The sequence below is a fragment of the Pseudomonas sp. GW821-FHT07E12 genome (genome assembly GCF_058986605.1).
Map to the genome: position 1 here is coordinate 224,685 of NZ_JBYSVX010000001.1, position 56,830 is coordinate 281,514.

Genomic DNA, 56,830 nt, shown 5'->3' on the forward strand with positions numbered 1-56,830 from the left:
CCGTCGCGAGATAGACGCTCGATCGTGATGCCGAGTGCCATGAGCGCTCGGCTGAACTCCTCTCGCCCGAGCCGCTCAAGCAGAAGCTGTTGCTCCATCTTCCTTGAGCGACTGGTCGACAAGAAGCAACGCTTCGGCACCCGGACCGAGCGTGGGCGATGTGGCATCGGGGGCGCCTGCGTAGTCGAAGACGAGCTTGGTCGGCACGAATCCGCGCGACTTGCGGTCGTAGAAACCCGCAAGGATGAGCGCTCTTGTCATGACCACCTCGTTCGCCCCGGTCAGGATCCGCTGCTCCATGATCAGGCGCGTATCCGTCCAGGCGGTCACCCTGGTCTCCAGTTCGAAGCGCTGGAATATCTTCAATTCCCGGCGGAACCTGATGGCACCGGCCCCGACAATCGGCGCCCAGCCGTTCTTCATCACCACCCGGCCCAGGCCGGTGCGGAACATCAGGTCGAGGCGGCCCAGGTCGAAGATGGTCCAGTAGCGGCCGTTGTTCATGTGGCCATTGGTGTCCAGATCGTTGAACCACACCCGGAACTCAAGCCGAGAAACGCCCATCGGCGCCTGCAGGCGTGGACGGAACGGCAAACCCACGAGCAGCAGCAGAAAACGAAACCACAGGTTCCTCCGTCGACGGCCTCGCTGGTCCTGCCCATCACCCACGTGCCCGTCATTGCGACGGCGATGCCCACCACGACGAGAAGCGTCAGGATCGACCAGCTGATCCAATCCGCCCCCAGTACGAAGAACGTCTTGTTCCAGATGCCCCAGACATCGAACGTCGGCTTCCACAGATGGACCTTGGCGAACAGGAAGGCAATCAGCAATGCGGAGGCCGATGTCGCAAACGCCGCTCCGCGCCGGCGACGCACGCTCAGGATCAACGCGACGATGCTGGGGACGTACACGGAGATGTTCACGATCCACAACGTGGTGGTGATCGTGTAGCACCAGTTCGCCGCCTGCCGGATGTGGTCTGCGTCGTGCAGGGTGATGGCCAGCAGCATTGCGATGTTGGCGATGATCAGAGCTTTGCGTGACCGGTTGTCTATTCGAGGCAGTACGCTCATGGAATCTTTTTCTTGAAGTAGGGAACGAGCAGGAGTGCTGCCAGCGCGCACGCGAGTACGGCCTCCAGCAGGATGAACAGATGGATGCGCGCGGCGATGCCGTGGCTCGGTGCGTAGCGGTAATGCCCCAGCGTGAGCAGGTTGCAGGCGACATAACCCAGCAGCACGAGCGTGCCGGCGTGATGCGAGCCGCGCTGTATCAGACGCCAGCCGATCCAGGCCAGCGGCGTCATGACGAACCAGAATGCATCGATCATCGAACGGTTGATCCACGCTGGCTCGGGATACTGTTCGAAGAAGAGCAGGTTGTCCGCGTAGTGGATGACGCTTGCCGCCACCGTTGCGAGCAGCAACCACTTCAGTCCGCGCCGCCAACTCCGCGTTGCGTTCACCGTGTCACCGCCATCGGCGGCAGGCTGGAGAACCATGCCAGCACGCTCTCCCAATATGGCTCGGCGGCCTGCCGGAAATAGCCCATGTGCCCGACCTTGCCGCCGACCTCGTTTGGATTCAGGTTTTTCCGGGTCAGCGGTGCGTTGCGGTAGCCCTGGACGAACGCATCGCGCGATTCCGGCGTGGCCCAGAGATCGTCCAGCGCGTTGGCCGCGACGATCGGTGTCCGCACTTCCGCGTAGATATTCGCGATCCCGTGCATGTCGGGATCATCGAAAAAGTAATGAGGGAACTGGCACCAGTGCCGCCATTGGCGGTACGCATCGATGGGCAGATCTTCCCCCATGCCCAGCATCTTCCACGGGCAATAGCCCTTCCACCACGTCAGCACCGGCAGCACGACACCAGCACGCGCAGTCGTTCAACCGGCGGCATGTAGCCGTGCCAGCCGGCACCGGTGCCGAAAACGTAGAGACCGGCCACCTTGTGATGGTTGGGCAATAGCCCGAAGGCATGCCCGCCGTAGGAATGGCCGACGATGTACAGAGGCACGGAGCCGTCCGCCATCAGATCGACCGCCGCCGCCAGGTCCAGACGCGCCCAGTCCAGCAGATCCATCTGGAATCCCTTGAGGGACGGCGGCCGCGATTGCCCGATACCCCGGTAGTCGATGGTCAGTACCTCGAAACCCCGGTCGCTGGCGAACTGGGCGAACCGCTTGTAGAAACCCTGCGGAACTGCGGTGGCGCCGGCGATGACCAGGCGTCCCTTCAGCGGGGCGGTGGCGGGGAAACGGTTGCCGGCGAGGACATAGCCGTCGGCAGCGGTGATCTTTACGGGAATGGCGTCGGTAGCCATGGAATGCGTTATATAACGATCGTAATAGAACGGATGGGCTAAACTATGACGACTGTCTTAACAAGGGCTGCCCGATGAGTCCCCGCCAATCCGATGCCCGCCAACGCGTGGTCATGGCTGCAGCCGAGATGCTGGCCCGGCATGGCCTGAATGCCACGAGCATCCGCGAGATGGCCAAGCGCGCCGAGGCGCCGCTGGGATCGACCTACCACCACTTCCCCGGTGGCAAGCAACAGGTCATCGTCGAAGCGGTGAAGTTCGCTGGGGCGCGGGTCAGCACAGGTCTTGAACAACATCTGCAAGCCGGCCCCGTCGAGGGCTTGCGCGGATTTCTCGCGATATGGCGAGGCATCCTGGTGCGGTCGGATTTCCGGATCGGATGCCCGGTGATGGCGGTGGCCGTCGAGGAACCCATCGACGATATTGCCGAAGAGGCACTGGAGGCCGCCGCGCAGGTCTTCAGTGACTGGATGGACAAGCTTTCGGCATCCCTGATGACGCAGGGGCGCAGTCATGAATCTGCATCGAAGCTCGCCACCTTCATCGTCGCGAGCGCTGAAGGCGCCATCATTCTGTGCCGCGCTCAACGCAGCATTGCACCGTTCGACACGGTTGCGGAGCAGCTTGAAGCGATTGTCGTGGGCGTGTGATTGCGCTGGATCGCGTGCAGCAAAAGCAATCCAGCGACCAGCCCAACTACAGCTGCTGCGGTGCCTCATTGAGGAACGTCAAACGATTGACCTGCTCGACAAGGGCGCGGATCTCGCCTGCCTGCCCGCGCGTCATCGGGGCCACCATCGGGAACCGGATCGTATCGCCGTGCAGTTCCGGGATCCCGGCGCACAGCCCTGGCGCCAGGTCTCCGGCGCACTTGCGGAACACCATCCGCCACCGCGCGATCGGCGCCTTGTCGAGCAGCACGATCAGCGGCTCGCCAGCGCCGCCCCGGCCGGAAGCCGGGACGTCGAAACCGACGACGTTGACAAAATGGCGCAATGGCATCCGGCGAGGATAACGAATCATTCTCACCGATCAGTCATCAAACCGGCGTTCCGCGAGGCTCCCCTCCGGGTTCTGTGACGGATTCCCGGCGACCGCTATCAAGTCCCCTCCCCCTGCGCCGATACAGCCTGCATGGACAAGCTCAGTTTCATCGGCATCGTGCTGGCGCTGCTCGCACTGGTCGGCGGCAGTATTCTGAAAGGCGCCGGCCTGGCCTCGCTGTGGTCGCCGGCCGCATTTCTGATCGTCATCGTCGGCACCCTGGCGGCGATCCTGCTGCATACCTCGCCGGCGATCTTCCGGCGTGCCTTCCGCATCGTCGGCTGGGTGTTCAATCCGCCGGAGAGCCAGCGCGAAACCCTGCTCGCGCAGATCCTGGAATGGAGCAACATCGCGCGCCGCCAGGGCCTGCTCGGCCTGGAAAGCCAGCTCGAAGGCCAGGACGACGCGTTCCTGCGCAAGGGCCTGCAGATGCTGGTGGACGGCGTGGAGCCGGAAACCATGCGCCACATGCTGGAGATCGAGGTGAACAACCAGGAGCAGCAGGATCTGGCTGCGGCCAAGGTGTTCGAGGGCATGGGCATCTATGCGCCGACGCTGGGCATCATCGGCGCCGTGCTCGGCCTGATCGCGGTGATGAAGAACCTGGCCGACCCGTCCAAGCTCGGCCACGGCATCGCCGCCGCGTTCACCGCCACGATCTACGGCATCGCCTCGGCCAACCTGCTGTTCCTGCCGATCGCCGCCAAGCTCAAGAGCGTGATCCATCATTCCAGCAATGAGCGCGAGATGATCATCGAGGGCCTGATCGCCATCGCCCACGGCGAGAATCCACGCAACATCGAAGCCAAGCTGGCCGGCTTCCTGCACTGACCGCGAGTCCCCCATGGCCCGCCGCAAGCGTCGCGAAGAACACAGCAACCACGAAGCATGGGCGATCCCCTATGCCGATCTGATGACGCTGCTGCTGGCGTTTTTCGTGGTGATGTATGCGATCTCCTCGCTCAACGAAGGCAAGTACCGGGTGATGGCCGACGCGCTGACCGCCGCGTTCGGCGGCGCCCCGCGCACGATCAACCCGGTACAGGTCGGCAACCAGCAACAGCAGGGCTCCAACTGGGACCGGCCCTCGCCGATCAAGTCCGGTGCGAAGGAAGGGCCCACCGCGCCCTCGCCTGCGCCGGATCCCACCCTGCTGCCGTCGATGGCCTCGCAGATGCGTATGCCGGTCAACCTGCGCGACCAGGAGCGGCTCACGCGCGCGCAGCAGCAGATGGACCAGGTCGCCCGCCAGCTCAGCCGCACCCTCGCGCCGCTGATCGACGCCAAGCTGATCACCGTGCGCCGCAACGACCTGTGGATCGAGGTCGAGATCAACAGCGACATCCTGTTCCCGACCGGCTCGGCCACGCTCGACCGCGCCGCCCGCGACACCCTGTCGCGGCTGGCCGGGGTGCTGCACGAGGCGCCCAACGGCGTACGCGTGGAGGGCTACACCGACAACCAGCCCATCGCCACCTCGCAGTTCCCGTCCAACTGGGAGCTGTCGGCGGCGCGCTCGGCCAGCGTGGTGCACCTGTTTGCCGACCAGGGCATCGCCCCGCAGCGACTGGCGATGGTCGGCTATGGAGAATTCCGTCCACGCGCCGATAACGGTACCGAGGCCGGCCGCAACGCGAACCGGCGGGTGGTCCTGATCATCCTCGCCGACTCCGGCGCCAGCCTCGCCTCGGAGCCGCCCTTGCAGGCGGCCTCTCCGGAGCGAGCCAAGCCAACCGAACCACAGACCGCCGGGGTCGCAACCGGCAACCGTGGCGTCAAGACCGTCCCGGCGGTGATTGAAGGAGTGAACTGATGCGTATCTGGGCGATCGCCAACCAGAAGGGAGGCGTGGGCAAGACCACTACGACGCTGGCCCTGGGACGCGGCCTGGCCGCGCTCGGGCATCGCGTGCTGCTGATCGACCTGGATCCGCATTCCTCGCTGACACGCGCGTTCGGCGTACCGCTGGAGCCACCGCCGCGTGGCGTGCTCGATCTGTTCGGTACTCCGCCGGCCGATCTGTCGATGCTGCTGCGCGAAAGCAACATCCCGGGCCTGTCCTACGTGTGCGCGCAGGCGGCACTGGCCACGCTGGAACGCCGCAGCGCCAACCAGCCCGGGCTTGGTCTGGCGTTGCAGAACGCGCTGGCGCGCCACGGCCGCGCGCACGACCACATCCTGCTGGACTGCCCGCCGACGCTGGGCCTGTTGATGATCAACGCGCTCGCCGCCGCCGACCATCTGGTGATCCCGACCCAGGCCGAGCCGCTGGCGCTGCACGGGCTGGCCGGTATGGTCCGCACCGCCGACATGGTGCAACGCTCGCGCCGCCGCGAGCTGCCGGTGTCGATCCTGCCGACCCTGTTCGACCGCCGCACCCGCGCCGGCAACGAGTCGTTGAAGGACATGCAGGACAGCTACGGCGAGCGCGTATGGGAAGACGCGATCCCGGTCGATACCCGCATCAGCAACGTGGACATCCTGACCGTCCCGGCCACCTCCGACGACTACCCCGGCCGTGGCCTGGCGGCGTATCGCCGCGCCCTGGAATGGATACTCGCCAATGACACCGCGCGCATGGAGCAGGCGGCATGAATGGCGCCGAGGTGCTCGACGAATATCTGGACGAACTGTTGCAGGCAGTAGCCGGCGCGCCGGCGGCCGCCTCCTTGCAGGTCGTGCGGGATATCGCCGACGCCACGGCTGTCTCTGCTGCGCTGATTGGCGACGAGACGATTATCGAAATATCGGCGACCGCTGAAGCGTCCGTGCCCGTGGCCCTGACGAACGAGCCCGTCGCCGCCGACGTGATTGCCGAAATGCTGTCCGATCCGGCCTTCGGCGAGATCGCCGTCGATGCCGCCGCAACAGCCGATCGCATCGCCGCCGAGCTGATCGCGGAAATGGAGGCCGATCCGGCGTTCCCGACTCCAACCGCCGAGGTCGAAGCGCTGGACCCGATCGCCCTGCTGCTGGCCGAGATGGATGCCGATCCCGCATTCGCCAGCGCCGCGCCGGTTACGACGAACTCCGTGGCCGCCGATCTGATCGCGGAGATGGAAGGAGATCCGGCATTCGCCGAGGCCGTCGAGGAAAGCGCTGCCGTCGAAGGCGACCCCCACGAGCTGGAAGCCGTGGCCGAGATGCAGATGATGCAGGCCGAGCGGCTGTCGCGCCGCGTCGCCGCGCCCGCCCCCGGCACACCCACCCGGCCCATGCCGATACGGCGCCCGGCCAATGCATTGCCCCGGCATATCCAGGCCCTGTTCCGTCCGGTCGACACTGATCAGGTGCAATCGCACCTGCGCCCCGCCGAGCGCAGCTCACGCTGGCTGCGGCTGCGCTGCGGCGAGCAGGCGTATGCGCTGGAACTGCTGAAGGTGCGGGAAGTGGTGCTGCCGACGCCGCTGCTGCGCCTGCGCGGCGCCTCGCGCTCGATGCTCGGCATCATGAACCTGCGCGGGCTGGTGGTGCCGGTACTCGACCTGGGGGTGTATCTGGGCGTCAATCCGGTGGACATCGACCCGAACACCCGCGTGGTGGTACTGGAAGAGAACGGCGAGACCATGGGGCTGCGGGTATCGGCAGTGGAGGACGTGACCACCCTCACCGACCAGCAGATCGAACCCCCCGACAACACCCGCCTGTGCCGGATCTCCAATCAGTTCTTCCGCGGCGTGGCGCGCCTGGGCCAGCGCCCGATGATTCTGCTGGATGCGTCGCAGTTGTTGCATTGACGGCGGGGATTGGGGATTCGGGATTGGGGATTGGGAAAATCAAGGGCTCGAGGACCATTGCTTTTCCGAATCCCGAATCCCCAATCCCTGCTCTAAATCACACATTCCACCACGCCACTAAAGCTTCGCCCACCCTTGCCGATATCGCTCAGGCAATCGTTTTTCCGGAGTACCGATGAGCACAGTGTCACTGGGCGAAGATCTCGGCATCGAGACCAGCGCCGACCTCAAGCAGAAGCTTGCCCCCTACCTCGCCGAGGTCGGGAAGCTGACGCTTGACGCCGGCCAGGTCCGCCGCATCCACACCGCCAGCGTGCAGGTGCTCTGTGCCTTCGTCGACAGCCGTCGCAAGGCCGGCCTGCGCACCGGCTTCGACGGTTGCAACGACACCTTCAAGGACGCGGCACGTCTTCTCGGCGTTACCGAGGCGCTCGGCCTGACCGCATCCAATGACAACCTGAAATCTGTGGAGAACGCCGCATGAGCGCACGTATCCTGGTGGTGGACGATTCGGCGTCGATGCGCCAGATGGTTTCCTTCGCCCTCACCTCGGCCGGTTTTGCCGTCGAAGAAGCCGAGGACGGCGCAATCGCGCTCGGACGCGCCAAAGGCCAGAAGTTCAATGCGGTGGTCACCGACGTGAACATGCCCAACATGGACGGCATCGCGCTGATCCGCGAGCTGCGCCAGCTGGCCGACTACAAGTTCACCCCGCTGCTGATGCTGACCACCGAGTCGGCCGCCGACAAGAAGGCCGAAGGCAAGGCTGCCGGCGCCACCGGCTGGCTGGTCAAGCCGTTCAATCCGGAACAGCTGGTCGCCACCGTCCAGAAGGTTCTGGGCTGATCCTTTTTGTGAGTCCTTCACAAGAGCAGCGCACATCCATATGCATATGCGCGAACTCTTTTTCTCGTTGACTCTCCACGATCCGGATTCCGCGCCATGAGCATGGACCTGCAACGTTTCCACGCCACCTTCTTCGAAGAAAGCCGCGAAGGGCTGGACGCGATGGAGGCCGGCCTGCTGTCGCTTGAAGGCGGCAACACCGATCCGGAGATCATCAACTCGGTGTTCCGTGCGGCGCACTCGATCAAGGGTGGCGCGGCGACGTTCGGCTTCGAGTCGATCGCCGGGCTGACCCACGTGCTGGAAACGCTGCTCGACGAGCTGCGCGCCGGCAAGCGCACGCTGGAAGCGGCCGCAGTCGATGCCATGCTCGGCTCGGTCGATGTGCTGCGCGCCCTGCTGCGCGAGGCCGAGCACGGCCAGCCTGCGGATCCGGCGGCGGTGCAGGCCGTGCTGGATCGCCTCAACGCGGTGCTGTCCGGCGCCGCGGCACCGGTTGTCGCCAAGGCCGTCGCGAAGGACGAGCAGCCGGAAGCCTGGCACATCGGCTTCACGCCCGCGCCGTCGCTGTTCATGAGCGGCAACGATCCGCTGCGCATCATCCGCGAGCTGGAAAGCCTCGGCCCGCTGCAGATCGCCGCGCGCCTGGAGCGCATGCCCGGCTTCGAGCAGCTCGATCCGCTGGAAGCCTACATCGCCTGGGACCTGGGCCTGATCGGCAAGGTGCCGCGCAGCAAGATCGAGGACACCTTCGCCTGGGTTGTCGACGACTGCGAACTGGATATCCGGCCCATGGCCGCGCCGGCGTCGGCATCGGTGACACCGATCGTCGAAGCGCCCGCCGCAGCCGCTGAGTCCGCACCTGTCACCGCACAACCGAACCCGACCGCGCAGCAGCCCGCCGTGGCAGCCGTGACCAGCAGCGGCAGCGGTGAAGCTGAAACCTCGATCCGGGTCAGCGTCGACAAGGTCGATGCACTGATCAACCTGGTCGGCGAACTGGTCATCACCCACGCCATGCTCAAGCAGGTGTCCGGCGATCTCGATCCAGTGCTGGCCGAGCGCCTGTTCGCCGGCCTGGAACTGCTCGAACGCAACACCCGTGACATCCAGGAAGCGGTGATCAGCGTGCGCATGCTGCCGGTCGATGCGGTGTTCCGCCGCTTCCCGCGCCTGGTCCGTGACCTCTCCACCCGCCTCGGCAAGCAGGTGCGCCTGCGCACCCTCGGCGAGGGCACCGAACTGGACAAGGGCCTGATCGAGAAGATCGCCGATCCACTGGTGCATCTGGTACGCAACTCGATCGACCACGGCCTGGAACTGCCCGATGCGCGCCGCGCCGCCGGCAAGGACGAGACCGGCGTGATCACCCTGGCCGCTTCGCACCAGGGTGGCCACATCGTCATCGAAGTCAGCGACGACGGCCGCGGCCTCAACCGCGAGAAGATTCTGACCAAGGCGCGCGAACGCGGCCTGGCCGTGCCGGACAGCCCGAGCGACGCCCAGGTCTGGGATCTGATCTTCGCCCCGGGTTTCTCCACCGCCGACGCGGTCACCGACCTGTCCGGCCGTGGCGTCGGCATGGACGTGGTCCGCCGCAACATCCAGGCGCTGGGCGGCGAAGTGCAGATCGAGAGCAGCGCCGGAGCCGGAACCCGCACCCTGATCCGGCTGCCGCTGACCCTGGCGATCCTCGACGGCATGACCGTATCGGTGGCCGGCGAAACCCTGATCCTGCCGTTGGCCTACGTGTTGGAGGCGCTGCAACCGCAGGCCGCCGACATCCGCACCATGGCCGGCGAAGGCCGCGTGCTGCGCGTGCGTGGCGAGTACCTGCCGATCCTCTCGCTCAGCGACTACTACGGCTACAGCGGCCGTCAGACCGACGCCGAGCCGCTGGTCGTGGTGGTCGAAGGCGACGGCCAGAAGATCGCGCTGGAAGTGGACGAACTGGTCGGCCAGCAACAGGTCGTGGTCAAGAACATCGAGAACAACTACCGCCGCATCGCCGGCGTGTCCGGTGCGACCATCCTCGGCGATGGCCGGGTGGCACTGATCGTGGACATCGGCGGACTGGTGCGTTCGCTGCGGATGCCGCGGGCGGCCTGAGCCCGCCCTGCCGGCATTCATCCGGCACCCGATTGAATCCGGAACAAGCGGATACGCGACCGCCCGCTCAAGTTCTCCAGCGGGCCGCCGCAATCCCGTACGCAGACGAGCGGTTCCACAGCGCAGGAAGCCGGGTTGGACGTCATGCGTCTCATCGGACGTGACCCTGTCCGATCTCCAGACACCACACCGTAAGTAGCGGCCGTGCGCCCGCGGCCATTCGTGCTTTATCTCGGATCCTTCGTATGAACTGGTTCACCAATCTCACCATCTCCAAGAAGCTGGCGCTGGCCTTCACCATCACCACGTTGATGACAATCGGCCTGGGCGTCTATTCGCTCATGCGCACGGCTGAATCCAAGCAAGAACTCAACAACGTCGAAATCCTGTGGGTGCCCTCGGTGCAGAGCCTGGGCGAAATGCGCGCCCAACTCGGCGAAATGCGCACCTACGAACTGGCGCAACTGCTGTGGATCAACGATCCCGCAGCGGTAGAGGATTATTTCAAGCGCATCGCCGATGTCAGGACCCAGGTCGCGCGCCTGCAGGCCGACTACATAACCAGCATCTCCGGGCCGGACGAGCAGAAGCTCTACGACAAGGTGAAGGTCTCGCTCGACAAATATCTGGATGCCGACACCCGCATGGGTCAGGCGGTCCGCGCCGGCGATGCCACCGAAGCCCGACGTATCTCCGATGACGAATCGCGTCCGCTGCGTCGTGCGCTCTTCGTCGACATCGTCAAGCTCATCGAGTTCAACATCACCGGCATGAATGAAGGCCTGAAGGTCAACAATCGCCAGATGGATCAGACCCGTGTATTGATGATCGCCACGCTGTGCGTGCTGGTGCTGCTGGCATTCGGTCTGGCCTGGATCATCAGCCGCTCGATCACACGCCCGGTCCAGGAAGCTGTCGCCGTGGTCAAGGCCGTTTCCGCGGGCGATCTGTCGGTCCAGACCCGCTACGCCGGCAAGGATGAGATCGGCCATCTTCTGGTCAACATGCGTGAGATGCAGGCACGCCTGCGCCGCGTCATCGATGCACAGAACGAAATGGCACGCCGCCACGACGAAGGCATGATCAGCTACCGGATTCCGGTGGATGGTTTCCCCGGCGAGTTCGGCAGCATGATCGAGGGTACCAACCGCCTAGTCGCTGATCATGTGGCGTTGAAGTTGCGGCTGGTGGAGGTCATGCAGCGCTACGCCGTGGGCGATCTCTCCCTCGACATGGACCGGTTGCCCGGAGAAAAAGCCGTGCTGACCGAGACCATGGATGTGGTCAAACGCAACCTCACTGCCATCAACAGCGAGGTCAAGCGCCTGGCCGCCGCAGCGGCTGCTGGCGACTTCACTGCGCGTGGCGATGAAGCTGCGTTCGAATACGATTTCCGCAAGATGGTCGGTGATCTCAATCACCTGATGGCAACCGCCGACCATAGCCTGGAAGCGGTCTCGCAGCTGCTGCAGTCGATCGCCGACGGTGACCTGACCGCGCGCATGCACGGCGACTTCCACGGTGTGTTCGCGCAGATGCGCGACGATGCGAATGCCACCGCCGAGCAGTTGGCCGATATCGTCGGCCGCATCAAGCAGGCCTCGGTGGCGATCAACACCGCCGCCGGCGAAATCGCCTCGGGCAACAACGATCTGTCGCGTCGCACCGAGCAACAAGCTGCCAACCTCGAAGAAACCGCCGCCTCGATGGAAGAGCTGACCTCCACGGTCAAGCAGAATGCCGAACACGCTCGTCAGGCCAACCAGCTCGCGCAGGGCGCTGCCGGCGTCGCGCGCGATGGCGGTGACGTGGTCAGTCAGGTCGTCAGTACGATGAGCGAGATCGAACGTTCGTCCAAGAAGATCGCCGAGATCATTTCGGTCATCGATGGCATCGCCTTCCAGACCAACATCCTGGCGCTCAACGCTGCCGTGGAAGCTGCGCGCGCCGGTGAACAGGGTCGTGGTTTCGCGGTGGTCGCCAGCGAGGTGCGCACCCTCGCCCAGCGTTCGGCCAACGCCGCCAAGGAGATCAAGGGCCTGATCGACGATTCGGCCGGCCGCGTCGCCGATGGCTCAACGCTGGTGCGCAAGGCCGGCGACACCATGGGCGAAATCGTGGCCAGCGTGCAGCGGGTCACCAACATCATGGCCGAGATTTCCGCTGCCTCGCAGGAACAGAGCAGCGGTATCGAACAGGTCAACCAGACCGTCACCCAGATGGACGAGACTACCCAGCAGAACGCCGCGCTGGTCGAGGAAGCCACCGCCGCCGCACGCGCGATGGAAGAACAGGCTGGGCAACTGGTCGAAGCCGTGGCGATCTTCAGGATCGGCAAGGAGACGGTGAGCGATGCGCAGGTCATCGTTCCCATCCGCGCATCCGCGCCTGCCGCAAAGAAGCCGGCAAAACGTGTGGCCACGCCGCGCCCCGCAGCGATCGGCGCCCGCTCTGTCGCAGTCGCAACGGATGCCGGCTGGGATGAGTTCTGACGTTACCGCGCCTGCCGGTCACAGAGATCGGCAGGCGCGGGCCATGAAGGCCCTCTAAGCGCTGCCATCCAGCTCAATAGAAGCGCCCTTTTCCACACGGTGGGGATTAGCCCCTTAATTTACTTCAACGCGAATATTTCCGAGTCGCTGACTTTCGCCCAGGCATTATTGGATATCTTGTTGGTCGCAAGCGCGCTGACTTTGGCTGTCAGACAGTCTGTCCAGTTTTCCTCTGAATTAACCTCGTAAGCCCGCGTTATCAGATTTCTATCCGAAAATGGCGGAATAACCTTCATCCATGTCTTTCGATTTGAATGAAAAATATGGAAATTGAAAAATACAAAATTGCCGCTATCCGGAGGTTTTACTCTATCATTGTTATCTGAAAGATCGCGGTCACTGAAGCATAGTCGCTTTTCAAGCAAGTCGTGTGACGCGTACTGCTCTTTCCAGTCCTGGTTGCCACTCAGACAAAAGATGAATTTCCCAGCCATCGATGCCAGATCTTCCCAGCCCCTGGAGATCACCTTTTCGCAAAGATCGGCCCCCTCAGCCAGGCTGAAGACACTAGGTCTATAAATCAACTTTTCGTCGAAATATCGCTGAAGATAAGTATCGATTTCAAGGTGGAAATCATCATAGCCCCCCAATGAGCTTTTGATGTCCAGGTAGATCAACACCGGTGGGTGTTCTTGAGTCACCTTGTGCCATTCCAACACTAGGCCGAGATAATAGTCCAGCGTGGTGGCTCCAGGAGAAAGATGATCGACGGTAAAGAAATTCCTATCAATTTCACTTCCTGGCGTGTAAGGCATGGTGTTTCGCCAGATATCGAATTCCACGCTCATACAACCGCAGCGGGACGGATCACCCGGATGGAATGTTAATTGTTCTGTCGTACTCTCCCTGCGATCGTATGAGTTATGCGAGGCCTTGAAGCTAATCTGACTGTATGTTGGCATGCTGTCATCGCCGGCGCTGGGTAAATAGCACTGATGCAGAATCATGATTATCCGTTGTCGATTTGAATCTCGCTCACCGGCATATTTCCACCCCTCCTGAACTCATATTTCCTGCCATCACTACTCGATACTTCGACTCTGTGCCCTTCTTTGTAAATACAGTTTTTACCACCGAACCACCAGTTATTATATCCGTTCTCCGTATTTCCTTGAGCAAGGATAATGTTGCTGAATATGGCGGGCGGATAATTGCTCGGCAAATCAGCCGCGGCGGTAACTATCGTCAATGTTCCCAGCAGCGCAAAATTCAGATCATTCGGATCATGTCCAAATGTAGTCTGATTCGCTTTTACCTGGCCTTTGAACCAATCTGCTGTTTTCACCGATTTCTTCCGCCCGATTCGAAAAGACAATTCCAGAGCGACCCCATTCTTGATCGTATTTGTTGCGGATTCCAACAATCCATTTTTTATATTATGCTCCGGATCCTGATCGGTTGTAATATAAAAATCCTGAACCTGAAATGCAATCTGCCGAAGGGCATACTGCCTATCGAGAATCCTGAAACTTACGGAGTTTTTATGGTATCTGAAAGGCATGTCATTTCCCGTTCGTGTTGTTCATATGAAATTTAAAAACAAAACCATCACTGCCGATTGGATTTTTTTCAGGAAGATACCGCGACTATTCCCATGCCCACGCTAGACCATTTCCATCCCGGCTCATATCCACGAAATCAGGTAGATGCACGGGGAACGGCAAAACAGGCCGTTGGTGGCACTGTAGATGGACGAGACCACCCAGCAGATGGAGGGAACCTCCGCCGCCGCGCATGCGATGGAGGAACAGGCCGGTCAGCTCGCCGAGGTCGTCGCCGTGTTCCGGCTGCATGGTGATGGTGTTGATCCTTCGGTGGTGCGTTTGCTTTCCAAGGTCAGCAGCGGGAAGAAGGAGCTGCTCTGTCGTTGATGTGAAAGAACATTGATGAGCGCGTGAAGGAAAGCCCGCAATCGCGGGCTTTCCTGTCCATGAGTTCACACGCTCTTTTCTTTACTGAATTCCTCAATCTGTGCAATCAGTTACAGAGTCATCACGGGATGCTTAATCTTTCCTCCCGCTCGCCGATCCAGCCCTGGTCCAACTGGAACGGGACGGGAGTGGATGAAGGTTGTCGCACCATTGCACGCCTCCACAGATACGCGGCGCATTGCGCCGTGGATCGGATTCGTCTTGCTGGCACTCTGGTTCGGCTGGCTGATGCCTGTCTTTGCTGCATTACTGACACCAGCGGCCCCTTCCGAGAGCGCCGCCACCATCGTGGCGCGCTTGCAGGCCCATGATCCATCCGCCCGCGATCTCGCAAGAACCACTGCGTTCCTCACCCGCTCGAACGGGTGCCGCTGTTCGCGCGATGTGACGGCGGCGAGCCTGCGCAGTGCTCTGCGACGGACCAACGCGGCCGTCGAACTACGTGCCATGAGCGGCGATGCCGGTTACCCGATCGTCGTACTCGCCCCACCTGCCCGGCTGGTCTACGCCGGGCCCGCCCTCGTCGATACCGGCTGTGGCCGGCCGGTCGCGCTGGCGGCGTTGCTGCCTGTACTGCTTTCCGCCTCGCGGCAGGCACTGATCGTCCCTTCAACCTGCCCATGTTCCAAGGAGCCATGACATGCAGTCCAGCCACCTTGCAGCCCGCGTCGCCGGGAATGAGCAACTCCCGTATCTGCAGCAGTTCGCGCGCGAGGCCGATCGCCTGTTCCTGGGATTGGGTGCGCTCCTGGTCATCGCCAGCCTCGCCGCCACGGCCTGGCTCGGGCAATGGCTGCCGTTCCTTGCGGTGGCACTGCCGTCGCTGGCGGTCGCGATCGGGCAGTACGCGCTCTATCCCGGCACGCTGCTGAGCCGCTGCACCATCGCGCTGATGCTGATGGTCATGTCGGCGCTGCTGATCCACCAGTCCGGCGGCATGCCGGAGATGCACTTCGTGGTCATCATGGTGATCGCGTTGCTGGTCTATTACCGCGACTGGCGACCGATCGTGGTCGCTGCCGCCGCGATCGCGGTGCATCACCTGGCGTTCTTCTGGCTGCAGCGGCAGGGCTGGTCGGTACGGGCCTTCACTCCCGGCACCGGCGTCGGCATCCTGCTGGTGCACGCCGGCGCGGTCATTCTGGAAACCACGATCCTGGTGATGATGGCGATACCGATGCGCCGGCAGATGCGCTCGGTCGGCCATGATCCACGCGCGCTCGCCCGTGCCGCCCGCAACATCGCCCAGGAGCAGCCGCTGCCGGAAGAATTCCACGGGATGAATTTCCCGCCCGGCTCGCTGGCCCACACACTGGTCGCCGCCAGCGACCAGTTGCTGCGCCAGCACGAGCAGCAACACCGCGACCAGAGCGAGAGCCTGCGCATCCGCAGCGCGCTCGACAACGTCACCACCCATGTGATGATCGCCGACGCCGGGCGCGTCATCGTCTACGTCAATCAACCGCTGATGGCGATGTTGACCGAGGCCCAGACCGATCTTCGCCACGACCTGCCCGACTTCGATGCCGGCCGGTTGATCGGCGGCAGCATCGACCAGTTCCATCGCCATCCCGAGCATCAGGCGCGTCTGCTCGACCAGTTGCATGGCACACACCGCGCGCAGATCCGTGTGGGTGGACGCACGCTGCGGCTGATCATCAATCCGGTCGTCAATGCCACCGGCGAGCGCCTCGGCTACGTCGTCGAGTGGGCCGACCTCACCGCTGAGGTGCAGGTGGAAGAAGAAGTCGCGCGCATCATCCACGAGGCCGCGCGAGGCAATCTGCAGGATCGCATCGCGCTGGACGACAAGCAGGGCTTCTTCCGACAGCTGGCCCAGCAGATCAACGCACTGCTGGACAACAATGCGCATGCGCTGGAGGGCATCTCCACGCTGTTTTCGTCGCTGTCGCACGGGGATCTCGGCAGCCGCATGGAAGGACAACTGGAAGGCGTGTTCGCGCAGATCCGCGACGACGCCAATACCACCGCCGCGCAGCTGGCCCGCATCGTGCGCCGGATCAAGGACGCCGCCCTGGCCATCGACACGGCCGCCACAGAAATCTCGGCCGGCAACAACGACCTGTCGCGCCGTACCGAGCAGCAGGCCGCCAGCCTGGAGGAAACCGCCGCCTCGATGGAAGAGCTGACCTCCACCGTCAAGCAGAACGCCGAGCACGCCCGTCAGGCCAACCAGCTCGCCCAGGGCGCGGCCGGTGTCGCCCGCGATGGCGGCGAGGTGGTCGGCCAGGTCGTGACCACGATGGCCGAGATCGAGCGCGCCTCCAGGAAGATTGCCGAAATCATCTCGGTCATCGACGGCATCGCCTTCCAGACCAACATCCTCGCGCTAAACGCCGCCGTGGAAGCCGCACGTGCCGGCGAACAGGGGCGCGGTTTCGCGGTGGTGGCCAGCGAGGTGCGCATCCTCGCCCAGCGCTCGGCCGACGCCGCCAAGGAGATCAAGGGCCTGATCGACGACTCGGTCGACAAGGTCGCCGACGGCTCGGCGTTGGTGCACAAGGCCGGCCAGACCATGGGTGAGATCGTCGCCAGCGTGCAGCGCGTGCCCGACATCATGGGCGAGATATCCAGCGCCTCGCAGGAGCAGAGCGCGGGCATCGACCAGGTCAATCGCACCCTGGCGCACATGGACGAATCCACCCAGCAGAACGCCAGCCTGGTCGAGGAAGCCAGTGCCGCCGCGCAGGCGATGGAGCAGCAGGCCAGCCAGCTGGTCGATGCGGTCGCGCTGTTCCGGCTGGGCGAAGCGGACGGCGTGGATGAGCTGCTGGCGCAGGCCGCGCGACCGGCTCCTTCAAGAATCTCGCCGACGGCCGATATCGAAGGTAACCGCCCCCCGCGATAACCTCTGCAGCGTCCTGGCAGGTACATGTCCGAAGGAAATGCTTCCGAAGCCCCTCCCGTAGCGCCCCACGAGGCCGTGGAAGGCGACGAGAAATACCTGCTGCGCAATCGGCGCCAGATCCGTGGGCTGCTGCAGTCGATGATCCAGCAACGCTCGCTGGTGACGGCGCATGTCGGCGGCCGTGACCAGTCGTTTCCGACGGCGGTGCTCGACCTGGAGGAAAGCCAGGACGAGCCCTGGCTGATCCTCGACGGCAGTCCGCACGAGGCGGCCAATCAGGCGATCGCCAACGCCGGCCACCTGCTCTGCTTCGCCCAGCTCGAACGGGTGCGAGTGCGTTTCCGGATCGAGGGCCACCAGCGGATTGACCACGACCAGCATGTCGCCTTCCGCGCGCCGCTGCCCGACGCGCTGTACTACCTGCAACGTCGGGAGTACTACCGGCTGGAAACGCCGATCACCGATCCCCCCAACTGCCTGATCCGTTTCGAACACGGCGACGGACAGAAGACCGAGCTGGAGCTGCGTGTGACCGACATCAGCGGCGGCGGGCTGGCGGTGGCGCTCAGCCCCGGCATGCCGTTGCTGGAAGTGGACCGCACCTATTGGGAATGTCTGCTGCGCTTGCCGGAACAACCGCCCATCACGGTGCCGCTGACCGTGTGCAGCCAGTTCAAGCAGATCCTGCCCAACGGACTGGAAAGCATCCGCGTGGGCCTGCAGTTCGCCGACCTGCCGCGCGGCGCCAGCGAGGCGATCCAGCGTTACATCTTCCGCGTCGATCGCCAGCGCAACGCGCGCAAGAGTGGCGTCTTCTGACAAGACTTCTCGCGTCGCCCGCTAAAGTCGGGGCGACTCCGGCCGATCTATGCCTGACAGAACCTTCTGTTGCCATCCGCTGCGCACGCCTGGAGCCGCCATGAACGACAAGACCCCCATCGCCGGCAAAGGCGGCGAATTCCTCAGCTTCTCCCTGGGCGAGGAGCACTACGGGGTGGATATTCTCAAGGTCCAGGAAATCCGCGGCTACGACACGGTCACCCGGGTTCCGGATGCGCCGGACTACATCAAGGGCGTGATCAACCTGCGCGGCACCATCGTCCCGGTGATCGACCTGCGCCTGAAGCTACGCCTGAAGGAGGCGCGCTACGACGCGTTCACCGTGATGATCGTGCTCAACGTCGAAAGCCGCGTGGTCGGCATCGTGGTGGACAGCGTCTCCGACGTGATTCCGCTTTCCGACGAACAGATCCGCCCCACGCCCGAATTCGGCGCTGCCGTCGATACCCGCTTCATCTCCGGCATCGGCACGCAGGAAGACCGCATGCTGATCCTGCTCGACATCGAGACCCTGCTCGACAGCGCCGACATGGCCCGCCAGGAGCCGGCGGAGGAAGCAGCCTGAGCCAACTTGTCGGGAAGTTCCCGACACATGACGACCCCAAGGGTAGAAACGTGAAACGGCTCACCTTTTACCCGTTCAAGTTGCCGGTGACAACGCCGATAGCAGCAGCAAGACCTCCCCAATGGAGGCTTGCCTTACTTGTATCGTCTTCCGGAGAACCCCAATGAAATGCCTGCTTCCCCTTGTCCTCGTCGCTTTCGCTGCCACCGCGTTCGCGCAATCGCAGGAAATGATTCCACCGGAAATGGCTTCGCGTTTCGTGGGCAAGGACGGCATGGTCTGCGGCAAGGTCGAGAAGGCCAAGTACGCGCAAGGTTCGGAAGGTGAGCCGACCTTCCTTTACATGGGCGGCATGTTCCCGCGCCACACCTTCTCGGCACGCATCGCCGGTTCCGATCGCGGCAAGTTCAGCTTTCCGCCGGAGTCGCTTGAGGGCAAGGACATCTGCGTGATCGGCAAGATCGAGCGTGACAGCTCGCGCGCGGCCATCGACGTCAGCTCGCCGTCGAGCCTGAAGCTGGCCACGATCAAGTAATACCTGTCCTGCCTGTTTCCCTCGCCGTCGCGATAGAGCGGCGGCGGGGCCGCGGCGACTGGCCTGCCGCTTTCAACCAAGGAATAGCGTTCATGCAGTGGATCATCAACCTCAAACTGAAGCCGAAGCTGCTGCTGGCCTTCGGCGTCGTCCTGACCCTCATGCTGATCCAGGGCATCATCGCCTTCACTGGCTTGTCGTCCCTCAGCCGCGCCAGCAATCAGCTGGCCGGCAACACCATGTCGAGCGTGCGCGAGGCCGGCGAACTGCGCGGCTTGCTCGGCGAATACCGCAACCAGGCCTACCAGGGCCTGATCCGCGCCAGTGACGCGGTCAAGCAGGACGCCCGGCAGAACGCGGTGAAACTGCACGACCAGATCGAGACCGCGATCAAGAGCTACCCACGCCTGATCGAGACGCCAGAGCAGAAGAAGCTGTTCGACACGTTCGTCGCGGATTGGAAGAAGGCCAGCGCTTCCTACGCCAGCGTCAGCGAGATGCTCGAACTGAACCTGCCCGATGACGCCATCGACACCTTCGTCGGCGAAACCCGCACCCTGCACATGAAGGCGCAGAGCTCGCTGGCGGCATTGATCACCGAGGACAACAACCTGGCACAGGCGGCCAAGGAACGTGCCGAGGGCGTCCACAGGGCCTCCGCGATCCTGACCGCCGTGACGATGGTCGTCGGCATTGCCGGCGGTCTGGTGCTGGCATGGTTCTTCGCCAATGCGCTGGTCAAGACCGTGCGTGGCGCAGTCGTCGTCGCCAACGACGTCGCCAGCGGCAAGCTCGACGGTCACATCGACGTTTCGCGCTCGGACGAAGTCGGCGACCTGATGCGCGCGATGCTGCGCATGCAGCGCGACCTGAAGGAGCGCATCGAACGCGACCAGGCCATCGCCAGCGAGAACCTGCGCATCCGCACCGCGCTGGACAGCTCCTCGACCCCGACCTTCATCACCGACAACGACCGCACCGTCATCTACGCCAACGCGTCGTTCCACAAGACCGCCACCCTGCATCAGGACAGCCTGCGCACGGCATCGCCGGATTTCGACAGCAACGATGTGATCGGCCGCCATGTCTCCTACCTGGGCATGTCCGAGTCCGCGATCCGCAGCACCGCCGACAAGCTTGAAAAAGATGGCGTCGCCCAGCTTGAAGACCGCTTCGGCGATGCGGTGATTGCCCAGACCATCACCCTGATCCGCGACGTCGATGGTCACCACAGTGGCAACGTCTGCGAATGGCGCGACCGCACCATCGAAGTCGGCGTCGAAGAGGAAGTGGCACGCATCGTGCGCGCCGCCGCCGCCGGCGATCTGGACGGCCGTGTCTCCCAGGAAGGCAAGGACGGCTTCTTCCTGCAGCTGGCCCAGCAGCTCAACGGCCTGCTGGAAGCCAACTCGTCCAGCATCGAACAGATTTCCGGCCTGCTCTCGGCGTTGTCTCAAGGCGACCTGACCGTGCGCATGCACGGCGATTTCCAGGGCGTGTTCGCGCGGATGCGAGACGACGCCAACGCCACGGCCGAGCAGCTGGCCGACATCGTCGGTCGCATCAAGCAGTCCTCGTCGGCGATCAACACCGCTGCCGGCGAGATCGCCTCGGGCAACAACGACCTGTCGCGTCGCACCGAACAGCAGGCCGCCAACCTCGAAGAAACCGCCGCTTCGATGGAAGAGCTGACCTCGACCGTCCGGCAGAACGCCGAGCATGCGCGCCAGGCCAACCAGCTTGCACAAGGTGCCGCTGGCGTGGCGCGTGATGGTGGTGACGTGGTCGGCCGCGTGGTTACCACCATGGGCGAGATCGAGCGTTCGTCCAAGAAGATCGCCGAGATCATCTCGGTCATCGACGGCATTGCCTTCCAGACCAACATCCTGGCGCTCAACGCCGCCGTCGAGGCCGCGCGTGCCGGTGAGCAGGGCCGTGGTTTCGCGGTGGTCGCCAGCGAAGTGCGCACCCTCGCCCAGCGTTCGGCCAACGCCGCCAAGGAGATCAAGGGCCTGATCGACGACTCGGTCGACAAGGTCGCTGGCGGCTCGGCGCTGGTGCACAAGGCCGGCCAGACCATGGGCGAGATCGTCGCCAGCGTGCAGCGTGTGACCGACATCATGGCCGAGATCTCCGCTGCCTCGCAGGAGCAGAGCAGCGGTATCGAGCAGGTCAACCAGACCGTCACCCAGATGGACGAGACCACCCAGCAGAACGCCGCGCTGGTCGAGGAAGCCACCGCCGCCGCGCGTGCGATGGAGGAGCAGGCTGGCCAGCTCGCCGGTGCCGTGGCGATCTTCAAGCTCGAAGAGCAAGTCGTCGCCCCGGTGCAGAGCTTCGGCACGCCACGTCGCGCTGCTGCTGCCAAACCCGCCAAGGCGGCGCCGGTTGCGGCCGCTCGGCCGGTCCGGGCTTCGCGTCCGCTGAAGAGCGAGAGCGAACCAGCCTTGGCCGACGGCGACTGGCAGGAGTTCTGAGCCAACGCCGCACACTCTTCCGATGCCCCGGCCCGGCCGGGGCTTCTTTTTGATGGTGTGGCCCTGGTGACCTTGTAGGAGGGACTTCAGTCCCGACGCTTTACCGATAAAGCGTCGGGACTGAAGTCCCTCCTACAAGGAGCCATCGCTCGCGAGCAGGACAGCAGCATCTTTCCTCCCTCCGGGCTTCAAGCCGCCCGTCGTCGTCGCCGATATCGCAATCAAGCATTCAATCACCTACCCATGACGTCCCCCGACGCACCCGCAGACTCCAGGGAATTCGAGTTCGCCGAGCGCGACTTCCGTCGCGTCTGCGAGCTGATCTACCAGCGTGCCGGCATCGCTCTGGCACCGGCCAAGCGCGACATGGTCTACGGCCGTCTGTCGCGGCGGCTGCGTGCGCTGGGACTGCGTTCGTTTCGCGACTACCTGGACCAGTTGGAGGCCAGCGGCGATGGCGACGAGGAATGGCAGTCGTTCACCAATGCGCTGACCACCAACCTGACCTCGTTCTTCCGCGAGCCGCACCACTTCGACAAGCTGCACGAGGAGCTCAAGCGCCGTACCGGCCAGGGCACGCTCAAGCTGTGGTCGTGCGCCGCCTCCACCGGCGAGGAACCCTACTCGATCGCGATCACCGCCTGCGAGGTGTTCGGCACGCTGACGCCGCCGGTCAGGATCCTCGCCACCGACGTCGACACCCAGGTGCTGGAAACCGCTTCGCGCGGCATCTATCCGGTCGAACGCATCGAAGCGCTCGATGCCGCGGTCAAGCGCCGCTACTTCCAGCGCGGCACCGGACCCAACGAAGGCAAGTGTCGGGTGGTACCGGCATTGCGCCAGCTGATCGAGTTCCGCCAGCTCAACCTGCTGGCGCCGCGTTATGACGTCGCCGGCCCGTACGTTGCCCTGTTCTGCCGCAACGTGATGATCTATTTCGACAAGCCCACCCAGCGCGGCATCCTTTCGCGACTGGTCGCCCACCTCGACGACGATGGCCTGCTCTATACCGGCCACTCCGAGAACTACCTGCACGCGGCCGATCTGATCCAGCCGTGCGGACGCACCCTGTATCGCCGCGCAGTCCGGGCCGGAGCGCCGGCATGAGCAGTCCGTTGAAGATCGACGAGGTGATGCGCTACCACGACACCCGCTTCCAGACGATCGCCGCCAAGCTGCTGCCGACCCAGTACCTGGTGGTCGACGACGACACCGCGCTGACCACGATCCTTGGCTCGTGCGTGGCCGCCTGCCTGCGCGACCCGGTGCTGAAGATCGGCGGCATGAACCACTTCATGCTGCCGGAAGGCCAGATCGGTGACGGCGCGCCGGCACGTTACGGCAGCTACGCGATGGAACTGCTGATCAATGACCTGCTCAAGCGCGGCGCGCACCGCAAGCGCCTGGAAGCGAAGGTATTCGGCGGCGCCAACGTGCTCAAGGGCTTCACCAGCAATCCGGTCGGCACCCGCAACGCCGAGTTCGTGCGCCAGTACCTGCAGGCCGAGCACATCCCGATCGCCGCCGAAGACCTGATGGGCATCCATCCGCGCAAGATCTGGTTCTTCGCGACCACCGGCCGCGTGGTCGTGCAGCGCCTGCCGCATGCGCACGAAGCCGAGGTCGCCGCCGCCGAATCGGCCGTGCGTGCGCGCCTGTCCAAGGCGCCGGTCACCGGCGGCGTGGAGTTGTTCGAATGATCGAGACGCCTGTACGCGTATTGATCGTCGACGACTCGGCGGTCGTGCGGCAGATCCTGACCGAGATCCTCTCGCGCGACGCCGGCATCGAGGTGGTCGGCTCGGCCACCGATCCTTACGTCGCACGCGAGAAGATCAAACGGTTCAACCCGGACGTGCTCACGCTCGACGTCGAGATGCCGCGCATGGACGGGCTGGCGTTCCTCGAGAACCTGATGCGGCTGCATCCGCTGCCGGTGGTGATGATCTCCTCGCTGACCGAACGCGGTGCCGACACCACGCTGCAGGCGCTGTCATTGGGCGCGGTGGACTTCGTCTCCAAGCCCAAGCTCGATGTCGCCCGCGGACTGGAGGAATACGCTGCCGAGATCGTCGCCAAGGTCAAGAGCGCCGCCAAGGCGCGGGTACGCGCGATCGGTCGCTCGGCACCTGCAAGGATCACCCTGGACACGCCGGCGGCGGCATCCGGTGCGGCCCGCGCGTCGCAATTCCGCACCACCGACCGATTGATCGCCATCGGTGCCTCCGCCGGCGGCACCGAAGCGCTGCGGGTCGTGCTCGAAGGCATGCCGGCCGACGCCCCCGCCGTGCTGATCACCCAGCACCTGCCCGCCAGCTTCAGCACTGCCTTCGCCGAGCGCCTGGACCGCCACTCGGCAATGTCGGTACGCGAAGCCTGCGACGGCGAAGCGATCCTGCCCGGCCACGCCTACCTGCCGCCGGGCGGCAAGCACCTGCGCATCATCCGTGACGGCGCCCGCTGGCGCGCGCGCATCGACGACGGCCCGGCAGTCAACCGCCACAAGCCGGCGGTGGACGTGCTGTTCCAGTCGGTAGCCGCCAACGCCGGCCCGAACGCCGTCGGCGCGATCCTCACCGGCATGGGCGACGACGGTGCCCGCGGCCTGCTGCAGATGCGTGAGGCCGGCGCCCAGACACTCGTCCAGGACGAAGTCAGCAGCGTGGTCTGGGGGATGCCGGGCGCGGCCTTCAAGCTCGGCGCCACCGAGGAAACCGTGCCGCTGGAGAAGATCGCCGAGCGCTTGATGGCACTCGCGCGAGGCTGACCGTAACCCTGCTGCACCGCCAATCCGTGCAGCAAGAGCCGGTCAGCGACCGGCACTACAGGAGCATTGCCGGTAGCGGCCAGTGCCGGCGGCAGTTCTCCGACCCAACGCCACGAGGGCGTGTCCCCTCCAGCATCACCGCTGCGTTACCGCACCCTGCGCCCAGTACAACCGCATCGGGTTGTCCACCAGCAGCTTCCGCTGCAGCTCGGACGTCACCGCGATCCGCGGAATGATGTCGACCAGCGTCCCGTCATCGGGCATGTGCGATTTCAGGTTCGGATGGGGCCAGTCGGTACCCCACAACACGCGCTCAGGAAAACGCTCGACCAGATACCGCGCGAACGGCACCACATCGTCATATCCCGGCGGGCCGGCCTTCGACAGCCGCTCCGGGCAACTGACCTTGGTCCACACGTTCTCGTGCTCGGCCATCAGCCGCACGAAACGCTGGAACTCCGGCCCGTCCAGCGGCGCGGTCACATCCGGTCGGCCCATGTGGTCGACCACCACGGTGACCGGCAGCGAGGTGAAGAAGTGCCAGCGCTCGGCCAGGTCGGCGGCCTCGAAGTAGATCACCACATGCCAGCCGAGCGGCGCGATGCGCTCGATGATGGCCTGGTAATAAGCGTCCGGCTTGGGATCCACCAGCCGCTTGACGAAGTTGAAGCGCACCCCGCGTACACCGGCGTCGTGCAACTCGCACAGCTCGGCGTCGGTTACCGTATCGCGCACGGTGGCCACGCCGCGGGCGCGACCGTTCGCACTGTGCAACGCATCGACCAAGGCACGATTGTCCGCGCCGTGGCAGGTCGCCTGCACGATCACGTTGCGCTCGAATCCAAGCAGGTCACGCAGCGCGAACAATTGCTCCTTGCCGGCATCGCACGGGGTGTATTTGCGTTCCGGCGCGTACGGGAAGCGATCGCCCGGCCCGAACACATGACAATGCGCATCCACCGCGCCCGGCGGTGGCACGAAGGTCGGGCGGCTCGGCGCCGGGCAGAAATCCAGCCAGTCGGCATCTTTCTCGAAATGGGTCATCACAGTCCCCTCGCCTTCAGCTGCGCGTCCAGACGCGGATAGACCCGCCGCGCATTGCCTTCATACACCTTGCGGCGGTCGGCCCCGGACAACCCCAGCGCCTCCACGTAGCGCAGAGTGTCATCGAAGTAGTGGCCGGTCTCCGGATCGATGCCACGCACCGCGCCGACCATCTCCGAGCCGAACAGGATGTTGTCGATGTCGATGACCTTGAACAGAAGATCGATGCCCGGCTGATGATAGACGCAGGTATCGAAGAACACGTTCTTCATCACGTGCTGGTTCAACGGCGGCTTGCCCAGCATGTCGGCAAGCCCGCGGAAGCGGCCCCAGTGGTACGGCACCGCACCGCCGCCATGCGGGATGATGAAGCGCAGCTCCGGGAAGTCACGGAACAGATCGCCCTGCAGGAACTGCATGAACGCGGTGGTGTCGGCATTGAGGTAATGCGCACCGGTGGCATGGAAATTGGCGTTGCAGCTGCCGGACACATGCACCATCGCCGGCACGTCCAGCTCGACCATCTTCTCGAAGAACGGATACCAGGCGCGGTCGGTCAGCGGCAGGCCGGTCCAGTGCCCGCCGGACGGATCCGGATTGAGGTTGCAGCCGACAAACCCCAGTTCGTTGACGCAGCGCTCCAACTCGGCGATCGAGTGCGCGATGGGCACGCCCGGCGACTGCGGCAGCTGGCATACGCCGATGAAGACCTCCGGGTACAGCTGCACCACGCGCGCGATCAGATCGTTGCAGCGTCGCGTCCATTCGGCGCTGACATGCTCATCGCCGATGTGATGGGCCATGGTGCTGGCGCGCGGCGAGAAGATCGTCATGTCCGCGCCGCGCTCACGCAGCAGGCGTAGCTGGTTGCTCTCCACGCTTTCGCGCAGCTCGTCATCGCTGATCTGCGGGTAGACCGGTGCCGGCAGTGTGTGGTCGTTGAAATGTGCGATCTGCTGCTTGCGGAACGCATCGTGGCTGGCGGGGGCGGTCGTGTAGTGACCGTGGCAATCAATGATCATGGGACGGCCTCGTGGGGAGGAATCACCAGCCAAACAGCTGGGCAAACTGGATGTCCACGCGCAGCCCGACGATCAGCGCATCGGGAATGTCGGTGAGCCGGGTCGGCGCGTAGATCGGGTCGGGGTTGATGACGTACTGCAGGTTCGGCATCAGGCGGATGCCTGGACGCACCGCCCAGCCGTAGCTGAGCTCGGCGATCACCTCGTTGTTGTGCGGCGTGCCACTGCCGCCATGGCGCACGCGGCGGTCGCGCAGGAAGGCCATCTGCTCGTCGCTGAAGTGCGTGTTGGAGACGAATAGCGCCAGCGTGTCGCGATCGCGCCCGCTGAAGGTGCCGGTCTTGACGAAGCCAGCCGCCACGAAATAGGCGACAGACGCCTCGTTGCCGGTGTTCACGTAGTAACGCCCGAACACCGCCAGATTGCGCTGGCCCTCCCCGCGCCACACCGTCTGGTCGGCCATTGCGTACCAGCCCACGCGTGCCCCGTCCTGCACGGCGGTCGGCTTGCCGGTCAGGGCCGCCGAGTTGCCGTTGGCATCGTAGAACGAGCTCTTGCCGCCATCACTGTTGCGGTACATGCCCAGCCGATAGGTACGCGGCAGCCGGTCGTTGGCGAAGCTGGTCTGGTAACCCAGCTCATAAGCAGTGAGGGTGCCGGTGCCCTCGCCCATCGAGAAGTCCAGCCCGTTCTTGCCGGCCTTGTTCAGGTCGTTGTTGTAGTCGAAGACACCGGCCTGCGCGTACCAGCGGTCGTTCGCGTCGTAGCGGACGATGCCGGCCCACGACGAATTCGGGAATGCGGTGATGCCCAGATCGGTGATCGCCCCGTAGGGGGTCAGACACATCGCATTGCTCATGAACACGCAGTTGAGCGGTGAGCTGTTGAAGTAGCTGTTCAGTGGCGTGCGACCGACCGTGAGGCTCAGACCGTTGTCGAAACGGTGGCGGATCGTCAGCCGGGTCAGGCGGCCACCGGCGACCGGCCGCCAGTTCTGCTGGCTGCTGATCGAGTTGCCGATCTTCTCGCGCGCCAGATTGCCTCCGGCCAGCCAGGCCCATTGCGCATCCACATCGGTGTTGTGCACGCCGAACAGCGTGTCCAGGTCGAACTTCGACTGGGCCATCAGCGAGTACGAACCCTCGGTGCCCTGCTCGACGCCACCGACCGGGTTGGACGCCACGTTGCCGATGAAATCCAGGATGACGTCGACGCCCTCGGGCAGCGAGCCCTTTCCAGTGGCGCCATCAGCGGCCATCGCCGGGCCGGCCAGACAGGCCGCCACGAGCAGACAAAGGGTGTTGCGGGAAAAACAGGACACGAGCGCCTCCTGTCCGGCGCAAGGCAGCCGGAGCTTGGATGGATGGGGATTCGGACCACCACGGCCGCGCCGTGGCGGCGGGTCAGACCGGCTGAGCGCCCAGCACGCGGCGGCGCAGACGTCTCGTGCCGATCTGTTCGGCCATCACCTTCTCGTCGAGCTTGCCTTCCCACTTGGCGATCACCAGCACGGCAATCGCATTGCCGATCAGGTTCACGAAGGTCAGGCCCTCGGCCAGAATCCGGTGGATGCCCAGGATCAGCGCAATGCTGGCTACCGGAATCGTGCCGGTGGTGCCCAGTGTCGCCGCCAGCACCACGAACGCCGCTCCGGCCACGCCGGCCGCCCCCTTGGAAGTCAGCAGCAGCACCGCGATCAGCCCAAGCTGGTGCCACACGGTCAGTTCGGTGTTGGTGGCCTGTGCCAGGAACAGCGCGACCGTGGTCAGGTACAGGCAGGTGCCGTCGAGGTTGAACGAGTAACCGGCCGGGATCACGAAACCGACCACGCCCTCTTCGCAGCCGAGCTTCTTCATCTTCTCGATCAGGCGCGGCAGCACCGTCTCGGTCGAGGTGGTCGCGGCCACGATCACGATCTCATCGCGCAGGTAGCCCAGCAGCCGCCACAGGCTGGCACCGGTCCACCAGCACACGCTGCCGAGTACCAGCACAGTGAACAGACCACAGACAATGAAGAATTCGATGATCAGCTCGCCCAGCGACAGCAGCGAACCGGCGCCGAACTGGCCCACGGTGAAGGCGATCGCACCGAACGCACCGATCGGCGCGAAATACATGATGTAGCCGATGATCTTGAACAACGCGCTGGACGTGCCTTCGATCACCTTCATCACCGGCGCGCCGCGCTCGCCGACCGAGGCCAACGCCACGCCGAACAGCACCGCGACGAACAACACCTGCAGCACGTGCGCCTCGGTGAACGCGCTGACCAGCGTGGTGGGGATGATCGCCATGATGTAGGACACGATCGACTGGTCGTGCGCGGTATGCACGTAGCCCTGGATACTGGCCATGTCGATGCTGGCCGGGTCGATGTTCATGCCCGCCCCCGGCTTCCACAGATCGACCGCCACCAGACCGACGATCAGCGCGAGGATGGTGATCGCCTCGAAGTAGATCAACGACTTCAGCGCCAACCGGCCGACGCTGCGCATGTCGCGCATGCCGGCGATGCCATGTACCACGGTGACGAAGATGATCGGCCCGATCATCATCCGGATCAGCTTGATGAACGCATCGCCGAACGGCTTCATCGCCGAGCCCCAATCGGGCTGCAGCCATCCCAGCAGCACACCGATCAGCGTGCCGGCCAACACCTGGAACCACAACTGTCCAAAAATGCCGAAGCGGCCCGGCCGCTTCTCTACAACGGTCATATCAACCCTCCCAGGTTGCCAAGGATAGAAAGGCGTCGCCTGTTCAATCGAACAGGACGCCGTCGAACAGCTTCCGGGCGGTGCGCAGCACCGCCGCCCTGGACACGCTCCCATCGGTATCCAGCTCGATCACACAGCCCGTGGCGCCGCTCGGGTGCTCGACCGCGAGGGTCTGCACCGACCCACCGGGCAGTACCGCCAGCGCATGCGCGGGCGAACCGGGCAGCAGGCAGGCGGTGGCCACCGTCACCGCCCCCAGCACCCCGATCGAGGCATGGCAACGGTGCGGGATGAACGAGCGCACGCTGATCGCCCCGCCCGCGCGTGGCGCAGCCACCAGCATCATCTTCGGCACCGATTGCGCGGTTACCTCGCCCAAGCCCATCCGCGGACCGGCCTGAAGGCGGATGTCTTCCAACCGCGCCTTCAATGCGCTGTCGCCATCGAGAGTGGCGCGGTCCTCGTAGCCGCTGATGCCCAGGTCGGCCGCACGCACGACCACACACGGCATCCCGTTATCGATCAGCGTCGCCTCCACGCCCGCGACGACGTCCACCGCGTTGCCGGTCGGCAGCAGTGCGCCGCAGCTCGAGCCCGCGGTACCTTCGAAGGCCAGTGGCACGGGCGCTGCAGTCCCCGGCACACCATCGATGCGGGCGTCACCGTCGTACGCGACCCGTCCACCGGGCGTCTGCACCGTGGCGGTGGCGACGGTGCCGGTGTTGACCATGAAGATGCGTACCTCGGTCCGCTCAGCCGCGACCTCGACCAGCCCGCGTTCGATCGCGAACGGGCCGACGCCGGCCAGCATGTTGCCGCAGTTCTGCGCATCGCTGACCACGGCCTGGTCGACGAACACCTGCAGGAACAGGTAATCCACGTAGGCGTCGGGCCGTGACGAACGCGAAACCACCGCGACCTTGGAAGTCAACGGATCGCCGCCGCCCATGCCGTCGATCTGGCGTGCGTCGGGCGAGCCGTAGGCGCGCAGCAGGAAGGCGTCGCGCGCGTCGGCCGCTGCCGGCAACGTCTCGGCCAGGAAGAACCCGCCCTTGGACGTTCCGCCCCGCATCCACATCGCGCGCACGCCGTCACTCATAGCGCAGGCCCTTGGTCGCCAGCTGCTCGCGCATGGCATAGATGTCCAGGCCCAGCTCGCCGCGCGCCAGCCGTATCCGCTTGTCGGCTTCGCGTGCCTCGCGCGCCTGCGCTTCGGCGGCCACGCGAGCGGCGTCGGCGCGCGGCACGATGCACACACCATCATCGTCGGCGACCACGACGTCGCCCGGCTGTACCAGGGCGCCCGCACAGACCACCGGCACGTTCACCGAACCTAGCGTCTCCTTGACCGTGCCCTGTGCATGGATCGCGCGGCTCCACACCGGGAACGCCATCGCGGTCAGCTCACGCACATCGCGGACGCCGGCATCGATCACCAGACCGCGGCAGCCACGCGCCTGCGCCGAAGTCGCCAGCAGATCGCCAAAGTAGCCATCGGTGCACTCACTGGTGGGCGCCACCACCAGCACGTCGCCCTCGGCGAGCTGCTCGATGGCCACGTGCATCATCCAGTTGTCGCCCGGCGGCACCGACACCGTCACCGCGCTGCCGGCGATGCGGGCGCCGGCATGGACCGGACGCAGCCGCGGGTGCAGCAGGCCATGCCGCCCCTGGGCTTCATGGACGGTGGCGACACCGGCCTCGGCCAGCGCCTGGATCAGCGCCGGCTCGGCGCGCTCGATGCGGGTCACAACGCGGGACATCCATCCATCCTTCTTTCGGGATGGCGCAGTCTGTTCTGGCAATCATGGGGCCTCAAGATCGTTTTCCGTGAGGGACATTCAACTTGGTTATAGTTGTGCCATGTACGCGCTTTCCGGATTGAACCTCAAGCACCTGCACGCACTGGTCGCGGTGCACGCGCATGGCGGCATCAGCGCCGCCGCGCCGCACATCAACCTGTCGCAACCCGCGTTGACCCACGCCATCGCGCGGCTGGAAAAGCAGCTCGACGTCGTCCTGTTCGACCGCCAGCCAGGCGGCATGGCCGCCACCGAAGCGACCCTGCTGCTGGTGCCCCGCATCGAGCGCTCACTCGGTTATCTCGCCCACGGCGTGCGCCTGGCCCGTCGCGCCGCGCGCCTGCCGGCGCTGCCCGCGGTCGAGCGTCGGCTGTCCCTGGGCCAGTTGCAGGCACTGGCCGCCGTCGATGCGGCAGGCAGCTATTCGCTGGCGGCCGCGCGGGCCGGGCTCTCGCAGCCCGCCATCACCCGCGCCGTGCACGAACTGGAGACCACCATCGACGTGCCGCTCGTGCAGCGGCGCGGCAAGACCATGCAGCCGACGCCCGCCGCCAGCCGCCTGCTGCGCCTGGTACGACTGGCCTTGTCCGAACTCACCACCGGCCTGGACGAACTCGCCTCGCTGCGCAACCGGCAAGGTGGTCGCCTGGCGATCGGGGTGATGCCGCTCGCCCGCGCGATCCTGCTGCCGCAGGCGCTGGCTCGTTTCGCCCGTGAGTGGCCCGGTGCCAGCGTGAACGTGGTCGAAGGCCCTTATGCGGAATTGCTGGCGGACCTGCGCGAAGGCAGCCTGGACCTGCTGGTCGGTGCGATGCGCGACCTCAGCTCGGTGCGCGATGTCATGCAGGAAGGACTGTTCGACGATGACCCGGTGGTCGTCGCCCGCGCCGGCCACCCGCTGGCCGGGCGTGCCGACCTGCGCTTCGGGCGCCTGCTCGACTACCCCTGGGTGATCCCGGCCACCGGCGCACCGGTGCGCGCCCGTTGGGAAAGCATGTTCCGCGAGCACGGCCACGAACCACCGCGGCTGCGCATCGAGTGTGGCTCGGTGCTGATTACCCGCGGCCTGCTGCTGGAAGACGATTGGCTGACCCTGATGTCGCGCGATCAGTTCGTGATCGAGCGTCGCGCCGGCCTGCTCGCTGAAATCGGCCTCGCCGGCGGTGGACTGCGTCGCAGGATCGGCCTGACCACCCGTGCCGACTGGCATCCGACGCGGCCACAGCAGGCCTTCGTGCGCACCTTTCGAGAGGTCTGTGCCGAGCGCAGCAGCGACGCCGAGGACGCCTGGCCGTTCCGCTACCCCGCCGCCTAGGGCGTGCCATCCATTCCCGAACAGGTCGGGCTGCTCCTGCGTGTGCTCGGGGCAAGGAAGGCCGCCACCGGCCTCGCCTACGAACAGGCCCCCACGAACACGAATGTGCCTCCTTCAAAAGGCATCGACAGTGGCTTACGTTGTTTGAGTTACGGGACGTAACAAAGCCTCTGCCCCCCATTCCCCTGAAAAAACATGCCTTCATTGCCGCAACAGCTGACCATCTACGGCGGCGGAATCGCAGGCGCCACGTTGGCGCAGCGCCTGTACAAGCACTTCCGCATCACGCTGGTGGATCCGCTGGATTTCTTCGAAGTCCCCATGTCCGCACCGCGCAGCCTGGTCGAACCTAGCTTCTCGGAGGCGGCGATGCTGCCGTTTCCAAGCGTTCTTCCCGAGGTCAGGCACGTCCGCGCGCGACTGCGCGAATGGACCGCCGAGGGTGGCCTGATCGAAGACGAACACGGGCACACCTCGCTGCTGACCAGCCCCATTTCGGTGCTGGCAACCGGCAGCCGTTTCGCCAATCCGCTGATGCGCTCCGACGGCGGCACCCTGCAAGCGCGCCGGGCGTTCTATGACGCTTTCCACGCACGACTGCAATCTTCCGAGCGGATCCTGATCGTCGGCGGCGGCCCGATCGGAATCGAGGTCGCCGGCGAAATCACCGAAATCCATCCGCACAAGCAGATCACGATCATCGAGGCCGGCGCACGCGTTCTCGCCGGAAGCTCACCTCGCCTTTCCGCCCATGCCCACAACGTGCTGGAAACGCGCGGCGTGACCGTGCTGCTCAACGAACGCCTCGTGGACGGGGCCGGCGCAAGCCACGAGGCGCTCGCGCCAGCGGGCACCGCGCTGACCGATCGCCAGCGCGAGATTCCCTACGACTTGTTGATCTGGTGCACCGGTGGCCGCCCCAACACCGGCTACATGCGCGCGCACTACCCGCACCTGCTCAACGAGGCCGGGCGCATCAAGGTCGATGCCGACCTGCGCGTACACGGACAGCAACGCCTGTTCGCACTGGGCGACATCACCGATCTGGACGAGAACAAGATGGCCTGGCACATCCAGGGCCAGGTCAAGGTCGCCGCAGGCAACATCCGCGCCGTGGCTGAGGGACGGGGGAACAGCCTCGTCAACTATCGTGCCCAGACCGGCGTGCAGAACATGGCCGTGACGCTGGGTCGCCGCAACGGTGTCTCCCACCTGCCATTGTTTGGCGTAACCACCTCGCCCCGGCTCAACACGCTCGCCAAGGCCGGCCACATGCTGGTACCCAGATATCGTCGCCTGTTCGGCCTCTCCAAATAAAGCGGCGCTGACGCGCCATTCAGCGATCGCTTCAAACCAGATGCGAAAAGCCCGGCTTGCGCCGGGCTTTTCGGTGTTACTTGCGCCAGGGATCAGGCCGCGACGGTTTCAGCCACGTCCTGGTAATCCTTGATCTGATCGAAGTTCATGTAGCGATAGATCTGGTCGCCACTGGTCTTGATCACGCCCACGTCGGCCATGTACTCCTCCTTGGTCGGGATCTTGCCCAGGCGCGAGGCGATCGCCGCCAGCTCGGCCGAACCCAGGTACACGTTGGTGTTGCGGCCCAGGCGGTTCGGGAAGTTGCGGGTCGAGGTCGAGAACACCGTCGCGCCCTCACGCGCCTGCGCCTGATTGCCCATGCACAGCGAGCAGCCCGGCATTTCCATGCGCGCACCGGCGGCGCCGAAGGTGCCGTAGTGGCCTTCCTTGGTCAGCTCAGAGGCGTCCATCTTGGTCGGCGGTGCGACCCACAGGCGGGTCGGGATGTCGCGCTTGCCTTCCAGCAGCTTGGCGGCGGCACGGAAGTGACCGATGTTGGTCATGCACGAACCGATGAACACCTCGTCGATCTTGGCGCCGGCGACTTCGGACAGGGTCTTCACGTCGTCCGGGTCGTTCGGGCAGGCCACGATCGGCTCGTGGATGTCGGCCAGATCAATCTCGATGACGGCGGCGTACTCGGCGTCGGCATCCGGCTCAAGCAGCTGCGGATCAGCCAGCCACTCTTCCATCTTCTTGATACGGCGACCCAGCGTGCGTGCATCGGCGTAGCCCTCGGCGATCATCCACTTCAGCAGCGTGATGTTGCTGGTGAGGTACTCGATGATCGGCTCCTTGTTGAGGTGCACGGTGCAGCCCGCCGCCGAACGCTCGGCCGATGCATCGGACAGCTCGAACGCCTGCTCCACCTTCAGCTCCGGCAGACCTTCGATCTCCAGAATGCGGCCGGAGAAGATGTTCTTCTTGCCGGCCTTGGCCACGGTCAGCAGGCCCTGCTTGATCGCATACAGCGGGATCGCGTTGACCAGGTCACGCAGGGTCACGCCCGGCTGCATCTGGCCCTTGAAGCGCACCAGCACCGATTCCGGCATGTCCAGCGGCATCACGCCGGTGGCCGCGGCAAAGGCGACCAGACCCGAACCGGCCGGGAACGAGATGCCGATCGGGAAACGGGTATGCGAGTCGCCGCCGGTGCCGACGGTGTCGGGCAGCAGCATGCGGTTGAGCCAGCTGTGGATCACGCCGTCGCCCGGACGCAGCGAGACGCCGCCACGGGTGGAGATGAACTCCGGCAGGGTGTGGTGGGTCTTGACGTCCACCGGCTTCGGATAAGCCGCGGTGTGGCAGAACGACTGCATCACCAGATCAGCCGAGAAACCCAGGCAGGCCAGATCCTTCAACTCGTCGCGGGTCATCGGACCGGTGGTGTCCTGCGAACCCACCGAGGTCATCTTCGGCTCGCAGTAGGTGCCCGGACGCATGCCCTGGCCTTCCGGCAGACCGCAGGCGCGGCCGACCATCTTCTGCGCCAGCGAGAAGCCCTTGCCAGTGTCCGGCGGGTTGACCGGCAGGCGGAACAGGTCGGTCGGAGGCAGCTTCAGCGCCTCACGCGCCTTGCCGGTCAGGCCACGGCCGATGATCAGCGGAATGCGGCCACCAGCGCGGACTTCGTCCAGCAGCACTTCGGACTTCAGTTCGAACTCGGCGATCACCTCGCCGTTCTTGAACGCCTTGCCGTCGTACGGACGCAGCTCGACCACGTCGCCGTGTTCCATCTTCGACACGTCCAGCTCGATCGGCAGCGCGCCGGCATCTTCCATCGTGTTGTAGAAGATCGGAGCGATCTTGGAGCCCAGGCAGACGCCGCCGAAGCGCTTGTTCGGAATGAACGGGATGTCCTCGCCGGTGAACCACAGCACCGAGTTGGTGGCGGACTTGCGGCTGGAGCCGGTGCCGACCACGTCGCCGACATAGGCGACCAGGTGGCCCTTGTCCTTCAGATCGAGGATCTGCTGGATCGGCCCGCGCTTGCCGTCTTCTTCCGGCACGAACGGCGCATCGGGACGCTTGTTCTTGAGCATCGCCAGCGCGTGCAGCGGGATGTCCGGGCGGGTGGTCGCGTCCGGTGCCGGCGACAGGTCGTCGGTGTTGGTCTCGCCCGGCACCTTGAACACGGTGATGGTCAGGCTCTGCGGCACTTCCGGCTTGCTGGTGAACCACTCGGCCTCGGCCCAGCTCTTCAGCACGCCCTGGGCATTGGCATTGCCGGCCTCGGCCTTTTCCTGCACGTCGTGGAAGGCGTCGAAGATCAGCAGCGTGTGCTTCAGGCCCTCGGCCGCGACCGTGCCCAGCTCGGCGTGGTCAAGCAGCTCGATCAGCGGATGGATGTTGTAGCCGCCCAGCATCGTGCCCAGCAGCTCGGTGGCACGCGCCGGCGAGATCAGCGGGGTCTTCTCGGTGCCGAAGGCGACCGCGGCCAGGTACGAGGCCTTAACTTTCGCGGCATCGTCCACGCCGGCCGGCACGCGATGGGTGATCAGATCGACGAGGAATTGCTCCTCGCCCGCCGGCGGGTTCTTCAGCAATTCGATGACCTCGGCGGTCTGCTGCGCGCTCAGCGGCAACGGCGGGATGCCGAGCGCGGCGCGCTCTGCGACGTGGTGGCGATAGGCTTCCAACATGACAACTCCCAGGTAACGCAGTTGATGGGGATGAGATGGGCTCAGGCTTGCGGCACGATCAGCTTCAGGCCCTTGAAGTAGTCGCGGTAAAACGTGTCGTTCCAGGTGATCAGGCCATCGCACTGCAGTAGCGCGTGGGCCCCCACCACGAATTCGTCCAGACTGCGCCGGCCGCCGCCGCGCTGGCGATGGCGTCGGTGCATCTCGCCGGCGCGCAGCGCCGACTTGGCTTCCAGCGGATTGAAGTGGACGCCCATTTCCTCCAGCGCCTCCAGCACCTCCGCACCGCCCTGCAGCGCGGCGCACAGTTCGGCCAGGGTCGTGCCGCAGACCACCACGCGGCCGCCGACCAGGCTCTGCCGCAGGCAGGCTTCCACCGCATCGGCCTGCGGGCCATTGCTGAGCAGTTCGATCAGGACCGGGGAGTCGACGGTGATCGCCACGGCCTACTCCTCGTCGCGAACCGCGCGCACCGCGGCCTCGGAGGAATCGAAACCGTCCAGCGCGAACTTGCCCCGGGCACGGGAAATGGCATCGTCCACGCTCTTGCGCAGGATGATGCGGCTACCGTCGAGCTCGACCTTGAGCTGGGTACCCTTGGTCAGGCCCAGGGCATCGCGCACGGCCTTGGGCAGCGTGATCTGACCGCGTTCGGCAACGGTGGCTTCCATGGGTACGCCCTCTTCGGTATGCACGAATTATACATACTCAGGGCGCCATACCGGTAGCGCCACATCCCGCCCTGGCCGCCCCCTCGTTCAGCCATCGCGGGCGATGACCTTTTCCATGAACCGCTCGCGATCCCAGGGCTTTGGGACACCGTCATCCCCGTTCACACGGGAATGACGGGAAACCCCGGTTATCAGAACACCAACTGGAACCGCGTATTCACAGTGGTGCCCTTGTCTGCGCCCTGCACCGCGCCGCTGCGGTTGTCGGTCTGCCAGCGGATCACGTCGAACATGATCCGGCTCAGATCGTTCAGGTACCAGTTCGCGCCCACCGTCCAGGCATGGCCAGTGCCGCCGGTCGGCAATTCGGCATAGTCCACGTCCTCGTAGCGCGTCTTCAGCTCCCAGGCGCCGCGCCCGCCGGCGGTGACCGGGTCGTTCACCTTGACCTTGCCCCAGGTGCCCGTCTTGCCCGCATAGGCCGGCGTGGCGCCGCCCAGGAACCAGCCGGCCGATACCGCCGAGGCCTGGTGGTCCAGATCGTAGCGGCCAGTGGCATTCACGCCGCGCAGATTGCGCGTGCCCCACTCCCCGGTCACCCAGGCCGGCCCGAAGAAACCGGCCGCCTCCAGGCCATAGGCCGTACTGCGCTCGGCACCCGCCAGTGCACCGGGGAGAATCTTCACCAGATCGTTGAAATGTCCGGAGATGGCCGAGCTGCGCAGCACGCCACTGGCGCCGGCCGCGATTTCCTCGTGGAACGCCCACGCGCCCAGGTGAATGGTGGCGTCCTTGCGCGACAGCGGGTTCCAGTGCGTGCGAGCCGCCCAGGTCAGGCTGTCGTTGTCGTTGCCCGTATTGTTGAGGTCATTGCCGGCCACCGACAGGCTGGCATGCCAATCCTTGCCGTACACGCGCTCGGTCAGGCCGACGCCGAACAGACCACGCTGCGGCAACACCAACAAGCCGACCACGTTGCGATCCTGGAACGGCGTGTTGGAGGTACTGCTGGAGCCATCGATGCCGCGGTCGTTGAGACGATTGCCGATGGTGAGATCGGCCGGTAGCCCGAACACACGGTGGTCCACCGTTGCATAAACGGATTTCCATGCCACCTCGTTGTCGGCGAAATCACCTTCCACCACCCAGCCGAGGATGCCGTAGCGTCCTTCCGCGCCCAGGCGTACCGAACGGATCTCGGTGCCGGAAAGATTGCGATCGCTGGCCGACGAGCCGCGGGTGCTGGAGCCGTCCACGAACAGGCGACCACGTGGACGGAAGGTTACCGAGCCATCGATATTGGAGAACTCCGGCGCGCCTTTGGACCACGACACCTTCGGCGCCTTGGCCTGGCTCGATTCCAGCGTTGCCATGCGCGTTTCCAGGGCTGCTGCACTGGTGGCGGACGTTGCGGAAATACCGGCCACCGCCGTGGAAGAACCGTCTTCCAGTACGCGCAGGCGCGCTTCGAGTTGCTGGATCTGCTTCGCCTGCTGCTGGACCAGGGCGCTCAATTCGGCCTGGCTCAGGGGCTTCGGGGAGGCGTTGCCGGAAGCGCCGGATTGGGCGGCGGCGTGACCGCTGCCCAGCAGCAGGCCGAGCGCGACCGTCAGCGCTGCGCGGGGCAGCACGGGATGGTGATTCATGGGTTCTCTCCGACCAGCCGGCCTCCGGCCTGATGCTGGCCCTGATGGTGTGCGGGAAGGTGCGGATGGACCTGCGCCACCGGATATCGCCCGGTGGCGCGGCTCACGCTTGGGCTTAGCTGGTCGCCTGGGCCTGGCTGTTCGGGCGCCAGGTGATGAGGCGGTTCTCGACGAGGTCGAGCATCCCGTCGATAACCAGCACGAAGGCCGCCAGGATGATGATGCCGGCGAACACACCCACGGCATTGAAGTTGCCTTCGGCCTGCGCGATCAGATAACCCAGGCCCGCCGAAGCGCCCAGGTATTCGCCGATGATCGCGCCGACCACGGCGAAGCCCACCGAGGTGCGCAGCGACGACAGGATCCAGCTCGCCGCCGCAGGGAAGTACACATGGCGCAACAGATCACCGCGGCCGGCGCCGAGGATGCGCGCATTGGCGAGCACCACCGGGTTCACTTCGCGCACGCCTTGCATGGCATTGAAGAAGGTGGTGAAGAACACCAGCGTCACCGCCAGTGCGACCTTGGACCACAGACCCAGGCCGAGCCAGAGCACGAAGATCGGCGCCAGCACCACGCGCGGGATCGCGTTGAAGCTCTTGATGAAGGGATCGAGGATGCGTGCCGCACGCCGGCTCAGACCGAGCCAGACACCGCCGGCGACACCCAGCGCAGTGCCGATGATGTAGCCCAGCGCGGTTTCGGTCAGAGTGATGTAGACGTGCCGATAGAATGAGGTATCCGACAACCACGCGTACATCTGCTGGATGATGTCCAACGGCGCCGGGAAGAAGAACGGATCGATCCAGCCCAGCACGATGCCGGTCTGCCAGCCGCCGAAAATGGCCACCACCAGGGCGGCCTGGATGAACTTGTCAGTCTTGGCGTGCATAACTCTTCTCCACTTCGCCGCGCAGGCAGGCCCAGATGTCGCGGTACAGGTCGGTGAAACGTTCGTCGAGCTTGATCTCGGCGACATTGCGCGGCCGCTCCAGGCCGACATCGAAGCTATGCACGACGCGGCTGGCTGGTCCGGCGGACAGCACCACCACCCGATCGCCCAGCGCGATCGCTTCTTCCAGGTCGTGGGTGATCAGGATCACCGAGCGCCGGTCCTCCTGCCACAGCCGCAGCAACTCGTTCTGCATCAGGTGGCGGGTATGGATGTCCAGAGCCGAGAACGGCTCGTCCATCAGGATCACCTTCGGCTCGACGATCAGCGCCTGCGCCATCTGCACGCGCTTGCGCTGGCCTCCGGAGAGCTGGTGCGGGTAGCGATGCTCGAAGCCGGCCAGGCCGACTTTCGCCAACCACGCCTTCGCGCTCTGTTCGCGCTCGGCCTGGGAAACACCGCGGAAACGCAGCCCCAGTTCGACGTTCTGCAACGCGGTCTTCCACGGCAGCAGTGCATCCTGCTGGAACAGGTAGCCCACCGACTCCTGCACGCCCTGCACCTTGCGTCCATCGATGGCGATGTCGCCGGAGGCCGGCTTGAGCAAGCCGGCCACCGCGTTGAGGATGGTGCTCTTGCCGCATCCGGTCGGGCCGACCACGGCCAGGAATTCGCCGTCGCGGACCTGGATGTCCACGTCGCGCACCGCGGTGAAGTTGCCGAACGACATCGTCATCCGGTTGATGGCGACCATGACTTGCGCCACGGCCGGTGGCGGTGCGACGTCGAGGCGCCGCACGTTGGCATTGAGTGCCATGGGATTCCTCCGCTTACTGTTTGGCAGCCGTCGTCGCGGCGCTGGCACGCTCGACGAAGGTATTGGTGTAGGTCCTGGAAAGATCGATGTCCGCATTGGCCACGTCGGCATTGAACTCGCGCAGCACGGCCAGCGGGATCTTCAGGTCTTCCGGATTGAAGCGTCCGTCGGTGGTGAAGATGGCGCGCGCATTCTCGACCGCATGGGCATAGGTCGCGCGGTCGCCGGACACGTAGGCATCGGGCAAGACATCGACGATTTCCTTCGCGCTGTGCTCGGCGATGAAGCGCAGTGCCATCTGCTCGGCGCGCGCGATCTTCTCGGCCGCGTCCGGGCGCTTTTCCAGGAAGCTGCGATTGGCGTACATAACCGAGGTCGGATACAGGCCGCCGTATACCTCGCGAGCCCCGTCATCGCTACGCGCATCGATCAGGATCTTGCCGACCTTGCGCTCGGTGATCAGCGTGGCAGCAGGGTCGTAGTTCACCAGCAGGTCAATCTTGCCCTGCTCAAGCGCCGCCACCGCCGCCGCACCCGAGCCGACCCCGATCAGCGACACGCTGTCCTCGGCGATGTCGTGCCGGGCCAGGTAGTGCCGCACGAAGAAATCCGACGACGAACCGGGCGCGGTGATGCCCACCTTCAGTCCCTTGATCGTCTCCGGGCGCTTCGGGTCAAAGGCGGTGTTCTCGCGCCCGGCCAGCACCAGCCCGGAATTGCGCGAAAGCAGCACGAACGCGGTCACGTCCTTGTGCTTGGCCTGCATCTGAATGGTGTGGTCGTAGAAGCCCACGGCCACGTCCGTGGAATTGGCCACCAGCGCCTGCAACACCTTCGAGCCCCCCTGCGCGAAGTTCTCGGTGCGTACCTTCAGGCCGACCTGGTCGAAATAGCCGTTGGCATCGGCGATGAAGAACGGAAGGTTATTGAGGTTGTAGGAACCGACGCTGATGCGCACTGGCGCATCGGAGGCGCCGCTGGCTGCGGCGCCCGCAGCTCCCTCCTTGCCGCAGCCGGCAAGCAACAGGCTGGCCGCGGCCAGCATGGCGGTAAAGAACGGCTTGTACATCTATCCCTCCCAGGATGTGGAGCGTTGTGGATGGCCGACCCGCGCAGCCATGCGCGGACCGACCGATTCAGGTCATGCCGCGGAGGTCCATTGGCGGGCTTCGGCGGAAACGGGCGAGGTGGCGAACACGCGTCCCTCGAACAGGCGACGGGCGGTACGTACCACGCTGGCGACGACCGGCGCGTTCTCCGAACCGCGGCTCAGGCCGACTTCCAGGGCACCACTCGGGTGTTCGAGCGTAATGCTACTGGGCAACGGCAGACACCCGACGAAAGTGTGCGCCAGCGTGCCGGGCGTGACCGCGGCGGTGGCCAGGCCGACCGCACCGGTGATCGCCAGGGCCGTATGACAGCGATGTGGCATGAAGTAGCGCACCTGCAGATGCCCGCCCTGCCGGGGCTCGGAAAGCAGTACCGGCTTGGGTACCACCTTGTTGCCGGCATCGGCGATGCCCATGCGGGCTCCGGCTTCCACGCGCATGCGCTCGAGCCGCGCCAGCAACGCGGCATCCGCATTCAATGCTTCCGGTCCGGCATCGCCAGGCACGCCCAGGTCGGCCGCGCGCACCAGCATCATGGGCATTGCACAGTCCACCAGGCTGACCGGCACGCCGTCGATCTCCTCCATGGCATGGCCGCTGGGCAGCAACTGACCGGTGAGCGCGCCGGCGGCATCGAGGAAGGTCAGCTGTACCGGTGCAGCAGTGCCAGGCGCACCGGCGATGCGGGTATCGCCACGGTAGGCGACCTGGCCGTGCGGTGTTTCCACCGTGGCCACGATCAGCTTGCCCGTGTTGACGTTGTGGATGCGCACTTCGGTTCGCGGATGGCGCGCCTGCACCAACCCGCGCTCGATCGCATACGGCCCGACCGCGGCCAGCATGTTGCCGCAGTTGGGCGAGGTGTCCACCACCTGCCGCTCCACCCACACCTGGGCGAACAGGTAATCGACATCGGCATCGGCGCGACTGGCGTGATCGATGATCGCCACCTTGCTGGTCAGCGCGTGACCACCACCGATGCCATCGATCTGCAGCGGATGGCCGGACCCCATCACTTCCAGCAACAGGCGGTCGCGCGCTTCCGGGCCGGCCGGCAGGTCGGATGCCAGGAAGAACGGCCCCTTGGAGGTACCGCCGCGCATGAGGACGCACGGAAGGCTAAGCAGATCATTGGACATGTGTATGCTAGATTGATGCTCTAATCGGATGAATAAGAGCCTGTGATCCGATACTGGCATGAGCAAGATTGATCTGTGAATTGCTAATTTTTTCCTAATTAATACGCCATGAGCATCAATTGCGAAATCCTCGATCTGCGCGCCTTCCTGCTCGTCGCCGAGACGCGCAGCTTCCATCGCGCCGCGGAAGCGCTGCACGTTTCCCAGCCCGCCTTGAGCCGGCGCATACAGAAGCTGGAGCAGGCGGTCGGCTCGCCGTTGCTGGAACGCACCACCCGCAGCGTCACCACCACCGCCGTCGGCGAGAACCTGCTGCCACTGGTTCGACGCATGCTGGAGGAGTTCGACGGCTCGCTGTTCTCCGTGCGCGGGCAGGACGACACGCGCGGCGCGCAGATCACCATCGCCTGCCTGCCGACCGCCGCGTTCTACTTCCTGCCCAGCGTGATGGCGCGCTTTCACGAAGCGTTCCCGAACGTGCGCTTCCGCATCCTCGACATCCCGGCTACCGAGGGCCTGCAGGCGGTTGAGCGTGGCGAGGTCGAGTTCGGCATCAACTTCATGGGGGCCAACGACCCCAACCTGGATTTCGATGTGCTGGCCGAAGACCCCTTCGTGCTGGCCTGCCGCCGCGATCACCCATTGGCGAAGAAGCGCAGGATCGAATGGTCCGATCTGGCACGCCACCAATTGATCACCGTACATCGCACCAGCGGCAACCGCACCCTGCTCGACGGCGCACTGGCGCGCGAGAACCTCAAGCTGAGCTGGCACTACGAGGTAACGCACCTGTCCACCTCGCTCGGCATGGTCGAGGCCGGGATCGGCGTCTCGGTGCTGCCGCGCATGGCCACGCCCGACGGCGACCATCCGACCCTGGTCACCCGGCCGATCGGCAACCCGGTCGTCTCGCGCACAATCGGCATCGTCCGACGGCGCGGTGCCATGCTTTCGCCAAGCGCCGAGCGATTCCTGCAGATGCTGATGAGCCAGTGGCGCAGCAAGCCGTGACATCCACGCTACATACAGCCATGTAACCTTGCGTCCTGCGCCGCGGACTCTGCGCCATGCTTGCCGTCCCGCATACTGGACGGGCTCGGGAGGCAGACATTCCCGGTAAACGCCAGCAGGTCCGTTTCGGCCCACTGCAAGCCATTCGTAAAAGGAGCCACCGCATGAGCGATTCGTTCTCCACCCGCAGCCAGTTGGACGTCGGCGGCAAGACCTACGCCTACTACAGCCTGCCCAAGCTGGGGCAGCAGTTCGACATCGCCCACCTGCCCTATTCCATGAAGATCCTGCTGGAGAACCTGCTCCGCAACGAGGACGGCGGCATCACCGTTGGCAAGGAGCACATCGAGGCGGTGGCGACGTGGGATCCGAAGGCCGAGCCGGATATCGAAATCGCCTTCATGCCCGCGCGCGTGGTGCTGCAGGACTTCACCGGCGTGCCCTGCGTGGTCGACCTGGCCGCGATGCGGGACGCGGTGGTCAAGCTCGGCGGCGAGGCCGGCCAGATCAATCCACTGATCCCCTCCGAACTGGTGATCGACCATTCGGTACAGGTCGACGTGTTCGGCAAGCCCGATGCGCTGGACATCAATGGCCAGATCGAATTCCAGCGCAACAAGGAACGCTACGGCTTCCTGCGCTGGGGCCAGAAGGCGTTCGACAACTTCAAGGTGGTGCCGCCGAACACCGGCATCGTCCATCAGGTGAATCTGGAAAACCTCGCCCGCGTGGTCATGACCGTGGACAAGAACGGTGAGGCTATCGCCTATCCCGACACCGTGTTCGGTACCGATTCGCACACCACCATGATCAATGGCATCGGCGTGCTCGGCTGGGGCGTGGGCGGCATCGAGGCCGAGGCCGCGATGCTCGGCCAGCCTTCGTCGATGCTGATCCCGCAGGTGGTCGGCTTCAAACTGACCGGCAAGCTGCCTGAGGGCGCCACCGCCACCGACCTGGTGCTGACCGTCACCCAGATGCTGCGCAAGTTGGGCGTGGTCGGCAAGTTCGTCGAGTTCTACGGCGACGGCCTGCAGCACCTGCCGCTGGCCGACCGCGCCACCATCGGCAACATGGCACCGGAGTACGGCGCCACCTGCGGCATCTTCCCGGTCGACGCCGAATCGCTGACCTACCTGCGCCTGTCCGGCCGCAGCGAAGAGCACATCGCGCTGGTCGAGGCCTACGCCAAGGCGCAGGGCCTGTGGCACGAACCCGGCAGCACGCATGCCAGCTACAGCGCCACGCTGGAACTGGACATGGGTGAGGTCAAGCCGTCGCTGGCCGGCCCCAAGCGTCCGCAGGACCGCGTGCTGCTGGAGGACATGCAGAAGAACTACCGCGACAACCTGGTCGGCATGACCGCCAACCGCGACAAGCGCAACGGCGATGCAGCCGATTTCGTCAACGAAGGCGGTGGCGCCGCGGTCGGCAACGAGCAGTTCACCAAGGGCCATGCCGATATCGAGATCGGCGGCACCAAGGTGCGCTTGAAGGACGGCGCGGTGGTGATCGCCGCGATCACCTCCTGCACCAACACCTCCAACCCGGCGGTGATGGTCGCTTCCGGCCTGCTGGCCCGCAACGCCGCCGCGCGTGGACTCAATCGCCAGCCGTGGGTGAAGACCTCGCTCGGGCCGGGCTCGCGCGTGGTCACCGATTACCTGGAAAAGGCAGGCTTGCTGAAAGAGCTTGAGAAGGTCGGCTTCTACATCGTCGGCTACGGCTGCACCACCTGTATCGGCAACTCCGGCCCGCTGCCGACCGAGGTCAGCGCCGGTATCGCTGCAGGCGATCTGGTGGTGGCCTCGGTACTGTCGGGCAACCGCAACTTCGAGGGCCGCGTGCATCCCGAGGTCAAGATGAACTACCTGGCCTCGCCGCCGCTGGTGGTCGCCTACGCCCTCGCCGGCACCACCGACATCGACCTGACCCGCGAACCGCTCGGCACCGGCAGCGACGGCCAGCCGGTGTACCTGCGCGACATCTGGCCCAGCAACAAGGAAATCGGCGACGTCATCGCCGCCACCATCGGCCCGGAGATGTTCAAGCAGAACTATGCCGACGTGTTCAAGGGCGACACCCGCTGGAACACCATCGCCTCGCCCGATGGCGAGTTGTACGCCTGGGATGCGGATTCGACCTACATCAAGAACCCGCCCTACTTCGATGGCATGACCATGGCGGTCGGCCACGTCGAAGACGTGCATGGCGCGCGCGTGCTGGGCCTGTTCAGCGACTCGATCACCACCGACCACATCTCGCCGGCCGGCAACATCAAGAAGGACTCGCCGGCGGGCCGCTTCCTGCAGTCGCGCGGCGTGCAGCCGGCCGACTTCAACAGCTACGGCAGCCGCCGCGGCAACGACGACGTGATGGTGCGCGGCACCTTCGCCAACATCCGCATCAAGAACCTGATGTTCGGCGGCGAGGAAGGCGGCAACACCCTGTATTTCGGCAGCACACCGCCGGAGAAGCTGTCGATCTACGACGCCGCGATGAAGTACAAGGCCGACGGCGTGCCGCTGGTGGTGCTGGCCGGCAAGGAATACGGCACCGGCTCCTCCCGCGACTGGGCGGCCAAGGGCACCAACCTGCTCGGCGTGAAGGCAGTGATCACCGAGAGCTTCGAGCGCATCCACCGCTCCAACCTGGTCGGCATGGGCGTGCTGCCGCTGCAGTTCCTCGACGGGCAGAACGCGCAGACGCTGGGTCTGGACGGCTCGGAGACCTTCGACATCACCGGCCTGGAAGACGGCGCCAGCAAGCGCGCCAAGGTCACCGCCAAGAAGGCCGACGGCTCGACCAAGACGTTCGAGGTCAAGGTGCTGCTGCTGACGCCCAAGGAAGTGGAGTACTTCAAGCACGGTGGCCTGCTGCAGTACGTGCTGCGCCAGCTTGCAGCGAAGCAGGCGGCCTGAGGCATCGCGATACCTCGATGAGCGATCGAGGTTTCCAGGAGCGACGGAGCCGGGTCCATGCCCGGCTCCGTTCGTAATGACGGCGGTGCTTATTCCGCCGGCTCGCGCGGCTTGGAGTACCACAGCGCGTTGACAATGATCCAGCGCTCGCCAAAGCGTCCCATGTGGAAGAAATCGACAAACCACGGGGTTTCCGCGCGCACCACCGCGGCATTGCCGGCAACATCGAGCACCCGGCATGAACGATCCCATTGCTCCTTCGGGGTCTTCAGCGCGCCCTGCCGGGTCAGGCTGACCAGTTCCTCCTTGCTCATCCGGCGCAAGCCCAGTCGCTCATCCGGCGTATCGCCCAACACCTGCCGCTTGGCCAGGTCGGGATGCAGCGAGCGTGCGACACGCTGCGCGTTGCCTTCCAGCTGACCATCGACGTAATCGAAACAGGTGGCCTCGATCGCGGCACGGACCTGCGGATCGATCGTTGCCGGGGGTGCGATGGCCGCCGCAGCCAGGGCAATCGTCACGAGAAGCATGGCCTCATTCCTTGAAGGGGGTGATCAGAGCAGTATCGCCAGACTCAGGTACGAACGCATTGATGCAGAGCAGCAGCTCTTTGAAGGCCGCCTGCCCCCATGCGCCGCGGGCCCTTCGCCTTTTCCATGCGGGACGGTATCCTCCCAAGACGTGAACTGGTGGACATTCCCACCATGACCGCCGCCCATTGTTATTTCCTGGAGGGGGAATATGAGTCAGGAACGTCCGTGGTTGAACAGTTATCCCGAAGGCGTACCGGCCGAGATCGACCTGGAGGCCTATCGCTCCGTCGCCGCGGTGTTCCAGTCGTCTGCTGAGAAATTCCGCGACCGCCCGGCCTATTCCAACTTCGGCAAGACCCTCACCTACGGCGACCTGGATCGTCTCAGCGCGCAGTTCGCCGGCTACCTGCTGGGCGAGTTGAAGCTCAAGAAGGGCGACCGCGTCGCCATCATGATGCCCAACTGCCTGCAGTACCCGATCGCGACCTTCGGGATCCTGCGGGCCGGCCTGACGGTGGTCAACGTCAATCCGCTGTACACCCCGCGCGAGCTCAAGCATCAGCTGGTCGACTCCGGCACCGTCGCCATCCTGGTGATCGACAACTTCGGCAAGACCGTGCAGGAAGTGCTCGCCGAGTCGCCGGTCAAGCATGTGATCACCACCGGCCTGGGCGACCTGCTCGGCGCCAAGGGCCTGTTGGTGAACTTCGTGCTGAAGTACATCAAGAAGATGGTGCCGGACTACGAGATCCACGGTGCGGTGCGTTTCCGCCAGGCCCTGTCCATCGGCAAGACCCACACGCTGCCGACGGTGGACATCGAACCCGAAGACATCGCCTTCCTGCAGTACACCGGCGGCACCACCGGCGTGGCCAAGGGCGCGATGCTGACCCATCGCAACCTGGTCGCCAACATGCAGCAGGCCGGCGCCTGGCTGGGCAATGATCTGGAGTACGGCAAAGAGGTGGTCATCACCGCGCTGCCGCTGTACCACATCTTCGCCCTCACCGCGAACTGCCTGGTCTTCATGCGCCTGGGCGGCCTGAACTACCTGATCACCAATCCGCGTGACATGCCCGGCTTCGTCAAGGAACTGCGGAACACCCGCTTCACCGCGATCACCGGCGTCAATACCTTGTTCAACGGCCTGCTCAACACCCCCGGCTTCGATCAGGTGGATTTCTCCAACCTGAAGATGTCCCTGGGCGGCGGCATGGCGGTGCAGCGCGCCGTGGCCGAGCGCTGGAAGAAAGTCACCGGCGTCACCCTGGTGGAGGCCTACGGCCTGACCGAGACCTCCCCCGCAGCCTGCATCAACCCGCCGCACCTGGCCGACTACAACGGCGCGATCGGCCTGCCTGTGCCCTCCACCAATGCCTGCATCAAGGACGACGCCGGCAACCAGCTGCCGGGCGGCGAGATCGGCGAGCTGTGCATTAAGGGCCCGCAGGTGATGAAGGGCTACTGGCAGCGCCCCGAAGAGACCGCCAAGACCATCGATGCCGACGGCTGGCTGCACACCGGCGACATTGCACGGATGGACGAGAGGGGCTTCTTCTTCATCGTCGATCGCAAGAAGGACATGATCCTGGTGTCCGGCTTCAACGTGTACCCGAACGAGATCGAGGACGTCATCGCGATGATGCCCGGCGTGGCCGAGGTGGCTGCCGTCGGCGTCCCCGACGAGAAATCCGGCGAGGTGGTCAAGGTCGTCATCGTCAAGAAGGACCCGAACCTGACCGCCGAAGACGTCAAGGCCCACGCCCGCGCCAACCTGACCGGCTACAAGCACCCGCGCATCGTCGAGTTCCGCAAGGAACTGCCGAAGACCAACGTCGGCAAGATACTGCGTCGCGAGTTGCGGGACACACCCCACTAGTACGTTCTTTGATAGCCGTTCGTGGCCTCCCGCCGCGAACGGCTCTCATGCCTGCAGCCGGCTGAAGCATGTGTCGTTGGTGCTTGTCGCGGTCGTTTAATGCCGTTGCATGTCGGAACCGATTACAGCTCTCCAATAGCTGCCCAGCAGCCGGTAAATCGAGGAGCCCCACGGATCGATTCCATCGTGGCAAGACGCTCTTCCTGCGATGCCGTGGCAGACAATATCCCGCCGTTTCGCCACGAAATACACAGCGGCGGCCCCGCCATGTCGAATATTTTTTATTGTTCCCGGCACCGATTGACGACGGCTCCGCGGGAGTTTCGTTTTTAGGCGCATAGAATCAGAGGGGTCGGCGCGTGCTCCCCCCTCCCACGCTTTCCATTTCTCCGTCCGCAACGCGGCCGACCGGACGGTCACCACGGAGAATCCTCATGTCTGCAGTCCACCCGTTTCCCGTCTCACGCAGTCACGACACCCTTCGTGTCGTCGAAGAAACCGCACGCGACGTCTTCTGGATCCATATGCACGCCAATCTGGTCGCCGAGCCAGGACGGCCGTGCTTTTCCTCACGCCTGGTGGACGACATCGTCGACTATCAGCAACGGCTCGGACGGCAGTTGATCGAGGCCGGCACGCTTTCGCCCCATGTGGTGTTGGCCTCCGATAGCGACGTCTTCAATCTTGGTGGTGACCTGGAACTGTTCTGCCGCCTGATCAAGGAAGGTGATCGTGCGCGCTTGCTCGACTATGCCCAGCGCTGCGTGCGTGGCGTGCACGCCTTCCACGCGGGGCTCGGTGCAGGTGCTCACAGCATCGCGCTGGTCCAGGGCAACGCACTGGGTGGCGGCTTCGAGGCCGCACTGAGCTGCCACACCATCGTCGCCGAGGAAGGCGTCATGATGGGCCTTCCCGAGGTGCTGTTCGATCTGTTCCCGGGTATGGGGGCTTACTCGTTCATGTGCCAACGGATCAGTCCGCACCTGGCCGAACGCATCATGCTGGAAGGCAATCTCTACAGCGCCGAGCAGCTCAAGCAGATGGGGCTGGTGGACGTGGTCGTACCACGTGGTCAAGGCATTGCCGCAGTCGAACAGGTGATCCGCAACAGCCGTCGCACCCCGCACGCCTGGGCTGCGATGCAACAGGTCCGCAGCATCGCCACCCAGGTGCCGCTCGAGGAGATGATGCGAATCACCGAGATCTGGGTGGATACCGCCCTGCAACTGGGCGAGAAATCGCTGCGCACGATGGAGCGGCTGGTGCGTGCACAGACCCGGCGTGGTGGTATCGAGATCGACTGAAACCTGTGGCTCAGGAACCGGGGGTGCACTCGTCGTCACGTATCCGGCGAGATGTCGAACGAGCGTCGAGTGCGACCTTTCCCTGTGTTATCTGCTCTCGAAGCGCGGTGTGGCGTGATTTCCACTCCGCCTTCAGCTGCCAGTCCGTCATCCGCATCATCTCACCGGCACCAGCCGCCACCCGCACCAGACCAAGATTGCTGGCCACACCGCGCAACGCGTGGGCGTGCTCACGCAGCTGCTCCCATTGCCCTTGCACGCCGCTCTCGTCAATGCCGGCCATACAGTCGCTCGCATCACTGAGACATTGGCGGATGAACTGTTGCTCGAAACCATCCCCCATCCCCAGCGAGGCCAACTCTTCGAGTACGCCCGGATCCAGCACGCCATCCACGACCGGCGCAGTTGCCACCACCAGGCTGCTGCTCGGCTGAAGGCGCCCATTGGCCGCAATGTCGGCCAGGGTGTCTAGCAAGCGCGCAGCCACTACCGGTTTGGCCAGGAAGGCGCAAGCGCCGGCCTGCTCGCAGGCACGGATCGAATCCGGAGTCACATCGGCACTAAGCACCATCACCGGCGTATATGGCATCCCCGAGGCCTGCAGCATTCGCAGCTGCCTAAGCATGTCCAAACCGCTCATGCCCGGCATGTGCAGATCGACGATCACTGCGTCGTACTGCGATTCATCCAACCGGTCCAGCACTTCCTCTGCGCCGTTGACGCAAACCCCCTTGTGCCCCGCCTTCTCCAGCAGGCGCTGCAACACCATCCGGTTCGCCTCGTGATCGTCGGCAACCAGGATGCGCATGCTGCGCACGCGTGCGCGGTGGCGAAGGAAAGGGTTGGAAAAGGCAATCACGTTGGAGGCCGGATCAGCCTTCGCCGCGACCTTCGCCGCCACCATGCTGGTCAGCGTACCGGCCTCGAACGGCAACTCGAACCAGAACACACTGCCGCATGGCTCGTTGTCGCGGAAACCGATCTGGCCGCCCATCGACTCGACCAGGCCCTTGGCGATCGTGGTGCCGAGGCCGGTGCCTTCGTGGCGTCGCGCCAGCCCGACATCAGCCTGCTCGAACGCATCGAACAGACGCGGACGCAAATCGGCCGGAATGCCAATCCCGCTGTCAACGATCTCGAAGCGAATCCGGATACCCTCGCGCCCGAACGCAGCCTGCGGCGCTATCCGCAGCTGCACGTGACCTGCGTCGGTGAACTTCACCGCGTTGCCGGCCAGATTCAGCAGCACCTGTCGCAGATGACCCGGGTCGCCACGCAGCCAGTCCGGAACGTCAGCGGCCATGTCGGCTCGATAATCCAGCCCCTTGCCGCGTGCTTGCGGCTGCAAGATCAAACCGATCGCTTCGACCAGCTCACGCAGCGAGAAGTCCTCCTTATCGACGCGAATCTTGCCGGCCTCGATCGCGGAAATATCCAGCACTTCTTCCACCAGCGACAGCAGGCTGCGCGTAGATGCCTGGATTGTGTTCAAGCATTCTCGCTGTTCGCTGTCCAGCGACGTGGTCGCCAGCACCTCGGTCATGCCGGACAGGCCATTCAGCGGCGTGCGGAACTCATGGCTCATATTGGCCAGGAAGCGGCTCTTGGCCTCGTTGGCGTGGCGTGCCTCAGTGACCGCTCGGGTGAGCGCATGCAACAGCGAGTCGAAGTACAGCGGCACCGCAGCCAGCCCGATCAATAATCCCCATGCCAGGTACTGGTTATGTTGCCAGTACGGTGAGATCAGAATCGCCGCGAGAAAACAGGCACAGCCCATCGCCGTAGCCGCACGCAGGTAGTAACTGCCATAACGCATGCCGTTACCGATCGTCACCCACATGCAAACCGCGTACAGCGGAGCGGCCGGTTCGCCCTGGATCGCCATGACCGCGCCCATGCAGCCGTAATCGGTGAGCATGCCGATCGCGCGTCGCACTGGCGAAACCTGTGGCTGCAACAGAATTGCCACCGCCAACGACAACGCGACTGACAGTTCAAGAATCAGGATCAGCCAGGTCGCCAGCAGCGTGTCTTCGTGGTCCTGGTGGAAATACCGCCAGCCGAGGTAGCCGATGAACAGGGTGGTGATGACGATACGAATGAAGTTCTGCGCATGCTCGCTATCCGGCCTCCGTGCCAGCTTGCTCCGCATCATGTCGAGAGCCGCTGCCATCGCCGTCACACTCCCGGCCGTTCAGAAGCCTTCGAGAACTTCTCGCAGATCCGCTCCAGCGCCGGGCGGGAGCGAACCAGGGCATCGACGCAGCGCGGGTCGAACAAGCGGCCGCGCTGCGCGTACAGGTAGGCCAGGGTGGCATCCATGCTCCAGGCCTCCTTGTAGGGGCGTGGCGAGAGCAGCGCGTCGCATACGTCGGCAACCGCCACGATGCGCGCTTCCAGTGGGATCGCCTCGCCGATCAGGCCATCCGGATAGCCACTGCCGTCGTAACGCTCATGGTGGCGCAGCGCGACCAGCGCGCCGACCTGGATGAAACGATTCTGGCTGCCACTGAGCAACTCGTAGCCGATCCGCGGATGCCGGCGCATGATCGCCATCTCGTCCTCGTCCAGCTTGCCCGGCTTGTGCAGCACCGCGTCGGGGATGGCGATCTTGCCGATGTCGTGCAGCGGTGCGGCCATCTCGATGATGCGCACCTCCTCCTCCGACAGCCCCAACTGCTCGGCGATCAACCCGGCGATATGCGACATCCGCTCCAGGTAGGCGCTCGTACCGGCATCGCGATACTCGATCGCACGTGCCAACCGCGACAGGGTTTCGCGCTCGCGTTCCTCGACTTCGTTGATGCTGGCCAGCAGGCGCTGCTCCAGCGACAGCGCACGCTGCTTGATGCTCTCGCTCTGCTGGCGCAGCTGCAGCAGGTTGCTGCAGCGCGCACGCAGTTCGCGCGGACGGATCGGCTTGACCAGGAAGTCGATGACGCCGGCTTCCAGCGCTGCCTGACGTACCGGTTCGTCACCGACCACGGTGATCAGGATGATCGGGATGTCACGGTTGCTCGGCAGACGCCGCAGGCGTCGTGCGAACTCCAGTCCGTCCATGCCCGGCATGCGGTAGTCGAGCAGCAGCAGATCCACCCGTCCGCTCTCGCACCAGGAAAGCGCGGCCTGCGGATCGCCGAAGTCGTACACCCGCAGTTCCGGGGCGATGTCCTCGATGACATGCCGCAGCATGGTGCGTGCGGAGGTCTGGTCGTCGACGATGACGATGTTCAAGCCGGCGTCTGTCCTGTTGTGCCAGGTCGTGGGTGACGCGGCGGTAGAAGATGCGCCGTGAGCGTGAACTGCCACATCATGCATGACCGTTTCCTCCGTTCAGGAGCGCGGGCCGAGGCGCCGGCCACGGCGGGGCGACCACCCTTGCGGCCGCCCGGCCAAGCATAGGCAGGAAACAGGCCGGCAGCATAGTCCACGATCGCTGGCAGGATCAGTTTTCGGGACGCATGTACGGAAACAGCAGCACGTCACGGATCGAGGTGCTGCCGGTCAGCAGCATCACCAGCCGGTCGATGCCGATACCCAGGCCGCCGGTCGGGGCCATGCCGTACTCCAGCGCACGGATGTAATCGGCATCGAAGTGCATCGCTTCGTCGTCACCACCGTCCTTCGCCTCGACCTGCGCCTGGAAGCGCGCAGCCTGGTCTTCCGGGTCGTTGAGCTCGGAGAAACCGTTGGCGATCTCCTTGCCGTTGATGAACAGCTCGAAGCGATCGGTGTAGCCGGCCTCGGTATCGCTGGCACGCGCCAGCGGCGAGACCTCGACCGGGTGGTCGGTGATGAAGGTCGGCTGCACCAGGGTGTGCTCGACCGTGGCCTCGAAGATCTCCAGCAGCAGCTTGCCCCAGCCATAGGACGGCTTGACCTTGATCTTCAGCCGCTCGCAATGGCGCAGCAGCGCCTCGCGGTCGGTGCAGTCGGCCACGGAAATCTCGGGGTTGTGATGGCGCACGGCTTCATCCATGCGCCAGCGGCGGAAGGTCGGCCCCAGGTCGATCTGCGCGCCGTCCCACTCGACCTGAGTAACACCCAGCACCGACTGCGCGGCATCGCGGATCACGCTCTCGGTCAGGTCCATCACCTCGTGGTACGTGGCGTAGGCCTCGTACAGCTCGAGCATGGTGAATTCAGGGTTGTGACGGGTCGAAACGCCTTCGTTGCGGAAGTTGCGATTGATCTCGTACACGCGCTCCAGCCCGCCGACCACCAGCCGCTTCAGATACAGCTCCGGTGCCACGCGCAGGTACAACTGCAGGTCCAGCGCGTTGTGGTGGGTGGTGAACGGCTTGGCGGTGGCACCACCGGGGATGTAATGCATCATCGGCGTCTCCACTTCCAGGAAGCGCCGCGCATCCAGCCACGAGCGGATCGCACGGATGATCCGGGAGCGCTTGATGAAGACTTCACGGGCCTCCGGCGTGACGATCAGGTCGACGTAGCGCTGGCGATAGCGCTGCTCCACGTCCGACAGCCCGTGCCACTTGTCCGGCAACGGGCGCAGCGACTTGGTCAGCAGGCGCAGCGCGGTGGCCTTCACCGACAACTCACCGGTGCGGGTGCGAGTCAGCCCGCCCTCGACCGCGACGATGTCGCCCACGTCCCAACCCTTGAACGCGTCATAGACCTCGCCCAGTGCGTTGCCCTGCAGGAACAGCTGAATGCGCCCGGACTCATCCTGGATCTGCGCGAAGCTGGCCTTGCCCATCACCCGCTTGGCCATCAGGCGGCCGGCGAGCCTGACCTGCCGATCCAGACCTTCCAACGCTTCGGCAGTCCATGTCTCCACGTCGTCGAATTCGGTCTGCAGGTCGCCCGCAAACTGTTCGCGCTTGAAGTCGTTCGGATAGGCGACGCCCTTCTCGCGCAGCGCCTTGAGTTTGGCGCGACGTTCGGCGATGAGGCTGTTTTCGTCGGCAGGCGTGGGCGTGGCGGTCTGGTCGGTCATGACAATGGGATTCGAAATTGGGGATTCGGGATTTAAGAACTCGGAATTCGAGAGAGGCTGCGGATTCGTCATGCTCTTACGAATCCCCAATCCCAACTCCCGAATCCCGGCTTTCAAGCATCAATGCGCTTGGAACCGGCTTCCAGGCCGGCCTTCAGGCTGGCCTCGACGAATTCGTCCAGGTCGCCGTCGAGCACCTTCTGGGTGTCGCTGCGCTCGATGCCGGTGCGCAGATCCTTGATGCGGCTCTGGTCGAGCACGTAGTTGCGGATCTGGCTGCCCCAACCGATGTCGGACTTGGTCGCTTCCAATGCATCCTTCTCCGCATTGCGCTTCTGCACTTCCAGCTCATAGAGCTTCGCGGCCAGCATCTTCATCGCATTGTCGCGGTTCTGGTGCTGGCTGCGGCCGGTCTGGCAGGCCACGACCGTATTGGTCGGGATGTGGGTGATACGCACCGCCGACTCGGTCTTGTTGACGTGCTGGCCGCCGGCACCGGAGGAGCGGTACACGTCGGTGCGCAGGTCGGCCGGGTTGATGTCGATCTCGATGTTGTCATCGATCTCCGGCGATACGAACACCGAGGTGAAACTGGTGTGGCGACGGTTGTCGGAGTCGAACGGCGACTTGCGCACCAGTCGGTGCACGCCGATCTCGGTCTTCAGCCAACCGTAGGCGAAGTCGCCCTCGACCCGCATCGTGGCGGACTTGATGCCGGCCACTTCGCCGCCGGAGACTTCCATCAGCTCGGTCTTCCAGCCACGCGATTCGGCCCAGCGCAGGTACATGCGCAGCAGGATCTCGGCCCAGTCCTGGGCCTCGGTGCCGCCGGCTCCGGCCTGGATGTCGACGAACGCGTTGGCGCTGTCCATCTGACCGGAGAACATGCGCTGGAACTCCAGCTTCTCGACATGGGATTGGTACTTGTCGAGGTCGGCGACGACCGCCAGCGCGGTGTCCTCGTCCTGCTCGCTCTCGGCCAGCTCCAGCAACTCGCCGGCTTCGGCCAGGCCGTCCAGTACCGCGGCGATGCCGCCCACGGTCTTGTCCAACAGCGAACGCTCGCGGCCTAGCTGCTGGGCATATTCAGGGTTGTTCCAGATGTCGGGGCTTTCCAGCTCCCGGGTTACTTCCTCGAGACGCTCTTTCTTGACGTCGTAGTCAAAGATACCCCCTGAGCGAGATCACGCGATCACTGAGATCGACGATTCGCTGGCGGATAGGATTGGTTTCGATCATGTCGATTTTCCGGCAAACAAGAGCGCAATTCTAACAAGTTCGCTCACTGCTGACTGGCCCTCGGCAGGCGTGCCGGGCCGGCCTGGCTCACGCGGCCGCCTCGGTCTCGCCGGCCGCGGCACGCAGCCCCGGCAGATAGCGGCGACTGCATGGCAGCACCGCCGCGTCGGCCAGATGGACCCTCGCCTCACCGCCCTCCAGTGGCTCGA

51 protein-coding genes and 3 pseudogenes (2 of these 54 only partly in view) are annotated in these 56,830 nt (G+C 64.7%); 27 read left to right on the top strand and 27 right to left on the bottom strand.

Features of this window, described 5'->3' with window-relative positions:
- A protein-coding gene (locus tag AC3WJE_RS01025) for an alpha/beta hydrolase (RefSeq protein WP_493728900.1) crosses the window boundary here: on the top strand, window positions 1-14 show its end. It extends 922 nt beyond the left edge of the window; 14 of the gene's 936 nt are visible here — the last part of the coding sequence; its start codon lies beyond the left edge, outside the window; the stop codon is at window positions 12-14.
- 61 nt (window positions 15-75) lie between these two features.
- Here the strand turns inward: AC3WJE_RS01025 and AC3WJE_RS01030 are convergent, their stop codons facing one another.
- The 4 genes and pseudogenes from AC3WJE_RS01030 to AC3WJE_RS01045 all read right to left on the bottom strand — a co-directional run bounded on the left by AC3WJE_RS01030 (window position 76) and on the right by AC3WJE_RS01045 (window position 2,327).
- Entirely contained in the window at window positions 76-537 is a 462-nt protein-coding gene (locus AC3WJE_RS01030; RefSeq protein ID WP_493728901.1) for a thioesterase family protein, read from the bottom strand.
- Complete coding sequence (locus tag AC3WJE_RS01035; RefSeq protein WP_493728902.1) at window positions 501-1,076, bottom strand: hypothetical protein; 576 nt, start codon at window positions 1,074-1,076, stop codon at window positions 501-503. The genes AC3WJE_RS01030 and AC3WJE_RS01035 overlap by 37 nt, the downstream gene beginning before the upstream one ends.
- Window positions 1,073-1,504, bottom strand: coding sequence for a hypothetical protein (locus AC3WJE_RS01040; protein WP_493728903.1), 432 nt, complete (start codon window positions 1,502-1,504; stop codon window positions 1,073-1,075). The genes AC3WJE_RS01035 and AC3WJE_RS01040 overlap by 4 nt, the downstream gene beginning before the upstream one ends.
- Window positions 1,465-2,327, bottom strand: a pseudogene (locus tag AC3WJE_RS01045) (alpha/beta hydrolase family protein). Before AC3WJE_RS01045 ends, AC3WJE_RS01040 begins: the two are co-directional and overlap by 40 nt.
- A gap of 74 nt (window positions 2,328-2,401) precedes the next feature.
- Between AC3WJE_RS01045 and AC3WJE_RS01050 the strand changes: the two are divergent.
- A complete protein-coding gene (locus AC3WJE_RS01050; protein WP_493728904.1) occupies window positions 2,402-2,977 on the top strand; it encodes a TetR/AcrR family transcriptional regulator in 576 nt (191 codons plus the stop codon).
- Between the two features lie 46 nt (window positions 2,978-3,023).
- Here AC3WJE_RS01050 and AC3WJE_RS01055 read toward each other — a convergent pair whose 3' ends face one another.
- On the bottom strand, window positions 3,024-3,350 hold the full coding sequence (locus AC3WJE_RS01055) for a hypothetical protein (RefSeq protein WP_493728905.1): 327 nt from the start codon (window positions 3,348-3,350) through the stop codon (window positions 3,024-3,026).
- 111 nt (window positions 3,351-3,461) lie between these two features.
- Between AC3WJE_RS01055 and AC3WJE_RS01060 the strand changes: the two genes are divergently transcribed.
- The 8 genes from AC3WJE_RS01060 (at window position 3,462) to AC3WJE_RS01095 (ending at window position 12,555) form a co-directional block, all read left to right on the top strand.
- A complete protein-coding gene (locus AC3WJE_RS01060) occupies window positions 3,462-4,202 on the top strand; it encodes a flagellar motor protein (protein ID WP_493728906.1) in 741 nt (246 codons plus the stop codon).
- Window positions 4,203-4,215: 13 nt separating this feature from the next.
- A complete protein-coding gene (gene motD / locus AC3WJE_RS01065) occupies window positions 4,216-5,184 on the top strand; it encodes a flagellar motor protein MotD (protein ID WP_493728907.1) in 969 nt (322 codons plus the stop codon).
- The gene (locus AC3WJE_RS01070; RefSeq protein ID WP_493728908.1) at window positions 5,184-5,966 is read left to right on the top strand and encodes a ParA family protein; all 783 of its coding nucleotides are present in this window, start codon (window positions 5,184-5,186) and stop codon (window positions 5,964-5,966) included. The genes motD and AC3WJE_RS01070 overlap by 1 nt, the downstream gene beginning before the upstream one ends.
- Entirely contained in the window at window positions 5,963-7,108 is a 1,146-nt protein-coding gene (locus AC3WJE_RS01075; RefSeq protein ID WP_493728909.1) for a chemotaxis protein CheW, read from the top strand. Before AC3WJE_RS01070 ends, AC3WJE_RS01075 begins: the two co-directional genes overlap by 4 nt.
- A 175-nt stretch (window positions 7,109-7,283) precedes the next feature.
- Window positions 7,284-7,592: an STAS domain-containing protein gene (locus AC3WJE_RS01080; protein ID WP_493728910.1), complete on the top strand. Its 309-nt coding sequence runs from the start codon at window positions 7,284-7,286 to the stop codon at window positions 7,590-7,592.
- Window positions 7,589-7,954: a response regulator gene (locus tag AC3WJE_RS01085; protein WP_493728911.1), complete on the top strand. Its 366-nt coding sequence runs from the start codon at window positions 7,589-7,591 to the stop codon at window positions 7,952-7,954. Before AC3WJE_RS01080 ends, AC3WJE_RS01085 begins: the two co-directional genes overlap by 4 nt.
- A gap of 96 nt (window positions 7,955-8,050) precedes the next feature.
- Window positions 8,051-10,063 (top strand): chemotaxis protein CheA, encoded by a 2,013-nt coding sequence (locus AC3WJE_RS01090; protein WP_493728912.1) that lies wholly within the window; start codon window positions 8,051-8,053, stop codon window positions 10,061-10,063.
- Window positions 10,064-10,308: 245 nt separating this feature from the next.
- Entirely contained in the window at window positions 10,309-12,555 is a 2,247-nt protein-coding gene (locus AC3WJE_RS01095; RefSeq protein WP_493728913.1) for a methyl-accepting chemotaxis protein, read from the top strand.
- 119 nt (window positions 12,556-12,674) lie between these two features.
- Here the strand turns inward: AC3WJE_RS01095 and AC3WJE_RS01100 are convergent, their stop codons facing one another.
- Together AC3WJE_RS01100 and AC3WJE_RS01105 are read right to left on the bottom strand one after the other, a co-directional pair.
- Window positions 12,675-13,562, bottom strand: coding sequence for a Ca2+-dependent phosphoinositide-specific phospholipase C (locus AC3WJE_RS01100; protein ID WP_493728914.1), 888 nt, complete (start codon window positions 13,560-13,562; stop codon window positions 12,675-12,677).
- Between the two features lie 2 nt (window positions 13,563-13,564).
- Complete coding sequence (locus AC3WJE_RS01105; RefSeq protein ID WP_493728915.1) at window positions 13,565-14,116, bottom strand: hypothetical protein; 552 nt, start codon at window positions 14,114-14,116, stop codon at window positions 13,565-13,567.
- Window positions 14,117-14,303: 187 nt separating this feature from the next.
- Here AC3WJE_RS01105 and AC3WJE_RS01110 point away from each other — a divergent pair, with 187 nt between their 5' ends.
- From AC3WJE_RS01110 to AC3WJE_RS01160, 11 genes and pseudogenes are all read left to right on the top strand, one after another.
- Window positions 14,304-14,486 carry a hypothetical protein gene (locus tag AC3WJE_RS01110; protein WP_493728916.1) on the top strand — a complete coding sequence of 61 codons (183 nt, stop codon included), beginning with the start codon at window positions 14,304-14,306 and terminating at the stop codon, window positions 14,484-14,486.
- A 192-nt stretch (window positions 14,487-14,678) separates the two neighbouring features.
- Window positions 14,679-15,185 (top strand): hypothetical protein, encoded by a 507-nt coding sequence (locus AC3WJE_RS01115; RefSeq protein WP_493728917.1) that lies wholly within the window; start codon window positions 14,679-14,681, stop codon window positions 15,183-15,185.
- Window positions 15,186-16,020: 835 nt separating this feature from the next.
- Entirely contained in the window at window positions 16,021-17,415 is a 1,395-nt protein-coding gene (locus AC3WJE_RS01120; RefSeq protein ID WP_493729024.1) for a methyl-accepting chemotaxis protein, read from the top strand.
- Window positions 17,416-17,439: 24 nt separating this feature from the next.
- Window positions 17,440-18,234, top strand: a complete 795-nt coding sequence (locus tag AC3WJE_RS01125; protein WP_493728918.1) for a flagellar brake protein — start codon at window positions 17,440-17,442, stop codon at window positions 18,232-18,234.
- A 100-nt stretch (window positions 18,235-18,334) separates the two neighbouring features.
- Window positions 18,335-18,820, top strand: a complete 486-nt coding sequence (locus AC3WJE_RS01130; protein ID WP_493728919.1) for a chemotaxis protein CheW — start codon at window positions 18,335-18,337, stop codon at window positions 18,818-18,820.
- Window positions 18,821-18,983: 163 nt separating this feature from the next.
- Complete coding sequence (locus AC3WJE_RS01135; RefSeq protein WP_493728920.1) at window positions 18,984-19,355, top strand: hypothetical protein; 372 nt, start codon at window positions 18,984-18,986, stop codon at window positions 19,353-19,355.
- Window positions 19,356-19,447: 92 nt separating this feature from the next.
- Window positions 19,448-20,881, top strand: a pseudogene (locus tag AC3WJE_RS01140) (MCP four helix bundle domain-containing protein); the annotation flags it as partial.
- Window positions 20,882-20,950: 69 nt separating this feature from the next.
- Window positions 20,951-21,832, top strand: a pseudogene (locus AC3WJE_RS01145) (methyl-accepting chemotaxis protein); the annotation flags it as partial.
- A 243-nt stretch (window positions 21,833-22,075) separates the two neighbouring features.
- Window positions 22,076-22,939, top strand: coding sequence for a CheR family methyltransferase (locus AC3WJE_RS01150; RefSeq protein ID WP_493728921.1), 864 nt, complete (start codon window positions 22,076-22,078; stop codon window positions 22,937-22,939).
- The gene (cheD, locus tag AC3WJE_RS01155; RefSeq protein WP_493728922.1) at window positions 22,936-23,532 is read left to right on the top strand and encodes a chemoreceptor glutamine deamidase CheD; all 597 of its coding nucleotides are present in this window, start codon (window positions 22,936-22,938) and stop codon (window positions 23,530-23,532) included. Before AC3WJE_RS01150 ends, cheD begins: the two co-directional genes overlap by 4 nt.
- The gene (locus tag AC3WJE_RS01160) at window positions 23,529-24,599 is read left to right on the top strand and encodes a protein-glutamate methylesterase/protein-glutamine glutaminase (protein ID WP_493728923.1); all 1,071 of its coding nucleotides are present in this window, start codon (window positions 23,529-23,531) and stop codon (window positions 24,597-24,599) included. Before cheD ends, AC3WJE_RS01160 begins: the two co-directional genes overlap by 4 nt.
- Before the next feature lie 135 nt (window positions 24,600-24,734).
- Here the strand turns inward: AC3WJE_RS01160 and AC3WJE_RS01165 are convergent, their stop codons facing one another.
- The 6 genes from AC3WJE_RS01165 to AC3WJE_RS01190 form a co-directional block, all read right to left on the bottom strand.
- Complete coding sequence (locus tag AC3WJE_RS01165; protein ID WP_493728924.1) at window positions 24,735-25,643, bottom strand: amidohydrolase family protein; 909 nt, start codon at window positions 25,641-25,643, stop codon at window positions 24,735-24,737.
- Window positions 25,643-26,665 carry an amidohydrolase family protein gene (locus tag AC3WJE_RS01170; protein ID WP_493728925.1) on the bottom strand — a complete coding sequence of 341 codons (1,023 nt, stop codon included), beginning with the start codon at window positions 26,663-26,665 and terminating at the stop codon, window positions 25,643-25,645. The genes AC3WJE_RS01165 and AC3WJE_RS01170 overlap by 1 nt, the downstream gene beginning before the upstream one ends.
- A 22-nt stretch (window positions 26,666-26,687) precedes the next feature.
- Complete coding sequence (locus AC3WJE_RS01175; RefSeq protein WP_493728926.1) at window positions 26,688-27,986, bottom strand: carbohydrate porin; 1,299 nt, start codon at window positions 27,984-27,986, stop codon at window positions 26,688-26,690.
- 82 nt (window positions 27,987-28,068) lie between these two features.
- Window positions 28,069-29,382 (bottom strand): C4-dicarboxylate transporter DctA, encoded by a 1,314-nt coding sequence (gene dctA, locus AC3WJE_RS01180; RefSeq protein ID WP_493728927.1) that lies wholly within the window; start codon window positions 29,380-29,382, stop codon window positions 28,069-28,071.
- Between the two features lie 43 nt (window positions 29,383-29,425).
- Entirely contained in the window at window positions 29,426-30,481 is a 1,056-nt protein-coding gene (locus tag AC3WJE_RS01185; protein WP_493728928.1) for a 4-oxalomesaconate tautomerase, read from the bottom strand.
- Window positions 30,474-31,145, bottom strand: a complete 672-nt coding sequence (locus AC3WJE_RS01190; protein ID WP_493728929.1) for a 4-carboxy-4-hydroxy-2-oxoadipate aldolase/oxaloacetate decarboxylase — start codon at window positions 31,143-31,145, stop codon at window positions 30,474-30,476. Before AC3WJE_RS01190 ends, AC3WJE_RS01185 begins: the two co-directional genes overlap by 8 nt.
- A 100-nt stretch (window positions 31,146-31,245) precedes the next feature.
- On the opposite strand from AC3WJE_RS01190, the gene AC3WJE_RS01195 reads away from it, so the two are divergent.
- A complete protein-coding gene (locus AC3WJE_RS01195) occupies window positions 31,246-32,499 on the top strand; it encodes a LysR family transcriptional regulator (protein WP_493728930.1) in 1,254 nt (417 codons plus the stop codon).
- Window positions 32,500-32,694: 195 nt separating this feature from the next.
- On the top strand, window positions 32,695-33,816 hold the full coding sequence (locus tag AC3WJE_RS01200) for an NAD(P)/FAD-dependent oxidoreductase (protein ID WP_493728931.1): 1,122 nt from the start codon (window positions 32,695-32,697) through the stop codon (window positions 33,814-33,816).
- 92 nt (window positions 33,817-33,908) lie between these two features.
- Here the strand turns inward: AC3WJE_RS01200 and acnB are convergent, their stop codons facing one another.
- The 8 genes from acnB to AC3WJE_RS01240 form a co-directional block, all read right to left on the bottom strand.
- Window positions 33,909-36,500, bottom strand: a complete 2,592-nt coding sequence (gene acnB / locus AC3WJE_RS01205) for a bifunctional aconitate hydratase 2/2-methylisocitrate dehydratase (protein WP_493728932.1) — start codon at window positions 36,498-36,500, stop codon at window positions 33,909-33,911.
- Window positions 36,501-36,541: 41 nt separating this feature from the next.
- Window positions 36,542-36,943: a type II toxin-antitoxin system VapC family toxin gene (locus tag AC3WJE_RS01210; RefSeq protein WP_493728933.1), complete on the bottom strand. Its 402-nt coding sequence runs from the start codon at window positions 36,941-36,943 to the stop codon at window positions 36,542-36,544.
- Between the two features lie 3 nt (window positions 36,944-36,946).
- Window positions 36,947-37,171 carry an AbrB/MazE/SpoVT family DNA-binding domain-containing protein gene (locus tag AC3WJE_RS01215; RefSeq protein WP_140721576.1) on the bottom strand — a complete coding sequence of 75 codons (225 nt, stop codon included), beginning with the start codon at window positions 37,169-37,171 and terminating at the stop codon, window positions 36,947-36,949.
- 191 nt (window positions 37,172-37,362) lie between these two features.
- Window positions 37,363-38,817, bottom strand: coding sequence for an OprO/OprP family phosphate-selective porin (locus AC3WJE_RS01220; protein WP_493728934.1), 1,455 nt, complete (start codon window positions 38,815-38,817; stop codon window positions 37,363-37,365).
- 115 nt (window positions 38,818-38,932) lie between these two features.
- A complete protein-coding gene (locus AC3WJE_RS01225; protein WP_493728935.1) occupies window positions 38,933-39,709 on the bottom strand; it encodes an ABC transporter permease in 777 nt (258 codons plus the stop codon).
- Window positions 39,693-40,526 (bottom strand): ABC transporter ATP-binding protein, encoded by an 834-nt coding sequence (locus AC3WJE_RS01230; RefSeq protein ID WP_493728936.1) that lies wholly within the window; start codon window positions 40,524-40,526, stop codon window positions 39,693-39,695. Before AC3WJE_RS01230 ends, AC3WJE_RS01225 begins: the two co-directional genes overlap by 17 nt.
- A gap of 13 nt (window positions 40,527-40,539) precedes the next feature.
- Window positions 40,540-41,595, bottom strand: a complete 1,056-nt coding sequence (locus AC3WJE_RS01235) for an ABC transporter substrate-binding protein (protein WP_493728937.1) — start codon at window positions 41,593-41,595, stop codon at window positions 40,540-40,542.
- Window positions 41,596-41,667: 72 nt separating this feature from the next.
- Window positions 41,668-42,762 carry a 4-oxalomesaconate tautomerase gene (locus tag AC3WJE_RS01240; protein WP_493729025.1) on the bottom strand — a complete coding sequence of 365 codons (1,095 nt, stop codon included), beginning with the start codon at window positions 42,760-42,762 and terminating at the stop codon, window positions 41,668-41,670.
- A gap of 126 nt (window positions 42,763-42,888) precedes the next feature.
- Between AC3WJE_RS01240 and AC3WJE_RS01245 the strand changes: the two genes are divergently transcribed.
- Both AC3WJE_RS01245 and acnA read left to right on the top strand, forming a co-directional pair.
- The gene (locus AC3WJE_RS01245; protein ID WP_493729026.1) at window positions 42,889-43,785 is read left to right on the top strand and encodes a LysR family transcriptional regulator; all 897 of its coding nucleotides are present in this window, start codon (window positions 42,889-42,891) and stop codon (window positions 43,783-43,785) included.
- A gap of 164 nt (window positions 43,786-43,949) precedes the next feature.
- Window positions 43,950-46,706, top strand: coding sequence for an aconitate hydratase AcnA (gene acnA / locus AC3WJE_RS01250; protein WP_493728938.1), 2,757 nt, complete (start codon window positions 43,950-43,952; stop codon window positions 46,704-46,706).
- A gap of 89 nt (window positions 46,707-46,795) precedes the next feature.
- On the opposite strand, the gene AC3WJE_RS01255 is transcribed toward acnA, so the two are convergent.
- Entirely contained in the window at window positions 46,796-47,236 is a 441-nt protein-coding gene (locus AC3WJE_RS01255) for a nuclear transport factor 2 family protein (RefSeq protein WP_493728939.1), read from the bottom strand.
- A gap of 211 nt (window positions 47,237-47,447) precedes the next feature.
- On the opposite strand from AC3WJE_RS01255, the gene AC3WJE_RS01260 reads away from it, so the two are divergent.
- Window positions 47,448-49,118, top strand: a complete 1,671-nt coding sequence (locus AC3WJE_RS01260; protein WP_493728940.1) for a long-chain fatty acid--CoA ligase — start codon at window positions 47,448-47,450, stop codon at window positions 49,116-49,118.
- Window positions 49,119-49,552: 434 nt separating this feature from the next.
- Complete coding sequence (gene rpfF / locus AC3WJE_RS01265) at window positions 49,553-50,422, top strand: diffusible signal factor synthase RpfF (RefSeq protein ID WP_493728941.1); 870 nt, start codon at window positions 49,553-49,555, stop codon at window positions 50,420-50,422.
- 10 nt (window positions 50,423-50,432) lie between these two features.
- On the opposite strand, the gene rpfC is transcribed toward rpfF, so the two are convergent.
- The 5 genes from rpfC to AC3WJE_RS01290 all read right to left on the bottom strand — a co-directional run.
- Window positions 50,433-52,577: a sensor histidine kinase RpfC gene (rpfC, locus tag AC3WJE_RS01270; protein WP_493728942.1), complete on the bottom strand. Its 2,145-nt coding sequence runs from the start codon at window positions 52,575-52,577 to the stop codon at window positions 50,433-50,435.
- Window positions 52,578-52,600: 23 nt separating this feature from the next.
- A complete protein-coding gene (gene rpfG / locus AC3WJE_RS01275; RefSeq protein ID WP_493728943.1) occupies window positions 52,601-53,740 on the bottom strand; it encodes a cyclic di-GMP phosphodiesterase response regulator RpfG in 1,140 nt (379 codons plus the stop codon).
- A gap of 127 nt (window positions 53,741-53,867) precedes the next feature.
- A complete protein-coding gene (gene lysS, locus AC3WJE_RS01280) occupies window positions 53,868-55,382 on the bottom strand; it encodes a lysine--tRNA ligase (protein ID WP_493728944.1) in 1,515 nt (504 codons plus the stop codon).
- 113 nt (window positions 55,383-55,495) lie between these two features.
- Window positions 55,496-56,621 (bottom strand): peptide chain release factor 2 gene (gene prfB / locus AC3WJE_RS01285; RefSeq protein WP_493728945.1). Its coding sequence is split into 2 segments (ribosomal slippage): window positions 55,496-56,545 and window positions 56,547-56,621, totalling 1,125 coding nucleotides; the frame shifts between segments, so codons are not numbered across the junction.
- Between the two features lie 87 nt (window positions 56,622-56,708).
- On the bottom strand, window positions 56,709-56,830 hold the final stretch of the coding sequence (locus AC3WJE_RS01290; RefSeq protein WP_493728946.1) for a LytTR family DNA-binding domain-containing protein. The gene runs 775 nt beyond the window's last position; only the last 122 of its 897 coding nucleotides appear in the window; its start codon lies off the right edge, out of view; its stop codon occupies window positions 56,709-56,711.

Excerpts from the sequence above, each read along its gene's own strand:
- AC3WJE_RS01075 (WP_493728909.1), top strand. The coding sequence starts at position 5,963 with ATGAATGGCGCCGAGGTGCTCGACGAATATCTGGACGAACTGTTGCAG.
- rpfC (WP_493728942.1), bottom strand. The coding sequence starts at position 52,577 with ATGATGCGGAGCAAGCTGGCACGGAGGCCGGATAGCGAGCATGCGCAG.
- AC3WJE_RS01130 (WP_493728919.1), top strand. The coding sequence starts at position 18,335 with ATGAACGACAAGACCCCCATCGCCGGCAAAGGCGGCGAATTCCTCAGC.
- AC3WJE_RS01260 (WP_493728940.1), top strand. The coding sequence starts at position 47,448 with ATGAGTCAGGAACGTCCGTGGTTGAACAGTTATCCCGAAGGCGTACCG.
- AC3WJE_RS01215 (WP_140721576.1), bottom strand. The coding sequence starts at position 37,171 with ATGGAAGCCACCGTTGCCGAACGCGGTCAGATCACGCTGCCCAAGGCC.
- cheD (WP_493728922.1), top strand. The coding sequence starts at position 22,936 with ATGAGCAGTCCGTTGAAGATCGACGAGGTGATGCGCTACCACGACACC.
- acnA (WP_493728938.1), top strand. The coding sequence starts at position 43,950 with ATGAGCGATTCGTTCTCCACCCGCAGCCAGTTGGACGTCGGCGGCAAG.
- AC3WJE_RS01055 (WP_493728905.1), bottom strand. The coding sequence starts at position 3,350 with ATGATTCGTTATCCTCGCCGGATGCCATTGCGCCATTTTGTCAACGTC.
- AC3WJE_RS01105 (WP_493728915.1), bottom strand. The coding sequence starts at position 14,116 with ATGCCTTTCAGATACCATAAAAACTCCGTAAGTTTCAGGATTCTCGAT.
- AC3WJE_RS01070 (WP_493728908.1), top strand. The coding sequence starts at position 5,184 with ATGCGTATCTGGGCGATCGCCAACCAGAAGGGAGGCGTGGGCAAGACC.
- AC3WJE_RS01225 (WP_493728935.1), bottom strand. The coding sequence starts at position 39,709 with ATGCACGCCAAGACTGACAAGTTCATCCAGGCCGCCCTGGTGGTGGCC.
- AC3WJE_RS01200 (WP_493728931.1), top strand. The coding sequence starts at position 32,695 with ATGCCTTCATTGCCGCAACAGCTGACCATCTACGGCGGCGGAATCGCA.
- AC3WJE_RS01100 (WP_493728914.1), bottom strand. The coding sequence starts at position 13,562 with ATGATTCTGCATCAGTGCTATTTACCCAGCGCCGGCGATGACAGCATG.
- AC3WJE_RS01170 (WP_493728925.1), bottom strand. The coding sequence starts at position 26,665 with ATGATCATTGATTGCCACGGTCACTACACGACCGCCCCCGCCAGCCAC.
- AC3WJE_RS01125 (WP_493728918.1), top strand. The coding sequence starts at position 17,440 with ATGTCCGAAGGAAATGCTTCCGAAGCCCCTCCCGTAGCGCCCCACGAG.
- AC3WJE_RS01220 (WP_493728934.1), bottom strand. The coding sequence starts at position 38,817 with ATGAATCACCATCCCGTGCTGCCCCGCGCAGCGCTGACGGTCGCGCTC.
- rpfG (WP_493728943.1), bottom strand. The coding sequence starts at position 53,740 with ATGCATGATGTGGCAGTTCACGCTCACGGCGCATCTTCTACCGCCGCG.
- AC3WJE_RS01185 (WP_493728928.1), bottom strand. The coding sequence starts at position 30,481 with ATGAGTGACGGCGTGCGCGCGATGTGGATGCGGGGCGGAACGTCCAAG.
- motD (WP_493728907.1), top strand. The coding sequence starts at position 4,216 with ATGGCCCGCCGCAAGCGTCGCGAAGAACACAGCAACCACGAAGCATGG.
- AC3WJE_RS01085 (WP_493728911.1), top strand. The coding sequence starts at position 7,589 with ATGAGCGCACGTATCCTGGTGGTGGACGATTCGGCGTCGATGCGCCAG.
- AC3WJE_RS01110 (WP_493728916.1), top strand. The coding sequence starts at position 14,304 with ATGGACGAGACCACCCAGCAGATGGAGGGAACCTCCGCCGCCGCGCAT.
- AC3WJE_RS01050 (WP_493728904.1), top strand. The coding sequence starts at position 2,402 with ATGAGTCCCCGCCAATCCGATGCCCGCCAACGCGTGGTCATGGCTGCA.
- AC3WJE_RS01115 (WP_493728917.1), top strand. The coding sequence starts at position 14,679 with ATGAAGGTTGTCGCACCATTGCACGCCTCCACAGATACGCGGCGCATT.
- AC3WJE_RS01035 (WP_493728902.1), bottom strand. The coding sequence starts at position 1,076 with ATGAGCGTACTGCCTCGAATAGACAACCGGTCACGCAAAGCTCTGATC.
- AC3WJE_RS01150 (WP_493728921.1), top strand. The coding sequence starts at position 22,076 with ATGACGTCCCCCGACGCACCCGCAGACTCCAGGGAATTCGAGTTCGCC.
- AC3WJE_RS01235 (WP_493728937.1), bottom strand. The coding sequence starts at position 41,595 with ATGTACAAGCCGTTCTTTACCGCCATGCTGGCCGCGGCCAGCCTGTTG.
- acnB (WP_493728932.1), bottom strand. The coding sequence starts at position 36,500 with ATGTTGGAAGCCTATCGCCACCACGTCGCAGAGCGCGCCGCGCTCGGC.
- rpfF (WP_493728941.1), top strand. The coding sequence starts at position 49,553 with ATGTCTGCAGTCCACCCGTTTCCCGTCTCACGCAGTCACGACACCCTT.
- dctA (WP_493728927.1), bottom strand. The coding sequence starts at position 29,382 with ATGACCGTTGTAGAGAAGCGGCCGGGCCGCTTCGGCATTTTTGGACAG.
- AC3WJE_RS01255 (WP_493728939.1), bottom strand. The coding sequence starts at position 47,236 with ATGCTTCTCGTGACGATTGCCCTGGCTGCGGCGGCCATCGCACCCCCG.
- AC3WJE_RS01080 (WP_493728910.1), top strand. The coding sequence starts at position 7,284 with ATGAGCACAGTGTCACTGGGCGAAGATCTCGGCATCGAGACCAGCGCC.
- AC3WJE_RS01165 (WP_493728924.1), bottom strand. The coding sequence starts at position 25,643 with ATGACCCATTTCGAGAAAGATGCCGACTGGCTGGATTTCTGCCCGGCG.
- AC3WJE_RS01230 (WP_493728936.1), bottom strand. The coding sequence starts at position 40,526 with ATGGCACTCAATGCCAACGTGCGGCGCCTCGACGTCGCACCGCCACCG.
- AC3WJE_RS01160 (WP_493728923.1), top strand. The coding sequence starts at position 23,529 with ATGATCGAGACGCCTGTACGCGTATTGATCGTCGACGACTCGGCGGTC.
- AC3WJE_RS01060 (WP_493728906.1), top strand. The coding sequence starts at position 3,462 with ATGGACAAGCTCAGTTTCATCGGCATCGTGCTGGCGCTGCTCGCACTG.
- AC3WJE_RS01040 (WP_493728903.1), bottom strand. The coding sequence starts at position 1,504 with ATGGTTCTCCAGCCTGCCGCCGATGGCGGTGACACGGTGAACGCAACG.
- lysS (WP_493728944.1), bottom strand. The coding sequence starts at position 55,382 with ATGACCGACCAGACCGCCACGCCCACGCCTGCCGACGAAAACAGCCTC.
- AC3WJE_RS01120 (WP_493729024.1), top strand. The coding sequence starts at position 16,021 with ATGTTGACCGAGGCCCAGACCGATCTTCGCCACGACCTGCCCGACTTC.
- AC3WJE_RS01095 (WP_493728913.1), top strand. The coding sequence starts at position 10,309 with ATGAACTGGTTCACCAATCTCACCATCTCCAAGAAGCTGGCGCTGGCC.
- AC3WJE_RS01195 (WP_493728930.1), top strand. The coding sequence starts at position 31,246 with ATGTACGCGCTTTCCGGATTGAACCTCAAGCACCTGCACGCACTGGTC.
- AC3WJE_RS01090 (WP_493728912.1), top strand. The coding sequence starts at position 8,051 with ATGAGCATGGACCTGCAACGTTTCCACGCCACCTTCTTCGAAGAAAGC.
- AC3WJE_RS01135 (WP_493728920.1), top strand. The coding sequence starts at position 18,984 with ATGAAATGCCTGCTTCCCCTTGTCCTCGTCGCTTTCGCTGCCACCGCG.
- AC3WJE_RS01190 (WP_493728929.1), bottom strand. The coding sequence starts at position 31,145 with ATGTCCCGCGTTGTGACCCGCATCGAGCGCGCCGAGCCGGCGCTGATC.